Source organism: Corynebacterium sp. CCM 9203, assembly GCF_041357675.1.
GTDB lineage: Bacteria > Actinomycetota > Actinomycetes > Mycobacteriales > Mycobacteriaceae > Corynebacterium.
On the sequence record NZ_JAUERY010000004.1, the window covers coordinates 230,686 to 271,854 of the forward strand.

Genomic DNA, 41,169 nt, shown 5'->3' on the forward strand with positions numbered 1-41,169 from the left:
CAGCAGGAAAAGTCCGGGGTGATTGACCACACCGGTTCCATGCACTTCGATATCCGTCCTTCCGCCAAGTGGGGCACCATCGAGATTCGTGTCTCGGATGCACCCAGCAACCTTCGGGAACTCGCGGCGCTCACTGCGCTCACTCACTGCCTCGTCGTGTACTACGACCGGGCCTTCGAAGCGGGCGAAACCTTGCCGTCCCTGCAGCCCTGGCACATCCGGGAGAACAAATGGCGTGCTGCCCGACACGGTCTTGAGGCGGACATCATCTGCTCACGGAATACCGACAAGGTGAGTGTCGCAGACGACATTGTCCGCATCGTCACGGTGCTGGAACCCCTCGCGGAGGAACTCGGCTGTGCCGAGGAACTTGCGATAGTGCACGAGATCATCGACAGGGGTGCGTCGTACCGGCGTCAGCGTGAGCTGTACGAGCGGACGGGTGACTGGCGTGACGTCGTCGATTTGATCTGTGATGAGATGGAGCGCGGTCGGCCCTGATCCGTCGACACTGCACGGTGTATCGCTGAAAGGCACCCGCCCTGAAGAGGTGGGTGCCTTTTCGGATGCACCGGGTCTCGTGTTCTCGTGTTCTTCAGGGGGAAGAGCTGTTACGGGTGTCGTCCCTGGATAAGGCCTCCGGGTCGTACAGCTTTTCCTTTCTGGCCAGGCGGCCCAGGCGCTGTCCGATCACAGGGGCGGTGATCAGGGTGAAGGCGATGATGAGAATGAGAACCCCGAGGTCTCCTGCCGCTCCGGCGTCGAGGTTCCGGGAGCCGCTGACTCTCAGAAGCGCCCCGCTCACCGCCAGGATCAGTCCGAGTGTCTGGGGTTTTGTCACCGCGTGCAGTCGTGTCAGGGTGTCCCGGAAACGGGCGAGACCGATCGCTGCAGACAAGGCGAGGAGTGATCCGAGGAACAGGAGGATCAGGGACAGGACATCGAGGATCAGCGTGGTCATTGGGCGCCATCCCGTTTCCGGAAACGGGTGACCGCCACGGTGGAGATGAAGCCGAGCAGTGCCACGACGATCATCGAGTTGGTCACGGTCGTGTCGAGGGTGCGGCAGATGTAGACGGCTAGGGTGCACTGGATCATCGCCACCACCGCATCCAGACTCAGGAGTCGGTCGAGCGAGTTTGGCCCGACGAGCATCCGCCACCCCGTCACGATGAAAGCCACCGCCAGCAGGGAGGCGGGGATGAGGAGGAGCGTGTTGTAGAGGGACGGGTCCATCAGCCGTTCCTTTCGAAGATGTGGATGAGACGGCGTTCGAGTTGAGCGATCCGTCGGATCTCGCGTTCGACCACACCTGTGGATGATCCGTCGATCAGGTGCATGGTCAGCTTTCGGTCGGCGATGTCGAGATCGGTGACCGTACCCCCGGGTTGCAGATTGAGCAGGGTCACGGCGAAGGAGAACACCAGATCCTCCTGCACCCGCATCGGTACGATGATGATGGCCCCCGGGGGAACAGGTGCGGGCCGTAACGCGATCACGGCGACCTTCACCGAGCTGGCGACCAGGTCGATGCTGAAGCGTCCAGCCAGGCGCAGGAGAGCCGGCCAGCGGACTCCCGTTCCCGATCCCGGCATGGATGGGAGGGGAAGGAGCAGGGTTACCGCCACTCCGATTCCCAAACCCGCGAGAAGGTTACCTGCGGAGAACTCCCCCCACAGCAGCGCCCACATGAAGGTCAGCCACAGCACGGCCTGCGGGCGGAAGCGGCGGCGGACTCCAGCGATCATCGTTGTTCTCCCTCGCTCGGGGCTGCGGCGGCATCCTCCGGGCTACGGCGGGCGTCGATACCGTCGTTGATACGGTCTCGGTTGCCCGGTGCGAACGGTCCGGACTGACCGGGTACGAGTGTACGGCCGGGGTTGAGATAACCGGGGCCGAGAACGGCGCGGCGGTAGACGGCGACGTCCTGCGCGGATTCCGCGGAGCGGCCCGTCACTGCCGAAATCGGCCCAGCGAGGATGCTCACGGCGAGGGACGCGATGACCAGGAGTGCGGTCGGCACGACCATTCCGGCGGGCATTCTGCCGACGTCGGGGCGTTCCGACAGCTCTATTTCACGGCGTGTGCCACCGAGTGGTCCCGTGGCTGCTAAAGCAGTTGCTCCGTCGGGGGCGTCGGAGCGGTCCCGCCAGAATGCCTTCGACCACACGACCGTCATCGTGTACAGCGTCAGGAGCGAGGTGACAACGGCTCCCGCGACCAGTACCCATGCCATCGCCCCACCGTGTCCGGCTGCGGCCTCCACGAGAATGAGCTTCCCGAGGAAACCGGAGAATGGTGGGATACCGCCGAGGTTGAGGGCCGGAATGAGGTAGAGGACCGCGAGTAGGGGGGAAACGTAGGCGAGCGAACCGAGTCGGCGGAGTGATGACGAACCGGCCTGGCGTTCGATGAGACCGACCACGAGAAACAGTGCGGTCTGCACGAGAATGTGGTGCACGGTGTAGAAGATCGCTCCGGAGAGCCCCGTTGCGGTTCCGAGAGCGACCCCCATGATCATGTACCCGATGTGGCTGACCAAGGTGAACGACAGGAGACGTTTGATGTCGTTCTGGGCCATCGCACCGAGGATGCCGACCAGCATCGTCAGCAGCGCCGCCCACATCAGCACGCCGTCGAGACGCCCGTCGGTGAACACCACGGAACGCACACGGATGATCGAGTAGACACCAACTTTGGTGAGCAGACCGGCGAAGACGGCGGTAACGAGGGCGGGGGCGGTCGGATAGGAGTCCGGGAGCCATGAGTACAGCGGGAACACCGCAGCCTTGATACCGAAGGCGACGAGCAGCACCGCGAAGATGGCCGCCCGGGTGCCTTCGGGAACCTGCTCCATCCGAACCGAGACCTGTGCCATGTTCATGGTTCCCACCGCCGCGTAGATGAGGGCGAGGGCGACGAGGAACACGAAGGAAGAGAGCATTGAAACCATCACGTAGCTCACACCGGCCCGGACTCGGGCTGGGGAAGCGCCGATGGTCAAAAGGACGTAGCTGGCGACGAGAAGAACCTCGAAACCGACATAGAGGTTGAACAGGTCACCGGCGAGGAAAGCCATGTTCACACCCATGGTGAGCAGCAGGTATGCAGGAAGGAACACCCCCACGGGTTCATCCTCTGTTCCGTCACGCACACCCTGACCGATGGCGTAGCGGAGAACGGAGAACAGTACCAGCGAGGACACCGCGAGCAGTAGTGCGGAGAGCCGGTCCGCGACGAGGGTGATGCCCACCGGGGCATCCCAGCCACCGATCTGGAGAGTCTGGATGCCCACCCTGTCGACGAGGGCGACGAGCACGGTACACAGAACGATCAGAACGGTCAGCGCGGTCGCGGTCACCGCACGCTGGATCCGAGGGTGCCGCCCCGCAAGGAGGCATACCGCAGCGGCCACCGCGGGGATGATCACCGGGAGCGGGACGAGATGGGGGATGAGGATGTCCGTGGACAGCGCTTCAGGGAAGCCCATCAGTTGTCCTCCTTCACGGGACGTTCGAAGCTCTCGGGGCCGAAATCGTCCCCGTGGCCTGTTGCCCGCCCGGTCTCGGGATCTGCGGAAGCGTCGTGGTCGGGTGCCGCCGAGGCGGTATCGGGTCGGTGGGCGATCGCGGTGTCCTCGGTATCGTCGCCGATGAGGTCGGCGGTGCGGTAGCGGTACTGGCGGAAGGCGAGAGCCAGGATGAATGCAGTCATGGCCATGGAAATGACGATGGCGGTGAGGATCATCCCCTGGGCGAGGGGATCGGCGTCGGTGCCCGTCAACGTGGACTCACGCCCGGCGATCGGTGGTGCGCCCGCGCCACCACCCGAGGTCAGCATGAGCAGGTTTGCCCCGTTTCCGAGGAGGATCAGGCCGAGCAGCATCTTTGTCATGGCCCGTTCGAGGAGGAGGTACACTCCGCAGGAGATGAGAACCCCGCACGCGATGAGCAGGAAGAGATTCGCGACCATACTGCTACCTCCGCTTCCTTCTGATGATGATTGTTCCCTCGGAGTTCTTTCCGGGATTCCTTTCCGACGGATACTCGGCCTTTCGGCGGGCGAGCCGTCGGGCACGTTCGCGGGCGCGCCGTCGACGCTGTTCCTCGTCGATGTCGAGCTGCGCACCGAGGGAGCGGAGGATGTGGAGAATCAGGCCGATCACGATGAGGTAGACACCGGCGTCGAAGATCACGGGGGACACGACGTGCACCTCACCGATGAACGGAAGAACGAGATCGGTTGTGGCGGAGGCTAATGGCGGGCGATCGATAAGCATCGGGGCAACGACTGACCCGGCGGAGAGCAGCAGACCGGCACCGAGCAGACGGGACGCATCCACTGGAAGTGCCTCCTCCAGCTCCTCCCGTCCTCCCGCAAGATAGCGGAGCATGAACGCGAGAGCCGCAACGAGTCCCCCGGCGAACCCACCACCCGGCGCGTTGTGCCCGGCGAAAAAGAAATAGAGTGACAGCGTGATCATCGACGGGAAGAGGATCCGGGTCGTCACTTCCATCATGAATGACCGGTTCCTGGCCTTCTCGTCTTCGACGGGTGCCGCGAGCCAGCTCGGTGCTTCGGTGCGAAGCGTAGGACGACGGGAAACCCGGGAGAAACTACGGGTGCGGTACACCAAAGATGCGACACCGGTGGCGACGATGACGAGGACCGAGATCTCGCCGAACGTATCCCAGGCGCGGATGTCCACCAATAGCACGTTGACGGCGTTCGATCCGTGTCCGATACGTGAGGCCAGTTCCGGGATGTGGATGGAGACGGGGAGGGTATTCCGGGCGTTCATCGCGAAGGCGCCGAGAACAGACACCGTCAGTCCCACCGAAACTGCGAGCCAGGCGCGCAGTCTCGTGTGATCTTTTTCCCCGGCGCGACGTTCCGTACTTGCCGGAAGTTTGCGGAGAACGAGGACGAATACCACGACGGAGACCGTCTCCACGAGCAACTGGGTCAACGCGAGATCCGGCGCCCCGTGGAGAGCGAAGATCACGGCGACGCCGTAACCCGTCATTCCGACGAGGATAAGTGCGGAGAGCCGGTTGTCCAGGACCGTTGAGGCGATTGCGGCGATGACGATGATGACAACTACGAGGCCCTGTACCGGAGAGTCCCACAGTTCCATGCGGATGTCGGTCCGAGAGCCCGTCACGAGCATCGTCAGCGGGAGGATCACCAGTGTGGCGAGAATGACGGCCTCATTGACGGGAAGCGAACCACGTTGTGTCGTTGCAGTGATCCGGAGTGAGATCCTCCGCAGCATGTCGATTACCGTGTCGTACGCGAGGTTCGCGTTACCCAGTGCCGGTCGACTGAAGTGGAGTCGGCTGACGGTCTGCCGCTGCCAGTGCAGAATCACGCCGCAGGTGAGGATTACCGCACTGATGAGTAGCGGTAGCGTCCAGCCGTGCCACAGGGAGAGATGGGACGGAGTTCTGGCATAGCTGTGGAGGACAGTGTCGAGAGGGGCCGGGATGATTCCCAGGATGATTCCACCCGCCGCGAGAACTGCCGGTGGAACCCACAGTGTAGAGATGACCGGCGCAGCCCCGGACACGGCGGCGGAGGTGCCTCCACCCGATGTGTGTGTCGGTGATTTCGTGGCGAACGCCCCGTACAGAAAATAGAGGGAGTACGCGACCGTCAGCATGCTTCCGACCACGATTCCCGTCAGTGTGAGCTTCCCGGGCATCCCGGTAAGCAGGGCTTCGTCGAGAAGCGTGGCGACGGTTGCCTCTTTGGCCACGAAGCCGAGTGTCCCCGGAACCCCAGCCATCGATGCGGCAGCGGTGACCGCCAGCACGAACAGCGCAGGTCGGGTCCGGCCCAGTCCGGATAGTTCGCGGATGTCCCGGGTACCCGTGGTCCGATCGATGGCGCCCACGATCATGAACAGGGTGGCCTTGAACAGCGCGTGTGCCACGGTAAGAGCCAGACCCGCGAGTAGGGCACCGGGTGACCCGATGCCCACCACCGTGATGATGAATCCGAGCTGGCTCACCGTCCCATAGGCGAGAATGAGTTTTAGATCCACCTGACGCAGCGCAATCCATCCCGCCATCAGCATCGTCGCCAATCCGGCCGGGATGACGACGAGATGCCAGGATCCGATCTGGTTCAGTTCCGGGGAGAGCCGAGCCACGAGGTAGATACCCGCCTTCACCATCGCCGCCGAATGCAGGTAGGCCGACACCGGAGTCGGTGCCGCCATCGCACCGGGCAACCAGAAATGCATCGGTGCGATCGCGGACTTGGACAGCGCACCGGTCAGGATCAGCACCACCGCAGCACTCGTTGCTGCGGACGGTGCGGGTGCTCCGGAGTCCATCAACGTGGATAGATCCCAGATATTGGATGTGATGCCCAACAGGATGATTCCCACCAGCATCGCCAGACCGCCCAGCGTGGTAACCATGAGTGCCTGTCCTGCGGCGCGACGGGACGAGGCGCGCTCGCCGTAATAACCGACGAGCAGGAAGGAAAGGACCGAGGTCAGCTCCCAGAACACGTACATCAGGAGCAGATTGTCCGCGGTGACCAGACCGTACATGACCATGGTGAATGCGACCATCTGGGATCCGAATACGGATAACCGTTTCGGATTGGAATCGAAGTAGCCCCGGCAATACCAGAGAATCAGGGCACCGACACCCAGGACGATCAGAGCGAACAGGGCGGACAGTGAATCCATGGTGAGTGTGATGTTCAGGTGCGCTGCCGGCATCCAGGGGATGTCGACACCGGTCGGCTCCACCCCTCGGGAGAAGTCTCCTCGTATCCAGCTCCGTACCGTCCACGCGAACGCCCCGGCGGGAACGATCGCCAGCAACCCGAAGGCCGGACGCCCGATTCTTCCGATGAGAACCGGGGCCACAATGGTTGCCGCAGCGAGCACAGTCAATACGATGAGCACGTCCATGTCTGCGGCTTCTCCGGCTGGGCTGGGCGGGATGGGTCAGAAGGATAGTGTACCTGGCGGTAGCCGCTGCCCGATTCTGCAGCAGAGGCTGCTGCGATCTGCACCGGGTATCCCTCGCCGCCGCCCCGGGCGTTCCGCGCTGTGTTTCGGTAATACTTTCACCGTGGCGTCCGTACAGGGCAACTGTGGAAAAGTGTTCAGCGGTGCAGTCGGTGTGCCGCTCGGCTCATGGCGGAAGCTGTGGCGGAGTCGGGTGTCGCGCCGAAACCGAGGACCCAACAGCGTTTTCCGTTGTCGCAGACCTCCAGGAAGATTGCGGTACCGTTGAAGATCTTCCGCTGCCGGAACGTCAGGATCTCAACTCGGCGCCCGGCGTCGGCCAACAGGTTGGTACACGCGGAGATCGTACCCATGGCGATGATCTCCCGGGGCGCGTGGACGACGCCGCCCCGCCCCGGGCGGGAGGTGGTCAGAGTGGCGGAGAACAATCTGCGGTTGTCCCGGAGCGGGCTGTGTGACAGGCCTTCGATGCGCAGATCTGGGGTCGGGCAATAGGTGGCGGTAAATGTCCGCCAGTCCATTCCGGCGGCTTCCTCACGGAGACCTGCAGGTAGATTCTGGCCGAAACGGGCGCGGAATGGATCGTCGGTGCAGGGGCGCAACGGGTCGCGCCGGTTGAATGGTGCTGGTTGAGTGGTTCGGGTGTCCGTCAGCGGTGGGTGCGCAGTGTGCAGGGGGTGGATCGACTGCCCCTCGGTTGCGGTGTGCGGTTCGGTGGTGGTGTGCGTGGAGTGCATCGCCATCGGTCCTTTTCGGGAGTTTCAGTCCGTCCACGGGCCGCATACCTGCCGGAGAATTCCGGGGAGGGCCTTGTGGTGGTGTGACGGATCTGTCTGGTCAATGAAATGGACCGACGCTTGTTCAAGCGACTGGGAGGATAACGACTACTGCCCCGGGTGAAGGGGTCAGTCCTTATCCTTCACCGGGGTACGTAGCCTCTGCTACTCGCGTAAGTCGAATGATGTGCGTCACAAAAACGAGGCTAGAGGTTTCCCGTGTCCGGGGTCAAGAGATTCCCGGAAAAGTAGGGTGTGGGGGTATCTACGGGGTGGTGTGGAAGAGCCCCCGGGCTTTTCTCCCGGGGGCGTCGGAGCTGGGTGGGAACCTAGGCCGTGTAGTTGAACAGGAACAGCGTCTCTGCGACGGCGCAGCGCTTCAGTTCCTCCGGGGAGACGGATTCGTTGGCCGAGTGGATGGTGCACAGCGGTTCTTCGACGCCGAACAGGGCGATCTCGGCACCCGGCACCGCCTGTTGCAGGGCGGTGGTCAGGGGAATGGAACCACCGGAGCCGCAGTACGCGGTTTCCTTATCCCCGAAGGCCTTCGACAGTGCATCGGCGAGTGCCTGGGCGGCGGGGCCTGATGTGTCTGTGGCGAAAGGTTCGTTGACCTCGAGAATCTCGACGTCGACCTGTGCGCCCCAGGGTGCGGCGTCGAGCAGGTGGCGGCGGAGTGCCTCGGCGGTCCCGGTCCCTGATGCGCCGTAGGGGGTGCGCAGGTTGAGTTGAGCACTCGCGGTGGCGGGAATGGCGTTCATTGCTTCGGCGACGGGGGTGGAGGTGAATCCGGTGACGGTGACGGCGGGCCGGGCCCAGAGCTGATCCGCGATGTCGGTACCGTCCCCGATGATCTCCACTCCGTCGAGGATGCCTGCGTCCGCGCGGAAGGCGTCCGGGTCGTAGGCGATCCCGTTCCACGTGGCCGTGTTGTCTGTGGCGCGGATGGCGACGCGCCCGGATTCATCGCGGAGGGAATCCAGGATGCGGATGAGGGCTGAGACGGCATCCGGCGCGGGTCCGCCGAATCCACCGGAGTGCACAGCGGACCGCAGGGTTCGCACGGTGACACGGAGTTGTGCACCGCCGCGGAGGGAAGTGGTCAGCGTGGGGACCCCCTCTGCGACGTTGCCGGTGTCCGCGATGATGATCGCGTCGGCGGTGAAGAGCTCCGGTCGTTCGGAGATGAGGGCGTCGAGTCCCTCGCCACCTTTCTCTTCGGAGCCTTCGATGACGACGATGATGCCGATGCCTGGATCACCGAGCTCCCGGAGCGCACGCAGGGTGGCGAGGTGCATGACGAGATTGCCCTTGCAGTCGGCGGTACCGCGTCCGTACCAGCGTCCGTCGCGTTCCGTGAGGGTGAACGGGTCTGAGGTCCACGCTGCAGGGCTTCCGGCCGGGACGACGTCGTAGTGCGAGTAGAGCAGGACCGTCGGGCGTCCGTCGTGGGCTTCACGGCGGCCGATCACGGCGGTGGATCCGTCGGTGGTGGGGTGGGGCTCGACCGTCAGGCCGACGTCCTCGAGTGCGTGGACGACCCAGGCTGCTGCGTCGGCGTTGGCCTGTTTGCAGTCCGGTTCTCCGTGTACGGAATTGAAGGAGACGAGTTCCGTCAGGTCGGCGAGAATGCGTGCCTGCTGGGCCTCGATTGCTGCGGTGACTGCTGCTGTGGTGGGAATCTCGGGAGTCATGGGGTCAAGTCTAGGACCCCGGATCTTGCACTCGCACGTCCCGACTGCTAGAAACGGACCTAGCACTTGATACTGGAGAGTGCCAGGATTTGTACCACCTGCGGGTGAGGTTGGACCCAACACTCACCGACCGTGCCGTCGCGGGCGCCCGCAGATACTTGACGTGAGTGTCGTCCGATGAAAAACCAAGGAGCACACAACACATGGCAAAGATCATCGCTTTTGATGAGGAAGCACGCCGTGGCCTCGAAAAGGGCCTGAACACCCTCGCTGACGCCGTCAAGGTCACGCTCGGCCCGAAGGGGCGCAACGTCGTCCTGGAGAAGTCCTGGGGCGCCCCGACCATCACCAACGACGGCGTGACCATCGCCCGCGAGATCGAGCTGGAGGATCCGTACGAGAAGATCGGCGCCGAGCTGGTCAAGGAGGTCGCCAAGAAGACCGACGACGTCGCAGGCGACGGCACCACCACCGCCACCGTGCTCGCCCAGGCCCTCGTCCGCGAGGGGCTGCGCAACGTGGCCGCCGGCTCTAACCCGATGGGCATCAAGCGCGGTATCGAGCAGGCTGTGAAGAAGGTCACCGAGGAGCTGCTCGCCACCGCTAAGGAGATCGAGACGGAGGAACAGATCGCTGCGACCGCGGGCATCTCCGCCGCCGATCCCGCCATCGGTGCCAAGATCGCCCAGGCGATGTACGCCGTGGGTGGAGGCAAGCTGAACAAGGAATCCGTCATCACCGTCGAGGAGTCCAACACTTTCGGTGTCGAACTCGACGTCACCGAAGGCATGCGCTTCGACAAGGGCTACATCTCCGGCTACTTCGCCACCGACATGGAGCGCCAGGAAGCCGTCCTTGAGGACCCGTACATCCTCCTGGTCTCCGCGAAGATCGGCAACATCAAGGATCTGCTTCCGCTGCTGGAGAAGGTCATGCAGACCGGCAAGCCGCTGCTGATCATCGCCGAGGATGTTGAGGGTGAGGCTCTGTCCACCCTGGTTGTCAACAAGATCCGTGGCACCTTCAAGTCCGTCGCCGTCAAGGCCCCCGGCTTCGGTGACCGCCGCAAGGCACAGCTCCAGGACATGGCCATCCTCACCGGTGGTCAGGTCATCTCCGAGGAGGTCGGCCTCTCCCTGGAGAGTGCGGACATCCCGCTACTGGGCCGTGCCCGCAAGGTCGTCGTCACCAAGGACGAGACCACCATCGTCGAGGGTGCCGGTGACAGCGCCCAGATCGAGGGTCGCGTCAACCAGATCCGCGCCGAGATCGAGAACTCCGACTCCGAGTACGACCGGGAGAAGCTGCAGGAGCGCCTGGCGAAGCTCGCCGGTGGCGTCGCCGTCATCAAGGTCGGTGCCGCGACCGAGGTCGAGCTGAAGGAGCGCAAGCACCGCATCGAGGATGCCGTTCGGAACGCCAAGGCAGCCGTTGAGGAGGGAATCGTCGCAGGTGGTGGCGTGGCCCTTATCCAGGCCGCTCACGTTCTCGACGGTGACCTCGACCTCACCGGCGATGAGGCCACCGGTGTGAAGATCGTTCGCACTGCGCTGTCCGCGCCGCTGAAGCAGATCGCACTCAACGCCGGTCACGAGCCGGGCGTCGTTGCCGACAAGGTCGCCTCCCTCAAGGTGGGCGAAGGCCTGAACGCCGCGACCGGCGAGTACGTCAACCTGATGGATGCGGGCATCAACGACCCGGTTAAGGTGACCCGCTCCGCACTGCAGAACGCCGCCTCCATCGCGGCTCTGTTCCTCACCACCGAGGCTGTCGTCGCCGACAAGCCGCAGCCTGCCGGCCAGGGTATGCCCGACGCCGACGCCATGGGTGGCATGGGCGGATTCTGATCCCCTGACACCTGACCACCGCCCGGTGATGTGCTCACCGGTGGTGATCGAAGAAAACAACGGCCTGCCCCCGCAGTATGCGGGGGCAGGCCGTTGTGGCGTCGTGCGGACCAGTTCACGGGAGCGGTGTTGGCTCCCCGGAGATGTCGTCGACGGGGATGCGGCATGTTCCGGTCACTCCGGTTCCGACTGTCGCGGTGACGACGATCTCGTCTCCGGGTTTCCCGATGTAGGTGATGTGGGCGGTGGGTTGTTCGTGGCTGATGTCCGCCATGCTGGGGGCGCAGTCGCCGTTGGGGGAGGTCGCGCCGAGAATCGGCGCAGTGAGCTGTCTGGAGGGGATTGCTGGTGCGATGGACGAGATCTCACGGGGTGCAGAACGTTGCGAATTGTATCGATACATTGACACAAAAGAGGGTATGTTCTAGCCTTTTGTATCATAACTTTGATACAAAATGTGCAGGAGGCACCCCATGACATCCGTCCTACCGTCACTGCTCCTCATCGGGTTGTTCCTCGTGTCCGTCATCGCCGCACGCTTCGTCCGGACGCGGGGAACTTCCGGGATAGCCACGATCCCGGCTGATTCCGGGCCGGTGCGCCGCTACCGTCGTTGGCTCCGGGGAGGGATCGTGGCCGGAATCTCCGTCGCATTGTTTGGTGCACTCTTCATCACCGGCCTGGGATTGGGACTGACCCTCGCCCCAACGGTCTTCGCGGTCATCGTGCTCATTGTCTCGGCGGTGGCGGTCGCCACCGTTCGACCGCAGCAGGGCGCACGCCGCCGGGCTCCACTCGCCACCAGGACCATCCTGTCGACGACGGGAGCCGTACCGCTGGCGGTGGCGATCGCGACCGTCGTGGTGACCGCCGGAGTCCTCCTCGCCGGGATCCGCACAGGCTCCCCCGACGACCTCGGACGGTCGGGACGGGCCATCACCGTGTCCTGCCTTGAAGCCGACGGAATGATCACGTCCTCCGCAACCCCGTGGCCCGGAAGTTGGTATGCAACCCCGATGCTTTGCATCCTTGCGGCGTGCACCCTGATCGGGGCCCTGGTCCTCGTCCTCGCCACGAAACGTCCGGTACTCCCCGACATCGACGCGGACGTGGCATTCCGCCGGGTCACCGGCACCGCTGTGACCGCCACCCTGACCTTCACGGCGGCCGTCACCGGTGCCCCCATTGCGCTCTGGATGTTCGCCGCATACCCCGACTGTGCGGGAAAACCCGCGTTTCTGTGGTTCATCGGGTTGTCCGGGGTGCTTCTCATCGGTGCCGCCGTCCATGCGTTGACCCATATCATCGCCCTCGTCGCCGCCCCGTCGAGCAAAGCTCGGTGAGATGAGATGCAGCGGATAAGTATCTGTGTCGATGATCCGACTCCCGTCTACGAGCAGGTTCGCCGCGAGGTGATTCGGCTCGTTACGTCAGGTGACCTGGACGAGGGGGCTAGGCTCCCGCCGGTGCGGCAGCTCGCGCGTGACCTCGGGATCGCCCCGGGGACGGTGGCACGCGCTTACCGGGAACTTGAAGCGGCCGGAACGGTGACCACCCGCCGAGGAGCGGGAACCCGGATCGCTGAAGGGGCCGTGGACTCTGTGGCCGGAGGCTCCGGAGGCGGACTCGCTGCCGAGACTTCGGCCCTGGTTTCCCGGGCTGTCGAGGCCGGGATCACATTGCCGGAACTCCAACGACGGATTGCCGAGGCGTGGCCGGGGCGATGACCGTCGAGGGTTAGGATTGACGCCTGCTGATCCACCGCCGCCGTCAGTTCCAAGGAGAAGATCCCATGGCCGGATACACCCCGGGCGAAACCACCGTGCACACCTCGGTCGCCGACATTGGTCGCGTCACCCGTGCACTACGCAAGACGTCACGGCCGGTTGTCCTCGTTCCCACCATGGGTGCCCTCCATGAGGGGCACCTGGAGCTCGTCCGTGCCGCGAAGTCACTGCCGCGTGCCGTGGTCGTGGTCTCCATCTTCGTCAACCCACTGCAGTTCGGGGATGATGCCGACCTGGACACCTACCCCCGGACACTGGAGGCGGACGTCGAGAAGCTCCGGGGGGTGGGCGTCGAGCTCGTCTTCGCCCCATCCGTCCGCGAGATGTACCCCAACGGGTTCCGCACCACCGTCTCCGCAGGGCCACTGTCCGGGGAACTGGAGGGTGCCTCCCGCCCCGGCCACTTCGACGGAGCGCTGACCGTCTGCCTGAAGCTGTTCAACGTGACCAACTGCTCCGACGCGGTGTTCGGCGAGAAGGACTACCAGCAGCTCGTCCTCATGCAGCAGCTCGTCACCGACCTCAACCTTCCCATTCAGCTTCATTCGGTTCCCGTCATCAGGGAGAAGGATGGCCTGGCAATGAGCTCCCGCAACGTGCGGCTCGATAGCACCGCCCGGCAGGCCGCCGTGGCCCTGTCTGCGGCGCTCACCCTGGGTGCGCACTGCGGGGACCGTGGCCCCGGGGCCGTTCTCTCCGGGGCCCGCTCCGTCCTGGAGGTCGTACCGGAGGTTGAGGTTGACTACCTCGAGCTTCGGGACGGCAGGCTGGCGCCGCTGCCGGAGAACTTCGGGGAGGGGGAGGCCCGGCTCCTCGTCGCGGCTCGGGTCGGGGGCGTCCGGTTGCTGGACAATGTCGGGGTCATCCTCGGGGATCTGCAGGCCCGCCAGGAGAGGGAGATCGCGCAGGCGGCGTTGCAGGCTGCGGGGCTCGAAGCAGAGCTCACCGATGGGGAGATGGCTGAACTGCGGCGTCTCCGGGACGAGGTCCGTCGGGTCCGTGAGGGACGGAATATGCCCGGCTGAGAGATGAAGACGCTCCGGATCGAAAAGCGGTTTTCGGGGGAAAGGTGCTGGGGAGCATCACGAAGGGCGCATTTTAACCCCAAAAGGGGGTAGTAAAAAAAGAAGTATCAATTTAGTGGTGTGCTGGTCGCGCTTCATCGTGACCTCCGTGGTAATCGTTACGGTCGCTGGCGGATTTCACAGCCGTTTACGGGCGTTTTCGTGCACTAAACTTATTTGGGGTGGTAAAAGGGCAGTTCGCTGTGACAGCATTCCCTCATATTTCAGTTGAACTGCTGCTGCGACATTGTCTGGTAGATGTCCTTACCCCGGCAAAGTGGGTTGACGAAGGGCATGGACATGCTTAGATTGTGTGGTGGCGTCCCTGAGGGCGTCAGCAACTGGAAACTTATGCCAGCTCCAGGCTGGTCCTCTCAAGGAGAACAACATGGACTTCACCGTCATCAAAGATCAGCTCGGCGACTTCAGCACCTTCGTCGAAGCGGTCAACAAGCTGATCGAGAACTTCCCGAAGGTTGTCGCTAACCTTGGTCAGGTCGTCGACGGCAGCTTCTCTTCCGCACTCGGAAGCAGCAAGTAACTCTCTCCTGGCCCCGGCATAGGCCAGGGCCTTCAAATTTCTCTCTGCTAGGAGCAAAAACATGGATTCCTTCTCCACCACGCTGACCTCCCTCTCTGCCGATGGCGCTTTCCTCCACGAGGTCTTCGAGTTCCTGAAGCCCTTCGCTGACGTCGCTTCCGGCCTCAAGTCCCTCCTGGGCCTGGTCAAGTAATGACCTGCCGCCCCTAGGGGCGAAGGTGTTCTCCGCTTCTTAAAGCGGAGAACGGACAGAAAACCCGGTACCGTGTACGCACGGGCCGGGTTTTCTGCGTGTCCGGGGCATCACGGGGGTGATCGGGAGATTTGTGGACACTCCTACCCTACGACCCCCCGTCGGCGTGGGTTGTGTCCACGATTCAACGCGGAGGCACTGTCGCGGCGTTAAACTGGGCCTATGGCTGAACTTCCCGAGCAGGAACTCCCCGTCGTCGATCTGGCCGCCACCGAGGGCTACATCGTCGATGACTCCGACGATGACGATCCCGTTCTCATCCAGCCGAATGGTGCGCCCGTGGAAACGTGGCGGGAGAATTACCCGTATGACGAGCGGATGTCCCGACACGAGTACGAGCACACGAAGCGTGCGCTCCAGATCGAGCTGCTCAAGTGGCAGAACTGGACGAAGGACACGGGGCAGCGCCACATCATCCTCTTCGAGGGGCGTGATGCCGCGGGTAAGGGAGGAACCATCAAGCGCTTCAATGAGCACCTCAATCCCCGCGGTGCCAGGACCGTCGCCCTGGAGAAGCCTTCCCCCCGTGAGTCCACCTCGTGGTACTTCCAGCGCTACATTGAGCATTTCCCGTCAGCGGGTGAGATCGTCTTCTTCGACCGCTCCTGGTACAACCGCTCCGGTGTCGAGCGCGTCATGGGTTTCTGCACCGAGTCCCAGCATGCGGAGTTCCTACGGGAGGTACCGATGCTGGAGAACATGATCATGGGTTCGGGTATCTCCCTGACGAAGTTCTGGTTCTCCGTCACGCAGAAAGAGCAGCGCACCCGCTTCGCCATCCGTCAGGTCGATCCGGTCCGGCAATGGAAACTGTCGCCGATGGACCTGGCCTCCCTGGACAAGTGGCCGGACTATACCCGAGCGAAGGAAGAACAGTTCCGTTACACGGACACCGACGAGTCCCCGTGGGTGACCATCAAATCGAACGACAAGAAACGCGCCCGGATCAACGCCATGCGCTACGTTCTGTCCAAGTTCGAGTACACCGGCAAGGATCATGAACTCGTGGGCGAACCGGACCCGAAGATCGTGCTCCGTGGGCGGGATCAGATCGGGGACTGATCACCCCACACCGCGTTCCCCCGAAGTCAGTCCAGTGGTTCGACCGGGTTCCCCTGCCATCTCGTGTGTCGGGGGACCCGGTCTCCGCGGAGAACGAGGGACGCTGGGCCGATCGTCGTCCCCTCGCCGAGAGTCGCGGCGGGGAGTACCACCGAATGGGGGCCGAGGACAGCCCCGGCACCGATCCGGACGGTGTCCAGGCTCATGACCCGGTCCTGGAAGAGATGGGTTTGCACCACACAGCCGGGTCCAATGGTCGCCGCATCCCCGATCTCCACCAGGTCGGCCTCGGGGAGCCAGTAGGACTCGATCCAGGTGCCCCGGCCGATCTTTGCACCGATCGCACGGAGGAACCACACGAGGGGCTCCGTTCCCTGATTGGGATTGAGGAACCACGGTGCCGCGACCGCTTCCACGAATGCATCCTGAAGTTCGTTGAGCCACACGAACCGGGACCACAGGGGGTGCTCACCTGGTCGGATCCTGCCGACGCACAGCCATTTCACCGCGACGGTGATCGTGGCCGCACACAGTCCGGCGGACATCAGGACCAGACCGCCACAGAGCCACGCGAGTCCGGCCCCAGCGAGGGAATCCCCGGGGCGGGTGTAGAGCCACTGAAGGGCCAGCAGCGTTCCCGCGACAAGCACCCCGGAGGTCATCGGGGCGAGCAGCCGCATCGTCTCCACGAGCCCGCGGGCGCGCTTGAGACGCCCTGTCGGACGATACGTTCTGGCTTCACCACCGGCGTCGACGGTGACCCGCCGCAGTCGCTCCGGCGGGGAGCCCAACCAGTTCGATCCTGCGCGTGCCTTACGTGGAGTCTGTGAGAGCACCGCGACCAGGGAATTCTTGGCGAGCTTTCGCCCTGCTCCGGCGATACCGGAGTTCCCGAGGAAACTGCGCTTACCGATGCGGGTGCGCCCCGCAAGCATCCAGCCTCCTCCGAGCTCATAGCCGCCGACCATCGTGTCATCCGCAAGGAACGCCCCATCCCGGATATCCGTGAATGCTGGGACCATCACGGCAGTGGAAATTTCGGTGTCCCGGCCCACCTGTGCCCCCAAGGCACGTAGCCACAGGGGCGTCAGTCGGGAAGCGTAGAGGGGGAACAGATGGGTCCGTGCGGCGTCCATGAGACGTTCCGTGGCCCACAACTGCCAACCGGTCCGGGAGCGAACCGGATGCACCCCGGTGGTCAAACGGAACGACATCAGCCGTACCCCGATGAGCGTGAGCATCGCGTTCACACTGAACGCGATCAGCGCCCCCACCGGTGCGAGAAGTAGCCCTGCCGTGATAGTTGCTGTGCCGGAGCCACCGCCTAGCGCGGTCGCTGCACCAGCCACTGCTGCGCCGCCGGTACCTATGGAGAAGATGGGCATGAGGCTCAGGGCCAGGGATGTCGCACCGTACACGGGTACCCACCAGGGGCGTCGTGCCGGGTGCTCCTCGGGGAAACGTCGCTTGGCGCGACCTACCTTCGCAGCGGGGGAACCCGCCCACCGTGCGCCGGGTTTCACCTTCTTCATCCCGGTGACGCACGAACCGGCCTCGACATGGGCGCCGGCACCGACAACGGTCCCGGGAAGGAGCATGGAACGTGCACCGACGCAGGCGTCCTCATCCACCGTGATCCGTCCGACATGAACGGTGTCGCCGTCCACCCACACTCCGGAGAGATCCGTCTCCGGTTCGATGCAGCAATGGTCCCCGAGGGTGAGGAGACCCGTCACGGGAGGGAGAGTGTGCAGGTGGACATCCCTGCCGATGGATGCCCCCAGCAGGCGCGCGTAGCTGGTTATCCACGTCGCCCCGGCAATGTCCCGGGCACCACAGGCGTCCTGGATACGGTCCGCGGCCCACAATCGTAGGTGCTCGGGTCCGCCGCGCGCGTAGTTCCCGGGTGTGATGCCCCGGGTGAGCACCCGGGCGGCGAGCGCTCCCAGGGGCAGTCGCCCGGCGGGGGTCACGAATATGGCGAGCATGAGGACCACGAGCCACCAGGGGGCGGGCACCGCCCACCAGGTTCCGGCGGCGGCAGCGAGGTTGTTGGCGACGAGAAGCCACGCCACCCACTGTGCGGCCTGGAGCGTCATCACTGGAACCTGGATCAGATGCTGGAGAACCCGGGTCCGGGTCTGCACACCGCGCACCCTCCGGCGCTGCACTACCCCGGAGGGTGCGTCGGGACGGGCGTCGAGACACTGAGCCAGTGCCCCCAGACGCGGATGATCGTAGAGCTCCCGCACGGACATCGTAGGGAACCGTTCCCGGATTCGTCCGACCAGAGTGGCAGCGGCCAGTGATGTACCACCGAGCGCGAAAAAGTCCGCGTCCGGATCGGACACCGCGGAACCGAGAACGTCCACCCAGAGTTCCGCGAGCCACGCCTCAGTGGGAGACATCGAGGAGGTGTCGGTCACCGCGCCGGGTAGTGGCCACGGCAGTGCCGCCTTGTCCACCTTTCCGGACGTCCGGACGGGTAGTTCATCAAGGACGCACAGACGTGGTACGAGTGCCGCGGGCATCGCCTCAGCGAGCCGTTTGGTAGCTGTGACAGTGTCGAATCCTGCGTCCGGGTTCACACAGGAGAGATAGGCGACGAGTACCTTGGACTCCGCCCCGGTCGTCTGTACGACGACTGCGGAGGACCGGACCCCGGGCAGTGCTGCGACGGCTGCCTCCACCTCACCGAGTTCAATTCGCCTGCCTCCGATCTTGACCTGGTCGTCCACCCGGCCGACGAAGTAGAGACCATCCTCCTCCAGACGGACGTGATCGCCGGAACGGTAGGCCCGGGGCCACCCCACACTGCGTAGTGGCGCATACTTCTCCCGGTCCTTCTCCGGGTCGAGGTACCGGGCGAGGCCGACCCCGCCGATGACGAGTTCACCGATCTCGCCCGGCACGACCGGCTGACCATCGCCATCGACCACGACGAGATCCCATCCGTCGAGGGGCAGACCGATGGATACGTCCCGTCCGGTGTGCATCCGTGAGGCGCAGGCCACGACTGTGGCCTCGGTCGGGCCGTAGGTGTTCCAGATCTCGCGCTCTCCGGTGTCCAGGCGTTCTACCAGCTCCGGGGGACAGGCCTCGCCTCCGAAGATGAGCAGGCGGATGTTGTCCAGTGCCTCTGCGGGCCACAGGCCGGCCAATGTCGGAACGGTGGAGACGACCGTGATGTCACGCCTGATCAGCCAGGGGCCGAGGTCCATTCCGGAACGCACCAGCATCCGTGGCGCGGGAACGAGGCAGGCACCGTGCCCCCAGGCCAGCCACATCTCCTCGCAGGATGCGTCGAAGGCGACGGAGAGGCCTGCGAGTACGCGGTCGTCCGGTCCGAGTGGGCCTCCGGGGGAGTCGACGAGGAATAAGCGCGCCTCGGCGTCGACGAAGGCGGCGGCGGAACGGTGTGTGACGGCGACGCCTTTGGGGCGGCCGGTGGACCCGGAGGTGAAGATGATCCAGGCGTCATCATCAGGCCGGGGTGGGCGGGTGTCGCCACCGGCCGTCCGACGGAGCACGGTAAGTCCCGAATCGGTGACGGTCGCGTTGACCCTTGCCTCATCGAAAACCATCTCGGCGCGTTCATCCGGATCGTCGGCATCCACCGGAACGTATGCTGCACCGGCGGTCAGGACGGCCAGAATCGTGATGTACAGCTCGCTTCCGCCACTCGGCAAGCGGATCCCGATGCGGTCACCCCGGCGGATGCCTGCGGCATGCAGCGCTGCAGCCTTGTGGTGCACGACCTCCATGAGTTCGGTGTAGGTCAGAACCTCACCGTCGTCGATGGCTGCGGCGTTGGGGTGGGCGGCTGCGGTGGCTGCCACGATGTCTGTGAGCGTGCGTCGGGGTGCGGCCTCACCGGCGCGCAGGAACTGCGGGGGAACGGATTTCAGGGACACGGTGCGGGCGGGGCGCTTTCCGGTTGGGATCAGTGCTCATCGACATCGAGGGCGATGATCGCCTTCGCGAGCTTACGGAGGTGTTTCAACTGTTTCGAGGTGGATTCGTCGAGGGCGCGGTCCTCGGCCTCGGCGACGATGGCCGCGAGCTTCTTCTGTGCCGTGCGGCCTTTTTTCGTGGCTGCGACAATCTGGCGGCGACGGTCCTTCTGGTCACGTTCACGCTTAACCCAGGAGTGCTTCTCCAGACCATCGATCAGGCGGACCATGTCGGAGGCGTCGAATGCGAGTAGTTCACACAGGGCAGTCTGACTGGCCGCGGATTTCTCGACGAGGCAGGTAAGAACCCAGTACTCACGGAGTCCTGTTCCTTCTTGGGTGAGTGCCCCCTCGACCTCATCACGGGTGCGGCGGCGGAGCCGCTCCAATTGGAAGGATGGGGATTCGAGGAGTGCGGTGGGAACGACCGGTGTAGCTGCCATACCATTCATATTAGCCCCCTAACATGGCATATGGAAAACATTGGTCTGTATCCATGATTAGGTGTGGTGTGGCTCGTGGACGTAATTGCCCGCACTGCGGACATTAGGTGCCGGGGAGCTCCATCGGGAGTGCGGCGGCACGCCACGCTGACGTACCACCCTCGACGTTGATGGCATCGACCCCACGGTGACCCAGGTACTCACAGACCTGGGCGGATCGGCCACCGGACAGGCAGATGATGTAGAGCTCGCGGTCCTGGTCGAGCTCATCGAGACGGCCGACGATCTCGCTCATCGGAATATTGACGGCACCGACGGCATGCCCCTCGGCGAACTCGGTGGTCTCCCGGACATCGATGAGCTGAGCGTTGGCGGGGACATCGGTGGGTGAGACGGAATCCATGTGAAGACCTTCGGTTCGTAGGGGAGAGACGCCCGGAGGATGCCCGGACGGGTGCAGAGATCGGACACCGGGAAGTCTACCCGCCGAATCGGTGCAACCTGCGGAATTGCGAAACCTGATGGGGAGATTCAGGGGTGGAGCGAACTGGGATGTCGGATTACGCCAATCGTTATCTACCCCCACGCCATAGACTGACCACATGCAGGGAACCCATACCACGATGTTCAATTTCGGCTGGCCACTCGTGGTTGCTTTGGTCCTCCTCGTCACCGTCGCCGCCGTTCTCGCCAGAGTGGGGCGGACCGAACATGCGAGGCTCATTCCCTGGTCCGCGATCCGGGCGACGGTGCAGCTTCTGGTCCTCGGACTCATTCTCGACTTCGCTGTGAGCCACCTGTGGTCAATCATCCTTTTTCTCACCGCGATCACGTTGACCGCCGCCGAGACGGCGCACGGCCGAATTCTCGTCGCCCGCGGCGGAGGCAATCTGTCCCGGAAGAAACGTTCCCGGATACCGTTCAGCCAGCGGATCCGGGAGATCCTGATCCTCACCGTTCCCGTCGGATTGGTGCCATTCCTTCTCGTCGCTGCGCTGCTTCTCGCGGGGATCCTTGATCTGCGGGGACTGGCAGTCATTCCCGTGACCGGCATTCTGATCGGGCACGGCATGGCGGTTTCCGCACTGACCGGACGACGGGTTCATGAGGAACTCCGGTCCGGGCGGGGTGAGGTCGAAGCCGCACTTTCCCTCGGATTCACGGACACTCAGGCCCGGATGCTCGTGGCGGAGCGGGCCGCCAGCGCGGCACTCGTGCCGACCATGGACACCACCAGGACCGTCGGGATGGTCACGATTCCTGGGGCATTTGTCGGCATGATCCTGGGCGGAGCGACGCCGATGGAAGCGGGCATAATGCAGTTGTTCGTGATCATCGCGATTCTCGCCGTGTCCACGGCCGCGCTGATGATCACCGAGTATTTCGTTGTCTGGCGCCTGCTCTGACCGTCACATCGACCGGCTTCAGGCGTTCGAGCCGGATTCCAGGTTGGTGGGGCGGTGAAAATTCCCGCTGGGGTAAAGCAGTCTGTGGGGTGGTTTACGTCGTGGAAACGCAGAAGAAACAATCGGCATGGGCCTTGTCCCTCACCGGGGATGGGGGACAAAGGAACACAGTCTTCCTGCGTTTCGTGCATATTCTCGTCTGCTCCGCATCCATCACGGCCAGAACAACAGGGGCGGCTGCCGCACAACCCCTGCCATCAGTTTCTGTGGCAAACCGGAATTGGTGTGTCGGGCATACGGTCGTACGACAACCGCCTAGTCAGATTCCTTGTGGCGGTGGGGCCAGCCCCGCTTACTGCGGGAGTGCTGCTCCTTCTTCGGTGGAGTCGGAGGTACAGCCGGTGACTGGCCGCCGGTGGCGGACAGATGCCGGAGCAGATGCTCTTGCTGTTCAGTCATCCGGCTGATCTGGTCCCGGAGTTGGTCGATTTCACAGCGCAGCCCCTTGAGCTCCCGCGTGACCGCCCGCTGCTGGTCCTGCAGCGCGGCAGTGTCCTCGTCCTCGACCTGTTGGACCAGCCACGACGCGAACGTTGCGGTGACGACACCGGCGACCGCGATACCACCCAGCATCACGGCGATTCCTATGTACCGGCCTCCGGTGGTCACCGGGGTGATGTCGCCGTAACCGACCGTTGTCACCGTCACTATCGACCACCAGACGGCGTCGAAGAAGGTGGTGATCTGCGACTCGGGGTTACCGTGCTCGACGTCGTAGATGGACAGTGCGGAGATCAGGATCAGTAGTACCGAGGCCACGCCGGTGTAGGCGGCCACCGTGACCCGCTTGTTCGACGCCGAGAACCGCTGGACCAGGAAGATCACCGGTAGGATCCGCAGCAGCCGCAGCGGCCGGAACCAGGGCAGCACCACCAGGAGGAACTCGTGGAAGTGCCGCCAGAACCACCGGATGCGGGCCTCCGCGAGATAGAGCCGGGTGATGTAGTCCACGATGAATGCCCACCAGGTCAACCACATGCCGTACTCGGCGATGCGGGTCCAGCGGGCATCGGCTCTGCCGATGGACGCCCAGATGAAGAGGATGAGGAAAATGATGGAGACGATGATCATCGGCCCCTCGACCCGTGCCTCCCACCGCTGTTGCGGTGGGGCGTCATCTGGGATCTCAGGGTGGAAGACCGTGAGATAGGCGTACTTCAGGCGGGCAGGGAAGGACACTCCCTGATCCGGGTCCGCTGTTGTTCCGGTGCTCTCGTCTGGGGTGGCGGGCATGACGATCAGTGTGCCATGCCCGGTTCGCTAACCCTTGTAGCGCTCGACGGAAGCCTGCAGGATCTGCTCGGCCTCGGACTTGTCGCCCCAACCGGCCCCCTGAACTTCTTTACCGGGTTCCAGATCCTTGTAGTGGACGAAGAAGTGCTCGATCTCGTCGCGGAGGAAGGTGGAGACGTCGTCGATGTTCTGCAGATGATCGAAGCGCGGGTCGTCCAGGACACAGAGCAGCTTGTCGTCGCCGCCGGCCTCATCCGTCATCTTGAACACACCGACGGTGCGGGCCTTGACGATGACACCGGGAAAGACGGGCTCGGGCAGGATGACCAGTGCGTCCATCGGGTCGCCGTCTTCGCCGAGGGTGTGATCGATGAAGCCGTAGTCGGCCGGGTAGGCCATCGGGGTGAACAGGTAGCGGTCCAGGTAGACCTTGCCCGTCTCGTGGTCGACCTCGTACTTGTTGCGGGAACCCTTGGGGATCTCGATAGTGACTTCGATGCTCATGGCGTGTGTTGCCGTGTTCCTTTCCCTGCGGCACCTCGTGTCCGGGCGGCGAGCCGTACCGGAATCAGCGCGCAGGATCGACTGCGGTGGTTGTAATCGGGGCCGAGATCATCCCGGGCCCGTGATCATCCCCATCCTAGCCTTGGCGGTGTGCGGTCCCGTCGGGGTGCACTAGGATCATGCCCGCAACACCGTGACACGGTGGCCGACGGTCCGGGACAGACGGACCCGGTGGAACCTCGGGAAGGCATGGCATGACGCTCAAGGACTGGTGGTGGGTGACCTCCGCGATCCTCGTGGTGGCATTCGCCGGTGGCGTGGCTACCGTCGCCGTGGCCCGGGATGGTGCCAGCCGTGAGTTGAACCACGGTGCTGCCCTCGAAATCCAGGTCCCCGCAGAGCCGTTTACCCCGATCCTCACAGATGGAGACGCCAACACAGTTCCAGACACCGCCGACCTCGTAGCCAGACTCGACGGACTCGCCACAGACCCACGACTCGGGCACCTGGTGGCCTCTGTCACGGATGCCACCACCGGTACCGTGACCTGGGTGAGAACCCCAGACCAGGAGGTGCGCCCTGCGTCGACGGTGAAGATCCTCACGGCGGCCGCAGCACTGCTCACCTTTGGTCCGGAGCAGACGGTGACCACGAGGGTCGTCGAGGGAACCGAACCCGGTACCGCAATCCTCGTTGGAGCTGGTGACGTTGATCTGACCGCGGCGAAACTCGATGATCTCGCCGCTCAGATCCGGGCCGGAATGCCCGGTGATGCTCCGGTCGACGTCATGGTGGACACCTCCCGCTGGTCCACGGACACGTTTGCTCCCGGATGGTCCAGGGAGGATATCGAGGCCGGTTTCATTGCCCCGATAGAACCGGTCATGGCCGACCGTGGATTGCTTGACGCTACCGTCAGTCATGGCCCACGTAGCGCCGAGCCCGCAATGGATGTTGCACGCAGGCTCGGAGAGCGGCTGGGGGGCGGACATTCAGGCCACGTCACAGCCCCCGTCGAGGCTCGTGAACTCGCCTCGGTGACCTCGGAACCCCTCATCGACCGGCTCCGTCTCATGATGCGTGACAGCGACAACATCGCAGCCGAGGCTATCGGGCGTGAGGTCGCACTCGCCCGGGGCCTGCCGACGGACAGTGCCAACGCCGGACGCGCTGTGCTCGACACCCTCCGTGAACGGGGAATCAACGTCGGCGGTGCCCGTCTCGATGACACTTCGGGGCTTTCCGAATCAGATGCTGTCTCACCTGCGCTTCTTGACGCCGTCCTCACTGCTGCGGTGCGGGGCACCGAGCTTCGGGCACTGTTGGACACCCTGCCGGTTGCCGCAGCCACCGGCACACTGAGCAACAGATTCGGGGACCGGGCAGGTCGTGGCTGGGTCCGGGCGAAGACCGGAACCCTCACCGAGACCTCCGCGCTCGCAGGTACGGTAACCTCGGAAAATGGACGTGTCTACACCTTCGCGTTTATCTCCAACGACTCTGCGATCCTGCCCGCCAGAGAAGCTCTCGATACACTCGCCTCCGCGCTCCGGAGTGGGTGACCGAGGTGCCGCCCCGCATCGGTGATGTACCTTTGCCCCGTATCTGTCCGCGCTTCCTCACCCTCAGAGTGGCCGTCCGACGCTTCGCCAGGGGCGGGGGCCCGGCGGTGCTTGGGGTATCTGGAGGCCCGGACTCCCTGATGCTCGCGGCAGCGGCACTGGCTGAAGACGTAGCTGTTCACGCGGTATGCGTCGATCACGGTCTGCAGCCGGGTAGTGGTGCACAAGCTAGCCGGGCGGCGGAACAGAGTCGTTCGATGGGGGCGACGGCAGAGGTTGTCGCCGTTGACCCGGCCGCATTCGCGGGAAGCCTGGAATCGGCGGCGCGGGACGCCCGTTACAGCGCACTCGCGGAGGTGGCCCGAAGAATCTCGGCACCGGTGTGGGTCGGGCACACTCTGGACGATTCCGCCGAGACGATGGTGCTCGCGGCACTCCGGGGAATCTCCGGTGGATTGTCGGAGGAGGGGACGGTTCCGGGAACCGCGGGAACGAACGCACCGGTTTCACTTCTGCGACCATTTCTCCGGGTCCGTCGCGCGGACACCGTTGGTGCCGCCCAAGAACTGGGTCTCACCCCGTGGCAGGATCCGCACAATGCGGATCAGGGGTTCCGTCGGGTGTCGGTACGCGGGCGGATCATCCCCGCGCTCTCCGAAATGATCGGAGGTGATGCGGTTCCCCCTCTCGCGGAGGCGTCGGCTAAGGCGACGGAGGACGCGGAATTGCTCGATGCACTCGCCGCCGACGCGCTCCGGAGACACCGGGACCACTCCGGGTGCACCACCCCAGGTTCCCTACCGGTGAGCGTCGGCGGCGAACATCCCGCACTACGACGTCGGATCCTCGCTCATTTCCTCCGCGCCAACGGGGCGGTGGTGACCGCACGCGGTATCGCAGGCGTCGACACGCTTTTGACGGATTGGCACGGACAGGGTCCGGTCGCGGTGGGAGGAACCTCCGACGGGCGCAGGTTGGTTGTGATGCGGCACAATGGCATTCTGACTGTGAGCGCGCGCTGACGGACACCCGGTGACTGGGTTCCCCGAATGGCGGGCGAACGACGACGAAGGGTCGACACACACCATGCATGAACAGAAGAACATCCCGGTCCCCGACGGTGCCTACGGAACCGACGTGGAGAAGGTCCTGGTTAGTGAAGCGGATCTACAGCGCCGGGTGGCGGAGATGGCTGCGAAAGTGTCCGCGGAGCATGCCGATGATGAGGACGATCTCATCCTCATCGGGGTGCTCAAAGGCGCGGTTTTCTTCATGACTGATTTCGCCCGGGCACTCACCATTCCCTCCCAGATGGAGTTCATGGCGGTGTCCTCGTACGGAAATGCCACTTCATCGTCCGGAGTGGTGCGGATTCTGAAGGATCTTGACCGGAACATCGCCGACCGGAACGTCCTCATCGTGGAGGACATCATTGACTCCGGGCTCACTCTTTCCTGGCTGCTCAAGAACCTGAAGAGCCGAGGACCGAAAAGCCTCGAGGTCATTTCCCTGCTCCGCAAGCCGGAGGCTGTCCGGGCGAAGGTGGAGTTTTCCGATATCGGGTTCGACATCCCCAACGAGTTCGTTGTCGGTTACGGCCTCGACTATGCCGAGCGCTACCGCGACCTGCCTTACGTGGGCAGGCTGCACCCCAGCGTCTACACAGGCTGACCTCAACCCGCGGGTTTCCGCGGCCACGCGGGTATCCTGTGTGTGAACTGCGGCGGAGAAGATCCTTCCGGCGCGGGACGCCCACCCGTATGCTGTCCGTGCTCCACAACGACTTGAAAAGAAAGGGGCCGGTGTTCGCCGCCCGACCGCACCCGGTCGGACCGCCGCCGGCTTGGCTTGTGAATGGATAACAAGAAACTACTGAGGATCGGTGCCGTCGCCGCGGTCATCTTCATTGCCCTGTATGTGATGACCGTTTTGACCGATGACACCCGTAGCTACCGCAAGGTGGATACCTCCATCGCGTTGGCGCAGCTCGATGAGCACAATGTCAAGGAGGTTCAGATCGATGACCGGGAGCAGCAGCTCCGGCTGAAACTCAAGGATGAGATCTCCGTCGAGGAACACGACGGGATCAGTGAGATCATCGCGGAATACCCGGCCCGGACTACGCCGATCATCTTCGACAAGGTGCAGTCCGCTGAGGCGGAGAAATACACGACCAAGGTCACCCGGGAGAGCTTCATTGGCTCGATGCTGAGCGTTATGCTCCCGATGCTCATCGTCTTCGGTCTGTTGATCTTCTTCTTCTCCCGTATGCAGGGGGGCGGAATGGGCATGCTTGGTATCGGCGGTTCCCGGGCCAAGCAGCTCAACAAGGACATGCCCACCAATACCTTCGGTGACGTCGCCGGCGCTGATGAGGCGGTTGACGAACTCCACGAGATCAAGGACTTCCTCCAGGACCCCTCGCGCTACGAGGCACTGGGTGCGAAGATCCCACGTGGTGTCCTCCTCTACGGACCACCCGGAACCGGTAAGACACTGCTGGCTCGCGCTGTCGCCGGTGAAGCGGGTGTGCCGTTCTATTCCATCTCCGGTTCCGACTTCGTCGAGATGTTCGTCGGTGTCGGTGCCTCCCGGGTCCGTGACCTGTTCAAGCAGGCCAGGGAGAACAGTCCCTGTATCATCTTCGTCGATGAGATCGATGCTGTCGGACGTCAGCGGGGCTCCGGTATGGGCGGTGGGCACGATGAACGTGAGCAGACCCTCAACCAGTTGCTCGTTGAGATGGACGGATTCGGTGACCGTGAGGGGGTCATTCTCATTGCCGCGACCAACCGGCCTGACATCCTAGACCCCGCTCTCCTGCGACCCGGTCGTTTCGACCGTCAGATCCCGGTCACGAATCCCGATCTCAAGGGTCGCGAGATGATCCTCAAGGTTCATGCAAAGGGCAAGCCCCTGGCCCCTGACGCAGATCTGAACTCCCTCGCCAAGCGCACCGCCGGTATGTCCGGCGCAGACCTGGCCAATGTTCTCAATGAGGCCGCCCTGCTCACTGCGCGCATTGGCGGCAACGTCATCACCGCAGATGCGCTAGAGGAAGCCACTGACCGCGTCGTTGGCGGCCCCCGCCGTTCCAGCAAGATCATCTCCGAGCACGAGAAGAAGGTGACCGCCTATCACGAGGGTGGTCACACGCTCGCCGCTTGGGCGATGAAGGACATCGAACGCGTCTACAAGGTCACCATTCTTGCCCGCGGTCGTACCGGTGGACACGCCATGACCGCAGCCGAGGACGACAAGGGTATGTACAACCGCTCCGAGTTGTTCGCCCGCCTCGTGTTCTCGATGGGTGGTCGCGCCGCCGAGGAACTGGTCTTCGGCCAGCCCACCACCGGAGCGTCCTCCGACATCGAGCAGGCAACCAAGATCGCCCGCGCCATGCTCACTGAATACGGAATGTCACCTGAACTCGGCACCGTCAAATACGGCGAGGAACAGGGTGACCCGTTTTCCGGTCGTGGTGCAGGCGGAAGCCTTGACTACTCTCCCGCTGTGGCCGCCACGATCGATGAGCAGACCAGGTATCTTCTGGACAAGGCTCACCGCGAGGCATACCTCATCCTCCGGGACAACCGGGAAACCCTCGATCGCCTGGCGGAAAAGCTTCTGGAAAAGGAGACTCTGCGCCGCCCCGACCTCGAGGCATTGTTCACGGACATCACCCCGCGCGACGGGGTGGAGGTTTTCCGGGGTGAGGACAACGACTTCCCGCGACAGATCGGCCGTGAGCCGGTGAAAACCCCAACGGAACTCGCGATCGAGCGAGGTGAAGAGCCCCCGAAGAAGTTCTCTCTCCTAGAGGCATCCAAGGCGGCCCGTGCTCGCCGTGAGAAGCAGCTCGCTGCCCTCGGTGGTCCCGCTCCGGTGCAGAATCCCCACGGGGATCCCGCACCCGGGGGACAATCGCAGCAGGAGGGGGGCGGCAGGTCGGCATCGCAGGAGAATACCGTTTTCGGATACGGCGACACCACCGGTTCACATCCGGTGGGCCCAGTTCCGGAGACTGCGAACACAGCCGGCAGGCATTCACTCCCGCAGCAGAACAACCCCTCCGGTGAGGCCGATGTCAGTGCCCCGACCTATGGCGGAACTCCGCCGCCGCCAGGTTGGTCCGCCCCGGGCTGGCCGCCACGTGACGGTTCCCGTCCCAACCCGTACGCTTCCGACACCGGGAGCCGGACGCCCGCACCGCAGCCGACCGGAGAACACCCCGGGGTAGCTTTCTACGGTCCGGGCGAACCTGCCGACGGAGTGGAGGGCCTGCAGACCTATACCGCACCGAGCGGTGACGGTGAACTCATCGGTTTCCGGCTCCCCGATCATGAGCAGCCGGAGCATTCCCCGGAGAAAAAAGATACCAGGGACACCGCATCTGAAGCTCCATCCTCCAGCCCGAATGATGTCATCGGACTCGGAGACGTGACCAGGGAACCTCCCCGAGAGGACAATGATGAGCGTCGGGATTGATCATGATCGTGCCGCGGCTGCCGTCAGAGAACTACTCCTCGCAGTGGGCGAGGATCCTGACCGGGAAGGACTCCGGGAGACCCCCGATCGCGTCGCCCGGGCATACGCGGAAATGTTTTCAGGGTTGCACGCGGATCCCTCGGAGGTTCTCGCCAAGACTTTCAATGAGGACCACCAGGAACTTGTTCTCGTCCGGGACATTCCCATTTACTCGACATGTGAGCATCATCTCGTCCCATTCTTCGGGGTAGCACACATCGGCTACATCCCCGGAAAATCCGGGCGTGTCACCGGGCTGTCCAAACTCGCCCGACTCGCGGACCTCTACGCCAAGCGGCCGCAGGTGCAGGAGCGCCTGACACGGCAGGTGGCTGACGCTCTTGTGCAGCGCCTGGATCCGCAGGCCGTTATCGTTGTCCTTGAGTGTGAGCATCTGTGCATGGCCATGCGAGGTATCCGGAAACCCGGTGCCACGACGATGACCTCCGCGGTGCGGGGTGGATTCCAACGCAATGCGGCCTCCCGTGCCGAGGCCCTGAGCCTTATCCGGGCGAAACGGTGAGCCACATCACCGACTATTGTCCGGGTCGCCAACTCCCAGAGGAGCTGCCGTCCCGTGACAGGTGCCTGGTCATCGGCATAGTCAACGTGACCGAGGATTCCTTTTCCGATGGTGGCCGTTACCTCGACCCCGGTGTCGCAGTGGCTCACGCTCACGAACTCGTCGCACTCGGTGCGGACATCATCGACGTGGGGGGAGAATCCACGCGGCCCGGTGCCGTCCGGGTTGATCCGGAGGTGGAACTCCGGCGGATCACTCCGGTGATTCGTGCCCTCGCGAAGGAGGGAATCCCCACATCGGTGGACACGATGCGGGCACGCGTCGCCGCCGCCGCAGTGGAGTCCGGTGTCTCTATGATCAATGACGTCTCGGGTGGGCAGGCGGATCCTGACATGTTCCGCGTCATGGCCCAATCGGGGCGCCCGGTCTGTCTCATGCACTGGAAGACCGTCCGTTTCGGGGACGCCGCAGGAGCTGCGCACACTGACGGTGACGTTGTCACGGATGTACATCGGAGACTCGGAAGGCTCGTCGAGGAAGCGCAGGAAGCCGGAGTCAAGCCGCAGAACATCATCGTCGATCCAGGACTCGGTTTCGCCAAGACAGCGGAGGACAACTGGGCGCTGCTCGCTGCACTGCCTGAGTTCACGTCAGGGCCGTACCCCGTTCTCGTCGGAGCTTCCCGGAAACGGTTCCTCGCGGCGGTGCGGACGGATCGGGGTCTCACCGGATCCGCCGATCCCGCCACTGCGGCGGTGACCACGCTGGCCGCCCACCATGGGGCCTGGGCGGTCCGAGTCCATGACGTTGCCGTCTCCAGGGACGCTGTCGATGTTGCTGCGGCGTGGCGGTCAAGGGGTGGTCAAGGGGTGTCCGAAATGTGTGAAAACCAACTGGAAGGACGGGGTTTACCCGAACATGGCTGACAGAATTGAACTCAGGGGACTGAAGGTCCACGGACGTCACGGGGTTCTCCCCGCGGAACGTGCCGGTGGACAGGAGTTCATCGTCGATGTCGTGTGCTGGCTGGATTTCTCTGCCGCCGCAGCGGGAGATGATCTCGCGAGGACCGTCGACTACTCAGAACTGGCGGAACTGGCGCACCGGATCGTTTCGGGAACTCCCAGGGATCTCATCGAGACCGTCGCAGCGGAGATCGCCGATTCCGCGATGGGACGATTCACCCAGCTCTATGCGGTCGAGGTGACCGTGCACAAACCGAACGCACCCATTCCCCTGGACTTCAGGGATGTTGCAGTGGTCGCCCGCCGTTCCCGCGGCGGTCGGGGTCAGGGGCCGTCCTGATGCGGGCCGTCCTGTCCATCGGAGCCAATCTCAATGAGGCCGCGGGTACCGTCTCCGGAGTGTTGAGGCATTTCGCCCCTGAAACCGTCGCCGTTTCTCCCGTGTACGACACTGCTCCGTGGGGCGTTACGGACCAGCCCGACTTTGCCAACGCGGTTGTCGTCATTGAGACCACCGGAACCCCGGAGGAATTGTTGGACCGATGCCAGGAACTCGAGAATGCAGCAGGTCGAATCCGTGAGGTCCGTTGGGGACCACGAACCCTCGACGTGGATATTGTTCAGTGCACGACGGACAACGGAACTGAGGTGACCAGTGACACGGCACGTCTGACATTGCCGCATCCGCACGCCCATGAGCGTGCGTTCGTCCTGGTCCCCTGGTTTGCCGCCGATCCCGGTGCCCGGTTGAACGGCGTACCCATCGGTCAGCTCATCGAAGGCCTCGCCGCGGAAGACGTCGCGGGGGTCCGGTTACCGGGAGAACATTCCGGGGAGTGCGCGCGATGAAGACCACCCCGATTCCCCTTCTCGTGTTGACTGCACTATTCTGCGCTGGTGTATCGGGGATCCTGACCTGGCGATTCTATGCCATGCTCATCCCGATCTCTGTGACGGCCTCCGCCACGCTGTGGATCATGGCGGGGCTTTGCGGCGTGCTGGCATGGCGGGTTCGCACGTATCTGGAGAAGGGCAGGATCGGCCTGGACCGGAGCCAGTTGAACCCGATTACCGTCGCGCAGTGGCTCGTCATCGGGAAGGCGTCAGCGTGGACAGGCAGTGTGGTGGGAGGCGCCTACCTGGGAATGGCAAGTTACGTGATCCCGAGGTCCGGGATGTTGACGGCGGCAGCGGATGACCTTCCAGGAGTTCTGCTCTCACTTCTCGGTGGGGTTGCGATGGCCACTGCCGGTGCCGTCCTCGAACGGAGCTGTGAAGCCCCGCCGCCACCGGACGGGGAACCTGCGGGTGCGGTGTAAAACGGCGATCATTGTCATTCAGGTGGTGTCGTCCCTGCGTGCCTGGGCAACAAGGCCGTTTCCTTTAGTACATTGGTATCCATGACCGACACCGACGAGACCGTGACACCCCCCGGCTCCACCGCGGACCAGGCGGTGGAGGAGACCAGTGACCGGTGGCAGATCGCACTGGTTGTACTGGTTCTCCTCGCAGTGATCGCTGTCGTGGTGATGCTCTTCACCGGGAGTGACATCGCACTGAAGATCGGTGTCGTCGTCGCCCTCTGGGCGGCGGTCCTCGGTGTGTTTCTCGTCTCCCGGTACCGTGGGCAGGTTCTCGCGGAACGTCGGGACAGGAAACTCGCGGACCGGATGCATGAAGAGGAATTGGAACGGGAGATCGCGGTTCACCGAGAACAGGAACTGATCCTCGAGCAGAGTTTCCTCGAATCGCTCGATGAATACCGGGATACGACTCTCGCGGAGATTCGGGAACAGCTTGATTTCATGCGTGCTCAGCTTGAGGCGCTGAGCGGCCAGACGTGGAGCTATGAACCCGCTGCCCTCCAGGCGGAAGCCCGCCGGATTCAGGAGTTGCTGTCCGGCCCGTCCGGGGCTGAGGCTCGTGAGGTGCACAGTGGTCTTTCCGGGGAGGTGCCGCCGGACATGGGAGACGGAGTCGAGGACGGACAGGCGGCAGACGTCGAGGAAGTTGAGGTGGTTCCTGAAACTACGGCCTCGGCCACCGGTGCAGTAACTTCCACTCAGGCTGGGAGGATGTCTCGGGGGACACGGGATACGGGCACCCCGGAGGCTTCCGAATCTGGCACGACGGAGGTCGAAGCGGCTCCTGAAGAGCAGGGCGCTGTAGCGGCTCAACCGGAGTCCTCGCAGGAGGACACCCCAGACGAAGACACCACGGGGGCGTTCGCACCGGTGAGCAGGCCATCTTGGCTGACCTCCCCCTCGGCGATGAAGCCTAATCCGTTGATCACCGGTGAAGCAGGTGTGGGAGGAACCGTACCTGTGGATGCCAGTTACCTGATCGCCGGTGGTGGACGGCACGAGACCCCCGGAGGGGAGTCGGCAGAACATTCCTCGGCGGACACGGGAGACGAGACCTCCGCGTCGCGTGACAATGACGGCTCCGTCCGTCACGGTGACGCACAGAAGAAAGGCTTTGACACCGGTGCCATGGGGGCGGTGCCCTGGGATGCCACGGGCAGCTCGGCGGCACGACGGGCGGCACACGCAGTGGAAACTGGCGGGGGAGCAGTGGACGAGCAATCGACGGAGCGGCGGCACGGACGTCGTCGGCGTGATGAACGTGGTGGGGTGTCTGTCGCTGAACTGCTGGAGCACCTCCGGGAGAATCAGGCTGACGATCAGTGACCGCTCCGCGACTGCGGGTGGGGTTCTACGGTACAGGCGGGATCGCTGCGGGACTGGCTGAACGGTTGAATGGTGTCGGGCACGGGGTTGAGGTCGTTGTTGATCCCGTGCGTACCGATATCGCATCGCGTTTCGGTGGCTGGGGGCGAGTGGAGACGGATGTCGATGCGTTGGGCAGGTGTGATCTCATCCTGATCTGTGTTGCCGATGAAGATCTCACGGATGCCGTACGCAGCCTCATTCCGCATGTGAACTCCCGGCAGATGGTTGCCCACCTGTGTGTTTCGGTAGGGATTCGGGTACTGGATCCCCTCGCCACGCATGTCGCACTGGTGATGGCGCTGTATCCCGCGGTGTATCCAGTCGGAACTGCGGATACGGCGGGTGTTCTTCGAGACAGTGATGAGTTGGAGGGTGCTCCGTGGATCGTGACCGCAGATCCCGGAGCGCCCGAAGGCGTCGCGGAGGTGTTCGTCGCGGAACTTGGCGGTTGGATGGTGAATGTCCCGGACAATGAGCGGCCCGCGTTTGCTGCCGGGTTGCAGCATGCGACGGAACACCTCATGAGTGTATTCGACGACGCCTGTTCGATGATCGACGAGGCGTATTTCCGTAGCGGTGGTCCGAGGGAGGGGATCGGTAGAGCACTACTGCGCCGGACATCGCTCAGGATGCTTGAAATTGCTCTCGTGGATCCGGATCACAATGTCGCGGGGCCCGTCTACCGTGCTGCTGCGGATACGGTCCGTCGGCAACATGATTTGGGTATTCCGGATGGTGCGGCGGCCCGGAGCTATCGCGATCTGGCGAGGCGAACCGCGGAGCTCACTCCGTTCGGTGACATCGACATCGAGTTGTGGGCTGACGGTGATGCCGGAGGGCCTGCACCACGCGAGGAATGACCGATTTTACCCCTATTTTGGGGAAATCTTTCGTAGAGTATCTTTTATGCTGGTCATCACAGGTTGCATAGGCATAAACAATGTCATCTCGCGCTAACGCCCTGTGTCGTGTGGGTTTCTGCGTCGGACCGTGACAGTCGTATCCCGGTTGGACTGTCGCCCTTGATCCTGAAACACGAATTTCAGATACCGGTTTTACCTAGGCTCTTAGGTGTGCAACTGACCCGGTTCTCCGATCTGGCCCTACGGACGCTCATGCGTCTCGGCGAGGGATCCGCCATCGATGGACCACGAATGACGGTCGCGGAACTCGCTTCGGCGGTGGAAGCACCCGAAGGGCATGTCGCCAAGGTCGTGTCCCGTCTCGCCCGGATCGGGGTTGTCCGGAGTCTCCGTGGACGGACCGGCGGTGTCGTCCTTGAGGACTCCGCCGCCGCCCGCAGCGTCGGATCTCTTCTCCGTGAGCTGGAACCTCAGACACCTGTGATCGACTGCATCCGACCGTCGCCCTGCCCCTATCTGGAGGGCGACTGCCTGTTGCGGCACCGGCTGGCGGACGCCACGGAGTCGTTCTACCGGAGCCTCGATGATCTCCGTGTTGCGGATCTCATCGCCGATGCGTCCAAGGCGCGGGGAAAGCCCGTGGCGCTGGGTCTACCGCACACACCCTGACACCCATCCACGCGGACGTCGATAGCCCGAGACCCCGCCGCAGACCATTCATAAAGGAGCGCCCAGCTCATGTTCGTGACCACCCAGCCCGACACCTCCCGCACGCTGTCCGAGAAAAACGCCGATATCGTCCGCGCGACCCTCCCCGTGATCGGTGCGCACATCAATGAGATCACCCCGATCTTCTACGACAAGATGTTCACCGCGCACCCGGAGCTGATCAGCGATCTGTTCAACCGGGGCAACCAGGCCGCAGGCGAGCAACCCAAGGCGCTCGCCGCGTCGATCGCCACCTTCGCCACCATGCTCGTCGATCCAGACGCCCCGGACCCGGTCGAGATGCTCGGCCGGATCGGTCACAAGCACGTCTCCCTCGGCGTAACCCGCGACCAGTACCAGATCGTCCACGACAACCTCTTCGCCGCCATCGTCGACGTCCTGGGCGACGCGATCACCCCGGAGATCGCCGGCGCCTGGGATGAGGTCTATTGGCTCATGGCCGATGTGCTGATCGACTTCGAGGAGGACCTCTACGCCTCCGACGATGTCGAACCAGGCGAGGTATTCCGTGATGTCACAGTCACCGAGAAATACGATCTCCCCGGTGACGCGACCGTCTACACCCTGAGCGGTGACCTCTCGGTCCCGCGTCCCGGCCAGTACACCTCGGTCGGCGTGAAACTGGACGACGGCGCGCGTCAGCTCCGCCAGTATTCCATCATCGGCGGCGACGCCACGAAACTGACCATCGCGGTCCGCCGTGAGGGTGAGGTCTCCGGATTCCTCCGCGACCGCGTCAACGTCGGTGACACCATCCAGGCGACCCTGCCCGCCGGTGACCTCGTCCTCGACGATGCCGATAACCCGGTCGTCCTCGTATCCTCCGGAATCGGGTCCACCCCGATGACCGGCATGCTGTATCACCTCGCGACAACCGGTTCCTCGCGCCCGGTGACCGTCCTGCACGCGGACATCGACGAGGAACACTTCGCACAGCGCGAGCAGATGGCCGCGTACGTCGCCGAGATCCCCGGCGCCACGATGGAGGTCCGTTACCGCACCAACGGCGATCGGATCGATATCGCGGAGCATCTGCCCGCCGGTGCGACCGTGTACCTGTGCGGCGGAAACGGCTTCCTGCAGGCACTGCGCGACCAGATCGCGGCTCTACCGGCTGATCGCGCCCCGAAGGCCGTGCACTTCGAGCTGTTCTCCCCGAACGACTGGCTCATCAGATAGTCCTGCCCGAAGGGTGATCGGTACACACGTATCGACTACGCTGGCGTGGTGTGACTGACACGAAGAAGAACCCCGCCGTGACCACGCCCGACGCCGACGATGTTCCGGAGCAGCTCCGCATCCGCCGTGAGAAGCGGTCCCGGCTGCTCGATGGTGGCGTTGAGGCATACCCCGTGGAGGTGAAGCGCAGCACGTCCATCGCGGACCTGCGGGACCGCTACCGGGTTCTTCCCGAGGACGCCGATGACGCCGCCGCCGTCGCGCGTGAGGACGGCGTGACCTACCTGTCCAAGGGCGGTGAGACCCGGGACGTAGTCTCGATCGCGGGCCGCGTCATCTTCGTGCGCAACACTGGAAAGCTCTGCTTCGCCAGTATCCAGGATGGTGACGGAACCCAGGTGCAGGCCATGCTCTCGCTCGCGGAGGTCGGCGAGGAGGCACTGGCAGGCTGGAAGAGTGACGTCGACCTCGGCGACTTCGTGTCCGTCACCGGTCGTGTCATTTCTTCCCGTCGCGGGGAACTCTCCGTCATGGCGTCCGAATGGCAGATGGCCTCGAAGTCGCTGCGCCCCCTGCCCGTCGCCCACAAGGATCTGAGCGAGGATACCCGCGTCCGGCACCGCTACACAGACCTGATCATGCGGCCCGCAGCCCGGGAAAACGCGCTCACCCGGATCAAGGTCATGCGTGCACTGCGCCATCATCTGGAAGACGAGGGCTTCCTCGAAGTCGAGACCCCGATGCTCCAGACCCTCCACGGTGGTGCAGCAGCGCGTCCCTTCCAGACCCACTCCAACGCGCTTGATATTGATCTCTACCTGCGTATTGCGCCGGAGCTCTACCTCAAGCGTTGCGTCGTCGGCGGAATCGACCGAGTCTTCGAGGTCAACCGGAACTTCCGTAATGAGGGCGTTGACTCATCCCACAGTCCCGAGTTCGCCATGCTGGAGACCTACCAGGCGTGGGGTACCTACGACGACGGCGCGGAGACCATAAAGAATCTCATCCAGGCCGTCGCCACCGAGGTGTTCGGCTCCACGACGGTCACCCTCGCTGATGGCACCGAGTATGACCTCGGTGGGGAGACATGGCAGACCCTCGAGATGTATCCCTCGCTCAATGAGGCTCTCGCCCGTAAGTTCCCCGGACAGCCCGAGGTCACCGTGGACAGCACCGTCGAGGAGCTGAAAGCCATCGCGGAGGTAATCGGTCTCCCCGTCCCGCAGAACGCGGGTTGGGGCCACGGCAAGCTCGTCGAGGAGATCTGGGAGGTGCTCTGCGAGGATCAGCTCTACGGCCCGGTCTTTGTCCGGGACTTCCCTGTTGAGACGTCTCCGCTTACTCGCCAGCACCGTGATAAGCCCGGCGTCACCGAGAAGTGGGACCTCTACGTCCGTGGATTTGAGCTGGCAACCGGCTACTCCGAGCTCATCGACCCCGTCATCCAGCGTGAACGCTTCGTCGATCAGGCCCGGCTCGCAGCCGACGGCGACGATGAAGCGATGGTTCTCGACGAGGACTTCCTCACCGCCATGGAGCAAGGTATGCCCCCGACCGCAGGCTGCGGAATGGGGATCGACCGTCTCTTAATGGCCCTGACGGGCCTTGGTATCCGGGAGACGATCCTGTTCCCGATGGTCAAACCCGAGTCCAGGCACTAGAACTGTGCTGCTGCAAACTCTCCGCTGAGAACTTCCGTGGCATTCAGCGGAGAGTTAGGCATTGACTTAACCACGTGAACGGTGCGGGGACGCTTCAGTGATGTGAAAGTAGTTTGAACAGGCACCACCACAGGCGGCGTAGCGGGAAGAAAACGGTACTTCCCGTTACTTAGGTAATCACTGGCTTGACACACCGGTTGATTTACAACAGTGTTCTCCTTACACCTATGGTTGTTATGCGGTGACCCCGGTTTGCGCGGTCGTTGTACATGGCAGATAGCTGCTGGTTGGAAAGGAATAGCTTTATCTACGGCTCCTTGTCACCGTATAAGTAACGATACTGGAGCTGGTTATTCCCAGTGATTGTGGTTTCACGATGGCGTTGAAATGTTAAGAATCCGCCAATTGGAAGATCAATGATGACTGCGTGGATACTTTATTCGAGTGGGCGTCCGATGGGGAGAAAAGTCTCGAATATCCGGATCACTGATGCTTGGACATACGCAAGCGTCGAATCTGCTGAGGGGCGAGACTCGAGATAACCATCTGGGGGAAGATCAGATTTGTGAAACTTACCTGGGACATGCGTGACGTTCCAGGTCTCTCTCGCCTGCAACAGGCGCGTTGGTGCAGCCGGAACAGTCCATCAATAGTTTCGGGATTTACCCAATGGTACTGGAACAGGCGGTGCGAACTGTATGACCGGGTCCATGGGGCGGGTATCTGATGAGAATAACTGCTGTTGAGTTTGCGCCAAGCGATATAGTGCCAGTTATCTATCCTTATATAAATTCTATAGCTCCTATTGAAAAACTCCAATCGTGCCATCGCCATGCCTGCGGCTTGAGGTTCCTTTTGGATCGATGGAGGGGACGTTTCCGGAAATGGCCAGAGGGGTCTCATGTAACGTTTCTTTGTTTACAGGGGGATGGAATCCTCTGGATATATATGTCATAACGGTGGAAATTTACGTTCTCCTATCTGCCTTACGATAGGTGCTTGCCCGGGGTGTCGGTGTCGTCTAATAGGTGTAAAAGGTGGCGGAACTAATTTTTTGCTGACAGTGGGGAATCTTTGTTTTCTACATTCCCTTTGTAAGGTTTTTTGCTTTAGGGGTTTACTTTAAATAGTGCGATGAGGGGGTGGTTGGGGCAACATTCGGAATATAGGAGGGGGCTATTCTCGTTGTGGTTCTGGAAATTCTTATTTCTTGCTCTGTATAAAGTGATTGGCGTTAGGTCATTTTCGGCAATCCAGATGTGTTATCAGGTGTGTCTCAGGTGTGACGGTGGGGGTCGGGTAGGGATAATCCTACTGTTAGGCATAAGTGTGAAAAAGAAGAAGTGGTACATATTTCCTTATCCATAAAGAGCATGATGATATTTGCTACCCGTGAAAAAACGTATGAACAAGTCAAAATTTTGGTAGCACGATATTAGAGCTGCAGTATGCTGGAGCAATACTCTTATATGTGATTTACGTCACGTATCAAGTTTAGTAAAATATTATGATTTCTGAAAGTGTGTGGGGAATCTTCAGAATGTGAAGCAAAAATCGAGCGTGTAGTGCTGGCTTAGGTTGTGTGTCTCGAAATATGCTACTGGAATTTTATTTTAACGATATATAGCGTTTTCGTTGAATTAGTGTCTGGAATGTCGAAGTTTCTGACCATGGAAAGCTTAGATGGCTGGCCATGGTTGAGGGCTGTGACGGATTGGAAGGGTGTGCTTATGGCGCAAAGATGGATCTTATTATCGAGGATGGTTGCGGTGGCAACCGTCCTCTCTCTTGCATTTTCTTTGCTTGTTGTACCGAAATTATCTGTGGTCCGTGCGGACGAGGGGGCTACCGTCGCGGTCCCGCACTTAGAATCACCCGCAATACTTCCGCCCACAACTGCAAGCGGTTTTCCGGAGGGGGACATTGGTTATATTTTCTATCTCTCAAAACCTGGCGAACCGCCCTTTGATCCAAAAGACTATCCGATCGAAGAATTGGTGAAAAAGGATCTCCGGTGGGCTGCACTCTTGAATGTTAATCTCCCGAATGGTGGGATTACAAAGGCCTATTGTGCAAATCAGCCGATCCCACACCGAGTAGGGGAGCATAAAATTGACCATCTGGGGAATCACAACATCCCCAATGATGAGAAGGTCAAATGGATTCTTGATCACGGCTACCCCGAAGTGTCACTGGCTGACCTTGAACGAGCAGTCGGAGTCTCGGGGCTGGACGAGAAGGCTGCTGTAAGTGCTACGCAGGCCGCAATCTGGAAGTACACCAACCCAGATGTTCCGGAACCTGTGTGGATGAACCTTTATCCAGGTGAACAACATCCGCTTGATTTTGTGAAGGGTAAAGATAAGAGGAACCTCGAAAAAGTTCGAGATTACCTTTACAACGGCGCATCTACCGCGAAAAAACCTGAGCTGTTCAGCTTGAAGCTGGATCCAGCCGTGGACACGGGTGCAGCAGGATCCGATGTCGGATCTTATTCGGTGGCAGAAGCTGGTGCCGACGCCAAGCTCACACTTGAGGGTGCACCAGAAGGGATCGAACTGGTTAATTTGGCTACCGGCAAGGCTGTGGGTTCTACGGTCGAGGTTTCAAAGGGCGATAGGTTTACTGTGCGTGTTCCTCGCGCCACGGCAGCCGGGGAAGCGAAGCTGGTACTGACAGGAACCGGAATCGTTACCGCAGGAATGGGCCTCGTCTACTCAGGTACCGAACACGGCCCAGCCCAAGAGCTGGTTGTCGCGAAAAATTCCGCTCCCGTCTCGCAACGCTTCGAGGCGAAGGTGTCGTGGCGTAGCG

Annotated in this window: 38 protein-coding genes (1 of these 38 only partly in view); 24 read left to right on the forward strand and 14 right to left on the reverse strand. The window is 62.8% G+C overall.

The annotated features are described in order from the left end of the window. On the forward strand, positions 1-501 hold the final stretch of the coding sequence (locus QWU44_RS10040) for a glutamate--cysteine ligase (protein WP_370915545.1). 630 nt of this gene lie to the left of the window's left edge; only the last 501 of its 1,131 coding nucleotides appear in the window; its start codon lies off the left edge, out of view; its stop codon occupies positions 499-501. A gap of 94 nt (positions 502-595) precedes the next feature. Here QWU44_RS10040 and QWU44_RS10045 read toward each other — a convergent pair whose 3' ends face one another. The 8 genes from QWU44_RS10045 to QWU44_RS10080 form a co-directional block, all read right to left on the reverse strand. After that, a complete protein-coding gene (locus tag QWU44_RS10045) occupies positions 596-961 on the reverse strand; it encodes a monovalent cation/H(+) antiporter subunit G (protein ID WP_370915546.1) in 366 nt (121 codons plus the stop codon). Next, a complete protein-coding gene (locus QWU44_RS10050; protein ID WP_370915547.1) occupies positions 958-1,236 on the reverse strand; it encodes a monovalent cation/H+ antiporter complex subunit F in 279 nt (92 codons plus the stop codon). The genes QWU44_RS10045 and QWU44_RS10050 overlap by 4 nt, the downstream gene beginning before the upstream one ends. Beyond that, positions 1,236-1,748 carry a Na+/H+ antiporter subunit E gene (locus QWU44_RS10055; RefSeq protein WP_370915548.1) on the reverse strand — a complete coding sequence of 171 codons (513 nt, stop codon included), beginning with the start codon at positions 1,746-1,748 and terminating at the stop codon, positions 1,236-1,238. Before QWU44_RS10055 ends, QWU44_RS10050 begins: the two co-directional genes overlap by 1 nt. Then, entirely contained in the window at positions 1,745-3,490 is a 1,746-nt protein-coding gene (locus QWU44_RS10060) for a Na+/H+ antiporter subunit D (protein ID WP_370915549.1), read from the reverse strand. Before QWU44_RS10060 ends, QWU44_RS10055 begins: the two co-directional genes overlap by 4 nt. Continuing rightward, positions 3,490-3,972: a Na(+)/H(+) antiporter subunit C gene (locus QWU44_RS10065; protein ID WP_370915550.1), complete on the reverse strand. Its 483-nt coding sequence runs from the start codon at positions 3,970-3,972 to the stop codon at positions 3,490-3,492. The genes QWU44_RS10060 and QWU44_RS10065 overlap by 1 nt, the downstream gene beginning before the upstream one ends. Positions 3,973-3,976: 4 nt before the next feature. Next, positions 3,977-6,925 carry a Na+/H+ antiporter subunit A gene (locus QWU44_RS10070; RefSeq protein ID WP_370915587.1) on the reverse strand — a complete coding sequence of 983 codons (2,949 nt, stop codon included), beginning with the start codon at positions 6,923-6,925 and terminating at the stop codon, positions 3,977-3,979. 203 nt (positions 6,926-7,128) lie between these two features. Beyond that, entirely contained in the window at positions 7,129-7,728 is a 600-nt protein-coding gene (locus tag QWU44_RS10075; RefSeq protein WP_370915551.1) for an acetyl-CoA acetyltransferase, read from the reverse strand. 368 nt (positions 7,729-8,096) lie between these two features. Beyond that, positions 8,097-9,461 (reverse strand): dipeptidase, encoded by a 1,365-nt coding sequence (locus tag QWU44_RS10080; RefSeq protein ID WP_370915552.1) that lies wholly within the window; start codon positions 9,459-9,461, stop codon positions 8,097-8,099. Between the two features lie 203 nt (positions 9,462-9,664). Between QWU44_RS10080 and groL the strand changes: the two genes are divergently transcribed. Continuing rightward, positions 9,665-11,308, forward strand: coding sequence for a chaperonin GroEL (gene groL / locus QWU44_RS10085; protein ID WP_198736496.1), 1,644 nt, complete (start codon positions 9,665-9,667; stop codon positions 11,306-11,308). Between the two features lie 115 nt (positions 11,309-11,423). Here groL and QWU44_RS10090 read toward each other — a convergent pair whose 3' ends face one another. Beyond that, positions 11,424-11,717: a hypothetical protein gene (locus QWU44_RS10090; protein ID WP_370915553.1), complete on the reverse strand. Its 294-nt coding sequence runs from the start codon at positions 11,715-11,717 to the stop codon at positions 11,424-11,426. A gap of 64 nt (positions 11,718-11,781) precedes the next feature. Here QWU44_RS10090 and QWU44_RS10095 point away from each other — a divergent pair, with 64 nt between their 5' ends. The 6 genes from QWU44_RS10095 to ppk2 all read left to right on the forward strand — a co-directional run bounded on the left by QWU44_RS10095 (position 11,782) and on the right by ppk2 (position 16,015). Beyond that, positions 11,782-12,651 carry a hypothetical protein gene (locus QWU44_RS10095; RefSeq protein ID WP_370915554.1) on the forward strand — a complete coding sequence of 290 codons (870 nt, stop codon included), beginning with the start codon at positions 11,782-11,784 and terminating at the stop codon, positions 12,649-12,651. Positions 12,652-12,657: 6 nt separating this feature from the next. Beyond that, the gene (locus QWU44_RS10100; protein ID WP_370915555.1) at positions 12,658-13,035 is read left to right on the forward strand and encodes a GntR family transcriptional regulator; all 378 of its coding nucleotides are present in this window, start codon (positions 12,658-12,660) and stop codon (positions 13,033-13,035) included. 65 nt (positions 13,036-13,100) lie between these two features. Continuing rightward, a complete protein-coding gene (gene panC / locus QWU44_RS10105) occupies positions 13,101-14,120 on the forward strand; it encodes a pantoate--beta-alanine ligase (RefSeq protein WP_370915556.1) in 1,020 nt (339 codons plus the stop codon). Between the two features lie 427 nt (positions 14,121-14,547). Next, positions 14,548-14,700, forward strand: a complete 153-nt coding sequence (locus QWU44_RS10110; RefSeq protein WP_370915557.1) for a PorH family porin — start codon at positions 14,548-14,550, stop codon at positions 14,698-14,700. A 61-nt stretch (positions 14,701-14,761) separates the two neighbouring features. Then, a complete protein-coding gene (locus QWU44_RS10115) occupies positions 14,762-14,893 on the forward strand; it encodes a hypothetical protein (protein WP_370915558.1) in 132 nt (43 codons plus the stop codon). Between the two features lie 222 nt (positions 14,894-15,115). Continuing rightward, positions 15,116-16,015 carry a polyphosphate kinase 2 gene (ppk2, locus tag QWU44_RS10120; RefSeq protein WP_370915559.1) on the forward strand — a complete coding sequence of 300 codons (900 nt, stop codon included), beginning with the start codon at positions 15,116-15,118 and terminating at the stop codon, positions 16,013-16,015. A gap of 26 nt (positions 16,016-16,041) precedes the next feature. Here ppk2 and QWU44_RS10125 read toward each other — a convergent pair whose 3' ends face one another. The 3 genes from QWU44_RS10125 to QWU44_RS10135 all read right to left on the reverse strand — a co-directional run bounded on the left by QWU44_RS10125 (position 16,042) and on the right by QWU44_RS10135 (position 20,814). Continuing rightward, on the reverse strand, positions 16,042-19,929 hold the full coding sequence (locus QWU44_RS10125; RefSeq protein ID WP_370915560.1) for a Pls/PosA family non-ribosomal peptide synthetase: 3,888 nt from the start codon (positions 19,927-19,929) through the stop codon (positions 16,042-16,044). 29 nt (positions 19,930-19,958) lie between these two features. Then, positions 19,959-20,411 (reverse strand): MarR family winged helix-turn-helix transcriptional regulator, encoded by a 453-nt coding sequence (locus tag QWU44_RS10130; RefSeq protein ID WP_370915561.1) that lies wholly within the window; start codon positions 20,409-20,411, stop codon positions 19,959-19,961. Positions 20,412-20,514: 103 nt separating this feature from the next. Beyond that, complete coding sequence (locus QWU44_RS10135) at positions 20,515-20,814, reverse strand: rhodanese-like domain-containing protein (protein WP_370915562.1); 300 nt, start codon at positions 20,812-20,814, stop codon at positions 20,515-20,517. Between the two features lie 199 nt (positions 20,815-21,013). Here QWU44_RS10135 and QWU44_RS10140 point away from each other — a divergent pair, with 199 nt between their 5' ends. After that, the gene (locus QWU44_RS10140) at positions 21,014-21,817 is read left to right on the forward strand and encodes an ABC transporter permease (protein WP_370915563.1); all 804 of its coding nucleotides are present in this window, start codon (positions 21,014-21,016) and stop codon (positions 21,815-21,817) included. Positions 21,818-22,132: 315 nt separating this feature from the next. On the opposite strand, the gene QWU44_RS10145 is transcribed toward QWU44_RS10140, so the two are convergent. Next, positions 22,133-23,110: an ion channel gene (locus tag QWU44_RS10145; protein WP_370915564.1), complete on the reverse strand. Its 978-nt coding sequence runs from the start codon at positions 23,108-23,110 to the stop codon at positions 22,133-22,135. A gap of 27 nt (positions 23,111-23,137) precedes the next feature. Continuing rightward, entirely contained in the window at positions 23,138-23,614 is a 477-nt protein-coding gene (locus tag QWU44_RS10150) for an inorganic diphosphatase (RefSeq protein WP_370915565.1), read from the reverse strand. A 254-nt stretch (positions 23,615-23,868) separates the two neighbouring features. Between QWU44_RS10150 and dacB the strand changes: the two genes are divergently transcribed. The 15 genes from dacB to QWU44_RS10225 form a co-directional block, all read left to right on the forward strand. Continuing rightward, complete coding sequence (gene dacB, locus QWU44_RS10155) at positions 23,869-25,176, forward strand: D-alanyl-D-alanine carboxypeptidase/D-alanyl-D-alanine-endopeptidase (RefSeq protein WP_370915566.1); 1,308 nt, start codon at positions 23,869-23,871, stop codon at positions 25,174-25,176. 5 nt (positions 25,177-25,181) lie between these two features. Then, complete coding sequence (gene tilS / locus QWU44_RS10160) at positions 25,182-26,198, forward strand: tRNA lysidine(34) synthetase TilS (protein ID WP_370915588.1); 1,017 nt, start codon at positions 25,182-25,184, stop codon at positions 26,196-26,198. Between the two features lie 64 nt (positions 26,199-26,262). Beyond that, positions 26,263-26,847, forward strand: coding sequence for a hypoxanthine phosphoribosyltransferase (gene hpt, locus QWU44_RS10165; RefSeq protein WP_370915567.1), 585 nt, complete (start codon positions 26,263-26,265; stop codon positions 26,845-26,847). A 183-nt stretch (positions 26,848-27,030) separates the two neighbouring features. Next, entirely contained in the window at positions 27,031-29,664 is a 2,634-nt protein-coding gene (gene ftsH, locus QWU44_RS10170; RefSeq protein ID WP_370915568.1) for an ATP-dependent zinc metalloprotease FtsH, read from the forward strand. Continuing rightward, the gene (gene folE / locus QWU44_RS10175) at positions 29,648-30,226 is read left to right on the forward strand and encodes a GTP cyclohydrolase I FolE (RefSeq protein WP_370915569.1); all 579 of its coding nucleotides are present in this window, start codon (positions 29,648-29,650) and stop codon (positions 30,224-30,226) included. The genes ftsH and folE overlap by 17 nt, the downstream gene beginning before the upstream one ends. Positions 30,227-30,231: 5 nt before the next feature. After that, on the forward strand, positions 30,232-31,152 hold the full coding sequence (folP, locus tag QWU44_RS10180; protein ID WP_370915589.1) for a dihydropteroate synthase: 921 nt from the start codon (positions 30,232-30,234) through the stop codon (positions 31,150-31,152). Continuing rightward, the gene (gene folB, locus QWU44_RS10185) at positions 31,145-31,531 is read left to right on the forward strand and encodes a dihydroneopterin aldolase (RefSeq protein ID WP_370915570.1); all 387 of its coding nucleotides are present in this window, start codon (positions 31,145-31,147) and stop codon (positions 31,529-31,531) included. The genes folP and folB overlap by 8 nt, the downstream gene beginning before the upstream one ends. Then, positions 31,531-32,040, forward strand: a complete 510-nt coding sequence (gene folK / locus QWU44_RS10190; RefSeq protein WP_370915571.1) for a 2-amino-4-hydroxy-6-hydroxymethyldihydropteridine diphosphokinase — start codon at positions 31,531-31,533, stop codon at positions 32,038-32,040. Before folB ends, folK begins: the two co-directional genes overlap by 1 nt. After that, positions 32,037-32,510 carry a DUF3180 domain-containing protein gene (locus tag QWU44_RS10195; protein ID WP_370915572.1) on the forward strand — a complete coding sequence of 158 codons (474 nt, stop codon included), beginning with the start codon at positions 32,037-32,039 and terminating at the stop codon, positions 32,508-32,510. The genes folK and QWU44_RS10195 overlap by 4 nt, the downstream gene beginning before the upstream one ends. 81 nt (positions 32,511-32,591) lie before the next feature. Then, entirely contained in the window at positions 32,592-33,881 is a 1,290-nt protein-coding gene (locus QWU44_RS10200; protein ID WP_370915573.1) for a DUF6779 domain-containing protein, read from the forward strand. Beyond that, positions 33,878-34,783, forward strand: coding sequence for a DUF2520 domain-containing protein (locus QWU44_RS10205; RefSeq protein WP_370915574.1), 906 nt, complete (start codon positions 33,878-33,880; stop codon positions 34,781-34,783). Before QWU44_RS10200 ends, QWU44_RS10205 begins: the two co-directional genes overlap by 4 nt. Before the next feature lie 213 nt (positions 34,784-34,996). Further along, complete coding sequence (locus QWU44_RS10210) at positions 34,997-35,455, forward strand: Rrf2 family transcriptional regulator (protein ID WP_370915575.1); 459 nt, start codon at positions 34,997-34,999, stop codon at positions 35,453-35,455. A gap of 69 nt (positions 35,456-35,524) precedes the next feature. Beyond that, positions 35,525-36,694: a globin domain-containing protein gene (locus QWU44_RS10215; RefSeq protein WP_370915576.1), complete on the forward strand. Its 1,170-nt coding sequence runs from the start codon at positions 35,525-35,527 to the stop codon at positions 36,692-36,694. 50 nt (positions 36,695-36,744) lie between these two features. Beyond that, positions 36,745-38,355 (forward strand): lysine--tRNA ligase, encoded by a 1,611-nt coding sequence (gene lysS / locus QWU44_RS10220; RefSeq protein WP_370915577.1) that lies wholly within the window; start codon positions 36,745-36,747, stop codon positions 38,353-38,355. 1,769 nt (positions 38,356-40,124) lie between these two features. Further along, positions 40,125-41,169 (forward strand): thioester domain-containing protein (locus QWU44_RS10225; RefSeq protein WP_370915578.1); only part of this gene is annotated, 1,045 nt, incomplete at its 3' end.

Bases quoted from the DNA above. Each gene is read 5' to 3' on its own strand.
- QWU44_RS10045 (WP_370915546.1), bottom strand. From the start codon at position 961: ATGACCACGCTGATCCTCGATGTCCTGTCCCTGATCCTCCTGTTCCTC.
- QWU44_RS10050 (WP_370915547.1), bottom strand. From the start codon at position 1,236: ATGGACCCGTCCCTCTACAACACGCTCCTCCTCATCCCCGCCTCCCTG.
- QWU44_RS10055 (WP_370915548.1), bottom strand. From the start codon at position 1,748: ATGATCGCTGGAGTCCGCCGCCGCTTCCGCCCGCAGGCCGTGCTGTGG.
- QWU44_RS10060 (WP_370915549.1), bottom strand. From the start codon at position 3,490: ATGGGCTTCCCTGAAGCGCTGTCCACGGACATCCTCATCCCCCATCTC.
- QWU44_RS10065 (WP_370915550.1), bottom strand. From the start codon at position 3,972: ATGGTCGCGAATCTCTTCCTGCTCATCGCGTGCGGGGTTCTCATCTCC.
- QWU44_RS10075 (WP_370915551.1), bottom strand. From the start codon at position 7,728: ATGCACTCCACGCACACCACCACCGAACCGCACACCGCAACCGAGGGG.
- QWU44_RS10080 (WP_370915552.1), bottom strand. From the start codon at position 9,461: ATGACTCCCGAGATTCCCACCACAGCAGCAGTCACCGCAGCAATCGAG.
- groL (WP_198736496.1), top strand. From the start codon at position 9,665: ATGGCAAAGATCATCGCTTTTGATGAGGAAGCACGCCGTGGCCTCGAA.
- QWU44_RS10095 (WP_370915554.1), top strand. From the start codon at position 11,782: ATGACATCCGTCCTACCGTCACTGCTCCTCATCGGGTTGTTCCTCGTG.
- QWU44_RS10100 (WP_370915555.1), top strand. From the start codon at position 12,658: ATGCAGCGGATAAGTATCTGTGTCGATGATCCGACTCCCGTCTACGAG.
- panC (WP_370915556.1), top strand. From the start codon at position 13,101: ATGGCCGGATACACCCCGGGCGAAACCACCGTGCACACCTCGGTCGCC.
- QWU44_RS10110 (WP_370915557.1), top strand. From the start codon at position 14,548: ATGGACTTCACCGTCATCAAAGATCAGCTCGGCGACTTCAGCACCTTC.
- QWU44_RS10115 (WP_370915558.1), top strand. From the start codon at position 14,762: ATGGATTCCTTCTCCACCACGCTGACCTCCCTCTCTGCCGATGGCGCT.
- ppk2 (WP_370915559.1), top strand. From the start codon at position 15,116: ATGGCTGAACTTCCCGAGCAGGAACTCCCCGTCGTCGATCTGGCCGCC.
- QWU44_RS10130 (WP_370915561.1), bottom strand. From the start codon at position 20,411: ATGGCAGCTACACCGGTCGTTCCCACCGCACTCCTCGAATCCCCATCC.
- QWU44_RS10135 (WP_370915562.1), bottom strand. From the start codon at position 20,814: ATGGATTCCGTCTCACCCACCGATGTCCCCGCCAACGCTCAGCTCATC.
- QWU44_RS10140 (WP_370915563.1), top strand. From the start codon at position 21,014: ATGCAGGGAACCCATACCACGATGTTCAATTTCGGCTGGCCACTCGTG.
- QWU44_RS10145 (WP_370915564.1), bottom strand. From the start codon at position 23,110: ATGCCCGCCACCCCAGACGAGAGCACCGGAACAACAGCGGACCCGGAT.
- QWU44_RS10150 (WP_370915565.1), bottom strand. From the start codon at position 23,614: ATGAGCATCGAAGTCACTATCGAGATCCCCAAGGGTTCCCGCAACAAG.
- dacB (WP_370915566.1), top strand. From the start codon at position 23,869: ATGACGCTCAAGGACTGGTGGTGGGTGACCTCCGCGATCCTCGTGGTG.
- hpt (WP_370915567.1), top strand. From the start codon at position 26,263: ATGCATGAACAGAAGAACATCCCGGTCCCCGACGGTGCCTACGGAACC.
- ftsH (WP_370915568.1), top strand. From the start codon at position 27,031: ATGGATAACAAGAAACTACTGAGGATCGGTGCCGTCGCCGCGGTCATC.
- folE (WP_370915569.1), top strand. From the start codon at position 29,648: ATGAGCGTCGGGATTGATCATGATCGTGCCGCGGCTGCCGTCAGAGAA.
- folB (WP_370915570.1), top strand. From the start codon at position 31,145: ATGGCTGACAGAATTGAACTCAGGGGACTGAAGGTCCACGGACGTCAC.
- folK (WP_370915571.1), top strand. From the start codon at position 31,531: ATGCGGGCCGTCCTGTCCATCGGAGCCAATCTCAATGAGGCCGCGGGT.
- QWU44_RS10195 (WP_370915572.1), top strand. From the start codon at position 32,037: ATGAAGACCACCCCGATTCCCCTTCTCGTGTTGACTGCACTATTCTGC.
- QWU44_RS10200 (WP_370915573.1), top strand. From the start codon at position 32,592: ATGACCGACACCGACGAGACCGTGACACCCCCCGGCTCCACCGCGGAC.
- QWU44_RS10215 (WP_370915576.1), top strand. From the start codon at position 35,525: ATGTTCGTGACCACCCAGCCCGACACCTCCCGCACGCTGTCCGAGAAA.